At 68.9% G+C, this 53,747-nt stretch carries 60 protein-coding genes and 1 riboswitch; of the genes, 22 read left to right on the top strand and 38 right to left on the bottom strand.

Going from position 1 to position 53,747, the window contains the following annotated elements; translation table 11 throughout:
* Nucleotides 1–213: 213 nt before the first annotated feature.
* Nucleotides 214–624, bottom strand: a complete 411-nt coding sequence (locus AB0M48_RS44685; protein WP_319983258.1) for a DUF3151 domain-containing protein — start codon at nucleotides 622–624, stop codon at nucleotides 214–216.
* Between the two features lie 302 nt (nucleotides 625–926).
* Here AB0M48_RS44685 and AB0M48_RS44680 point away from each other — a divergent pair, with 302 nt between their 5' ends.
* Nucleotides 927–2,051, top strand: a complete 1,125-nt coding sequence (locus AB0M48_RS44680; RefSeq protein ID WP_363855180.1) for a hypothetical protein — start codon at nucleotides 927–929, stop codon at nucleotides 2,049–2,051.
* On the opposite strand, the gene AB0M48_RS44675 is transcribed toward AB0M48_RS44680, so the two are convergent.
* Nucleotides 2,022–2,402: a helix-turn-helix domain-containing protein gene (locus AB0M48_RS44675; RefSeq protein WP_363855177.1), complete on the bottom strand. Its 381-nt coding sequence runs from the start codon at nucleotides 2,400–2,402 to the stop codon at nucleotides 2,022–2,024. The two genes, AB0M48_RS44680 and AB0M48_RS44675, sit on opposite strands and share 30 nt — an antisense overlap.
* Nucleotides 2,403–2,486: 84 nt before the next feature.
* On the opposite strand from AB0M48_RS44675, the gene AB0M48_RS44670 reads away from it, so the two are divergent.
* Entirely contained in the window at nucleotides 2,487–3,320 is an 834-nt protein-coding gene (locus tag AB0M48_RS44670; protein WP_363855175.1) for an NAD(P)H-binding protein, read from the top strand.
* Nucleotides 3,321–3,388: 68 nt separating this feature from the next.
* On the opposite strand, the gene fbaA is transcribed toward AB0M48_RS44670, so the two are convergent.
* Nucleotides 3,389–4,423 (bottom strand): class II fructose-bisphosphate aldolase, encoded by a 1,035-nt coding sequence (gene fbaA / locus AB0M48_RS44665; RefSeq protein ID WP_363855172.1) that lies wholly within the window; start codon nucleotides 4,421–4,423, stop codon nucleotides 3,389–3,391.
* A gap of 157 nt (nucleotides 4,424–4,580) precedes the next feature.
* Between fbaA and AB0M48_RS44660 the strand changes: the two genes are divergently transcribed.
* On the top strand, nucleotides 4,581–4,865 hold the full coding sequence (locus AB0M48_RS44660; RefSeq protein ID WP_363855169.1) for a DUF427 domain-containing protein: 285 nt from the start codon (nucleotides 4,581–4,583) through the stop codon (nucleotides 4,863–4,865).
* On the opposite strand, the gene AB0M48_RS44655 is transcribed toward AB0M48_RS44660, so the two are convergent.
* On the bottom strand, nucleotides 4,855–5,637 hold the full coding sequence (locus AB0M48_RS44655; RefSeq protein ID WP_363855166.1) for a TIGR03620 family F420-dependent LLM class oxidoreductase: 783 nt from the start codon (nucleotides 5,635–5,637) through the stop codon (nucleotides 4,855–4,857). The genes AB0M48_RS44660 and AB0M48_RS44655 overlap by 11 nt on opposite strands.
* A 38-nt stretch (nucleotides 5,638–5,675) precedes the next feature.
* Between AB0M48_RS44655 and AB0M48_RS44650 the strand changes: the two genes are divergently transcribed.
* Both AB0M48_RS44650 and AB0M48_RS44645 read left to right on the top strand, forming a co-directional pair.
* On the top strand, nucleotides 5,676–6,602 hold the full coding sequence (locus AB0M48_RS44650) for an aldo/keto reductase (RefSeq protein ID WP_363855163.1): 927 nt from the start codon (nucleotides 5,676–5,678) through the stop codon (nucleotides 6,600–6,602).
* A gap of 45 nt (nucleotides 6,603–6,647) precedes the next feature.
* A complete protein-coding gene (locus tag AB0M48_RS44645; protein ID WP_363855160.1) occupies nucleotides 6,648–7,499 on the top strand; it encodes an SDR family oxidoreductase in 852 nt (283 codons plus the stop codon).
* On the opposite strand, the gene AB0M48_RS44640 is transcribed toward AB0M48_RS44645, so the two are convergent.
* Nucleotides 7,489–7,770 (bottom strand): YciI family protein, encoded by a 282-nt coding sequence (locus AB0M48_RS44640; protein WP_363855157.1) that lies wholly within the window; start codon nucleotides 7,768–7,770, stop codon nucleotides 7,489–7,491. The two genes, AB0M48_RS44645 and AB0M48_RS44640, sit on opposite strands and share 11 nt — an antisense overlap.
* Before the next feature lie 40 nt (nucleotides 7,771–7,810).
* Between AB0M48_RS44640 and AB0M48_RS44635 the strand changes: the two genes are divergently transcribed.
* From AB0M48_RS44635 to AB0M48_RS44615, 5 genes are all read left to right on the top strand, one after another.
* Nucleotides 7,811–8,374: a SigE family RNA polymerase sigma factor gene (locus tag AB0M48_RS44635; protein WP_030477748.1), complete on the top strand. Its 564-nt coding sequence runs from the start codon at nucleotides 7,811–7,813 to the stop codon at nucleotides 8,372–8,374.
* 141 nt (nucleotides 8,375–8,515) lie between these two features.
* The gene (locus AB0M48_RS44630) at nucleotides 8,516–9,424 is read left to right on the top strand and encodes an ROK family protein (protein ID WP_363855153.1); all 909 of its coding nucleotides are present in this window, start codon (nucleotides 8,516–8,518) and stop codon (nucleotides 9,422–9,424) included.
* Nucleotides 9,424–10,575: an N-acetylglucosamine-6-phosphate deacetylase gene (nagA, locus tag AB0M48_RS44625; protein WP_363855150.1), complete on the top strand. Its 1,152-nt coding sequence runs from the start codon at nucleotides 9,424–9,426 to the stop codon at nucleotides 10,573–10,575. Before AB0M48_RS44630 ends, nagA begins: the two co-directional genes overlap by 1 nt.
* Before the next feature lie 4 nt (nucleotides 10,576–10,579).
* On the top strand, nucleotides 10,580–10,774 hold the full coding sequence (locus tag AB0M48_RS44620; protein WP_363855147.1) for a hypothetical protein: 195 nt from the start codon (nucleotides 10,580–10,582) through the stop codon (nucleotides 10,772–10,774).
* A gap of 17 nt (nucleotides 10,775–10,791) precedes the next feature.
* Nucleotides 10,792–11,514 (top strand): VTT domain-containing protein, encoded by a 723-nt coding sequence (locus AB0M48_RS44615; protein ID WP_319983271.1) that lies wholly within the window; start codon nucleotides 10,792–10,794, stop codon nucleotides 11,512–11,514.
* Between the two features lie 35 nt (nucleotides 11,515–11,549).
* On the opposite strand, the gene AB0M48_RS44610 is transcribed toward AB0M48_RS44615, so the two are convergent.
* Nucleotides 11,550–12,143, bottom strand: coding sequence for a TetR/AcrR family transcriptional regulator (locus tag AB0M48_RS44610; RefSeq protein WP_363855144.1), 594 nt, complete (start codon nucleotides 12,141–12,143; stop codon nucleotides 11,550–11,552).
* Nucleotides 12,144–12,250: 107 nt separating this feature from the next.
* On the opposite strand from AB0M48_RS44610, the gene AB0M48_RS44605 reads away from it, so the two are divergent.
* Entirely contained in the window at nucleotides 12,251–13,099 is an 849-nt protein-coding gene (locus tag AB0M48_RS44605) for an alpha/beta hydrolase-fold protein (protein WP_363855141.1), read from the top strand.
* Nucleotides 13,100–13,164: 65 nt separating this feature from the next.
* Nucleotides 13,165–14,592 carry an amidohydrolase family protein gene (locus AB0M48_RS44600; protein ID WP_363855137.1) on the top strand — a complete coding sequence of 476 codons (1,428 nt, stop codon included), beginning with the start codon at nucleotides 13,165–13,167 and terminating at the stop codon, nucleotides 14,590–14,592.
* Here the strand turns inward: AB0M48_RS44600 and AB0M48_RS44595 are convergent, their stop codons facing one another.
* Entirely contained in the window at nucleotides 14,593–15,963 is a 1,371-nt protein-coding gene (locus AB0M48_RS44595) for an FAD-linked oxidase C-terminal domain-containing protein (RefSeq protein ID WP_363855134.1), read from the bottom strand.
* Nucleotides 15,964–16,285: 322 nt separating this feature from the next.
* On the opposite strand from AB0M48_RS44595, the gene AB0M48_RS44590 reads away from it, so the two are divergent.
* A complete protein-coding gene (locus AB0M48_RS44590; protein ID WP_363855131.1) occupies nucleotides 16,286–16,954 on the top strand; it encodes a DedA family protein in 669 nt (222 codons plus the stop codon).
* 28 nt (nucleotides 16,955–16,982) lie between these two features.
* On the opposite strand, the gene AB0M48_RS44585 is transcribed toward AB0M48_RS44590, so the two are convergent.
* The 4 genes from AB0M48_RS44585 to AB0M48_RS44570 are packed head-to-tail and all read right to left on the bottom strand — an operon-like array spanning nucleotide 16,983 to nucleotide 21,059.
* Nucleotides 16,983–17,399: a peptidase inhibitor family I36 protein gene (locus tag AB0M48_RS44585; RefSeq protein WP_363855129.1), complete on the bottom strand. Its 417-nt coding sequence runs from the start codon at nucleotides 17,397–17,399 to the stop codon at nucleotides 16,983–16,985.
* 52 nt (nucleotides 17,400–17,451) lie between these two features.
* Nucleotides 17,452–19,566 carry a helix-turn-helix domain-containing protein gene (locus tag AB0M48_RS44580; RefSeq protein ID WP_363855126.1) on the bottom strand — a complete coding sequence of 705 codons (2,115 nt, stop codon included), beginning with the start codon at nucleotides 19,564–19,566 and terminating at the stop codon, nucleotides 17,452–17,454.
* Nucleotides 19,567–19,614: 48 nt separating this feature from the next.
* Complete coding sequence (locus tag AB0M48_RS44575) at nucleotides 19,615–20,250, bottom strand: nucleoside/nucleotide kinase family protein (protein WP_045315649.1); 636 nt, start codon at nucleotides 20,248–20,250, stop codon at nucleotides 19,615–19,617.
* Complete coding sequence (locus AB0M48_RS44570) at nucleotides 20,214–21,059, bottom strand: PfkB family carbohydrate kinase (RefSeq protein WP_363855122.1); 846 nt, start codon at nucleotides 21,057–21,059, stop codon at nucleotides 20,214–20,216. Before AB0M48_RS44570 ends, AB0M48_RS44575 begins: the two co-directional genes overlap by 37 nt.
* Nucleotides 21,060–21,093: 34 nt before the next feature.
* Here AB0M48_RS44570 and AB0M48_RS44565 point away from each other — a divergent pair, with 34 nt between their 5' ends.
* Nucleotides 21,094–22,071 (top strand): LacI family DNA-binding transcriptional regulator, encoded by a 978-nt coding sequence (locus AB0M48_RS44565; protein ID WP_363855119.1) that lies wholly within the window; start codon nucleotides 21,094–21,096, stop codon nucleotides 22,069–22,071.
* On the top strand, nucleotides 22,065–22,796 hold the full coding sequence (locus AB0M48_RS44560) for a TIM barrel protein (protein WP_363855116.1): 732 nt from the start codon (nucleotides 22,065–22,067) through the stop codon (nucleotides 22,794–22,796). The genes AB0M48_RS44565 and AB0M48_RS44560 overlap by 7 nt, the downstream gene beginning before the upstream one ends.
* Here AB0M48_RS44560 and AB0M48_RS44555 read toward each other — a convergent pair.
* Genes AB0M48_RS44555 through pyrE form a run of 4 tightly spaced genes read right to left on the bottom strand, consistent with a single transcriptional unit; the run spans nucleotide 22,786 to nucleotide 25,528 of the window.
* Entirely contained in the window at nucleotides 22,786–23,883 is a 1,098-nt protein-coding gene (locus tag AB0M48_RS44555; protein ID WP_363855113.1) for a glycoside hydrolase family 76 protein, read from the bottom strand. The two genes, AB0M48_RS44560 and AB0M48_RS44555, sit on opposite strands and share 11 nt — an antisense overlap.
* Before the next feature lie 25 nt (nucleotides 23,884–23,908).
* On the bottom strand, nucleotides 23,909–24,586 hold the full coding sequence (locus AB0M48_RS44550) for a TrmH family RNA methyltransferase (protein WP_363855110.1): 678 nt from the start codon (nucleotides 24,584–24,586) through the stop codon (nucleotides 23,909–23,911).
* The gene (locus AB0M48_RS44545; RefSeq protein WP_363855108.1) at nucleotides 24,546–24,914 is read right to left on the bottom strand and encodes a DUF2784 domain-containing protein; all 369 of its coding nucleotides are present in this window, start codon (nucleotides 24,912–24,914) and stop codon (nucleotides 24,546–24,548) included. Before AB0M48_RS44545 ends, AB0M48_RS44550 begins: the two co-directional genes overlap by 41 nt.
* 59 nt (nucleotides 24,915–24,973) lie before the next feature.
* Nucleotides 24,974–25,528: an orotate phosphoribosyltransferase gene (pyrE, locus tag AB0M48_RS44540; RefSeq protein ID WP_090066190.1), complete on the bottom strand. Its 555-nt coding sequence runs from the start codon at nucleotides 25,526–25,528 to the stop codon at nucleotides 24,974–24,976.
* Between the two features lie 65 nt (nucleotides 25,529–25,593).
* Between pyrE and AB0M48_RS44535 the strand changes: the two genes are divergently transcribed.
* On the top strand, nucleotides 25,594–26,145 hold the full coding sequence (locus AB0M48_RS44535) for a hypothetical protein (RefSeq protein WP_363855105.1): 552 nt from the start codon (nucleotides 25,594–25,596) through the stop codon (nucleotides 26,143–26,145).
* A 76-nt stretch (nucleotides 26,146–26,221) separates the two neighbouring features.
* On the opposite strand, the gene AB0M48_RS44530 is transcribed toward AB0M48_RS44535, so the two are convergent.
* The 7 genes from AB0M48_RS44530 to AB0M48_RS44500 form a co-directional block, all read right to left on the bottom strand.
* A complete protein-coding gene (locus tag AB0M48_RS44530; protein ID WP_363855102.1) occupies nucleotides 26,222–26,677 on the bottom strand; it encodes a hypothetical protein in 456 nt (151 codons plus the stop codon).
* On the bottom strand, nucleotides 26,674–27,567 hold the full coding sequence (locus AB0M48_RS44525; protein WP_363855099.1) for a hypothetical protein: 894 nt from the start codon (nucleotides 27,565–27,567) through the stop codon (nucleotides 26,674–26,676). Before AB0M48_RS44525 ends, AB0M48_RS44530 begins: the two co-directional genes overlap by 4 nt.
* Nucleotides 27,564–27,878, bottom strand: coding sequence for a hypothetical protein (locus tag AB0M48_RS44520; RefSeq protein ID WP_363855096.1), 315 nt, complete (start codon nucleotides 27,876–27,878; stop codon nucleotides 27,564–27,566). Before AB0M48_RS44520 ends, AB0M48_RS44525 begins: the two co-directional genes overlap by 4 nt.
* 37 nt (nucleotides 27,879–27,915) lie before the next feature.
* Nucleotides 27,916–28,689 (bottom strand): SDR family oxidoreductase, encoded by a 774-nt coding sequence (locus AB0M48_RS44515; RefSeq protein WP_363855093.1) that lies wholly within the window; start codon nucleotides 28,687–28,689, stop codon nucleotides 27,916–27,918.
* Nucleotides 28,690–28,738: 49 nt separating this feature from the next.
* The gene (locus AB0M48_RS44510; protein ID WP_363855091.1) at nucleotides 28,739–28,915 is read right to left on the bottom strand and encodes an LPXTG cell wall anchor domain-containing protein; all 177 of its coding nucleotides are present in this window, start codon (nucleotides 28,913–28,915) and stop codon (nucleotides 28,739–28,741) included.
* A gap of 257 nt (nucleotides 28,916–29,172) precedes the next feature.
* Nucleotides 29,173–29,907, bottom strand: coding sequence for a hypothetical protein (locus tag AB0M48_RS44505; protein WP_319983291.1), 735 nt, complete (start codon nucleotides 29,905–29,907; stop codon nucleotides 29,173–29,175).
* An 86-nt stretch (nucleotides 29,908–29,993) separates the two neighbouring features.
* Entirely contained in the window at nucleotides 29,994–30,815 is an 822-nt protein-coding gene (locus AB0M48_RS44500; protein WP_363855088.1) for a helix-turn-helix transcriptional regulator, read from the bottom strand.
* Between the two features lie 111 nt (nucleotides 30,816–30,926).
* Between AB0M48_RS44500 and AB0M48_RS44495 the strand changes: the two genes are divergently transcribed.
* On the top strand, nucleotides 30,927–31,958 hold the full coding sequence (locus AB0M48_RS44495) for an aldo/keto reductase (protein WP_363855085.1): 1,032 nt from the start codon (nucleotides 30,927–30,929) through the stop codon (nucleotides 31,956–31,958).
* On the opposite strand, the gene AB0M48_RS44490 is transcribed toward AB0M48_RS44495, so the two are convergent.
* Together AB0M48_RS44490 and clpB are read right to left on the bottom strand one after the other, a co-directional pair.
* Nucleotides 31,929–32,330: a hypothetical protein gene (locus AB0M48_RS44490; protein ID WP_363855183.1), complete on the bottom strand. Its 402-nt coding sequence runs from the start codon at nucleotides 32,328–32,330 to the stop codon at nucleotides 31,929–31,931. The genes AB0M48_RS44495 and AB0M48_RS44490 overlap by 30 nt on opposite strands.
* Nucleotides 32,330–34,912: an ATP-dependent chaperone ClpB gene (clpB, locus tag AB0M48_RS44485; RefSeq protein WP_363855082.1), complete on the bottom strand. Its 2,583-nt coding sequence runs from the start codon at nucleotides 34,910–34,912 to the stop codon at nucleotides 32,330–32,332. Before clpB ends, AB0M48_RS44490 begins: the two co-directional genes overlap by 1 nt.
* 125 nt (nucleotides 34,913–35,037) lie before the next feature.
* Here clpB and AB0M48_RS44480 point away from each other — a divergent pair, with 125 nt between their 5' ends.
* Nucleotides 35,038–35,421 (top strand): VOC family protein, encoded by a 384-nt coding sequence (locus AB0M48_RS44480; protein ID WP_363855079.1) that lies wholly within the window; start codon nucleotides 35,038–35,040, stop codon nucleotides 35,419–35,421.
* Here AB0M48_RS44480 and AB0M48_RS44475 read toward each other — a convergent pair.
* Nucleotides 35,319–36,986 (bottom strand): MDR family MFS transporter, encoded by a 1,668-nt coding sequence (locus tag AB0M48_RS44475; RefSeq protein WP_363855076.1) that lies wholly within the window; start codon nucleotides 36,984–36,986, stop codon nucleotides 35,319–35,321. The two genes, AB0M48_RS44480 and AB0M48_RS44475, sit on opposite strands and share 103 nt — an antisense overlap.
* Before the next feature lie 407 nt (nucleotides 36,987–37,393).
* Nucleotides 37,394–38,041, bottom strand: coding sequence for a pyridoxamine 5'-phosphate oxidase family protein (locus tag AB0M48_RS44470; RefSeq protein ID WP_363855073.1), 648 nt, complete (start codon nucleotides 38,039–38,041; stop codon nucleotides 37,394–37,396).
* Nucleotides 38,042–38,358: 317 nt separating this feature from the next.
* On the opposite strand from AB0M48_RS44470, the gene AB0M48_RS44465 reads away from it, so the two are divergent.
* Both AB0M48_RS44465 and glyA read left to right on the top strand, forming a co-directional pair.
* Complete coding sequence (locus tag AB0M48_RS44465; protein ID WP_363855070.1) at nucleotides 38,359–39,462, top strand: FAD-binding oxidoreductase; 1,104 nt, start codon at nucleotides 38,359–38,361, stop codon at nucleotides 39,460–39,462.
* A gap of 6 nt (nucleotides 39,463–39,468) precedes the next feature.
* Nucleotides 39,469–39,553, top strand: a riboswitch (ZMP/ZTP riboswitch).
* 13 nt (nucleotides 39,554–39,566) lie between these two features.
* A complete protein-coding gene (gene glyA / locus AB0M48_RS44460) occupies nucleotides 39,567–40,787 on the top strand; it encodes a serine hydroxymethyltransferase (RefSeq protein ID WP_363855067.1) in 1,221 nt (406 codons plus the stop codon).
* Here the strand turns inward: glyA and AB0M48_RS44455 are convergent.
* The gene (locus AB0M48_RS44455; protein WP_363855064.1) at nucleotides 40,767–41,342 is read right to left on the bottom strand and encodes a helix-turn-helix domain-containing protein; all 576 of its coding nucleotides are present in this window, start codon (nucleotides 41,340–41,342) and stop codon (nucleotides 40,767–40,769) included. The two genes, glyA and AB0M48_RS44455, sit on opposite strands and share 21 nt — an antisense overlap.
* 83 nt (nucleotides 41,343–41,425) lie before the next feature.
* Between AB0M48_RS44455 and AB0M48_RS44450 the strand changes: the two genes are divergently transcribed.
* Nucleotides 41,426–42,325 (top strand): SDR family oxidoreductase, encoded by a 900-nt coding sequence (locus tag AB0M48_RS44450; RefSeq protein ID WP_363855062.1) that lies wholly within the window; start codon nucleotides 41,426–41,428, stop codon nucleotides 42,323–42,325.
* On the opposite strand, the gene AB0M48_RS44445 is transcribed toward AB0M48_RS44450, so the two are convergent.
* The 9 genes from AB0M48_RS44445 to AB0M48_RS44405 form a co-directional block, all read right to left on the bottom strand.
* Entirely contained in the window at nucleotides 42,307–42,810 is a 504-nt protein-coding gene (locus tag AB0M48_RS44445; protein ID WP_363855059.1) for a hypothetical protein, read from the bottom strand. The two genes, AB0M48_RS44450 and AB0M48_RS44445, sit on opposite strands and share 19 nt — an antisense overlap.
* Complete coding sequence (locus AB0M48_RS44440) at nucleotides 42,807–43,235, bottom strand: helix-turn-helix transcriptional regulator (RefSeq protein WP_363855057.1); 429 nt, start codon at nucleotides 43,233–43,235, stop codon at nucleotides 42,807–42,809. The genes AB0M48_RS44445 and AB0M48_RS44440 overlap by 4 nt, the downstream gene beginning before the upstream one ends.
* A gap of 5 nt (nucleotides 43,236–43,240) precedes the next feature.
* Entirely contained in the window at nucleotides 43,241–44,404 is a 1,164-nt protein-coding gene (gene dnaJ, locus AB0M48_RS44435) for a molecular chaperone DnaJ (RefSeq protein ID WP_363855054.1), read from the bottom strand.
* 17 nt (nucleotides 44,405–44,421) lie between these two features.
* The gene (gene grpE / locus AB0M48_RS44430) at nucleotides 44,422–45,039 is read right to left on the bottom strand and encodes a nucleotide exchange factor GrpE (protein WP_363855051.1); all 618 of its coding nucleotides are present in this window, start codon (nucleotides 45,037–45,039) and stop codon (nucleotides 44,422–44,424) included.
* Nucleotides 45,036–46,907 (bottom strand): molecular chaperone DnaK, encoded by a 1,872-nt coding sequence (gene dnaK / locus AB0M48_RS44425; RefSeq protein WP_363855048.1) that lies wholly within the window; start codon nucleotides 46,905–46,907, stop codon nucleotides 45,036–45,038. Before dnaK ends, grpE begins: the two co-directional genes overlap by 4 nt.
* A gap of 187 nt (nucleotides 46,908–47,094) precedes the next feature.
* Nucleotides 47,095–47,862 carry a DUF4097 family beta strand repeat-containing protein gene (locus AB0M48_RS44420; protein ID WP_363855045.1) on the bottom strand — a complete coding sequence of 256 codons (768 nt, stop codon included), beginning with the start codon at nucleotides 47,860–47,862 and terminating at the stop codon, nucleotides 47,095–47,097.
* A gap of 157 nt (nucleotides 47,863–48,019) precedes the next feature.
* On the bottom strand, nucleotides 48,020–48,574 hold the full coding sequence (locus AB0M48_RS44415) for a hypothetical protein (RefSeq protein WP_319983305.1): 555 nt from the start codon (nucleotides 48,572–48,574) through the stop codon (nucleotides 48,020–48,022).
* A gap of 4 nt (nucleotides 48,575–48,578) precedes the next feature.
* A complete protein-coding gene (locus tag AB0M48_RS44410) occupies nucleotides 48,579–49,157 on the bottom strand; it encodes a TetR family transcriptional regulator (protein ID WP_363855042.1) in 579 nt (192 codons plus the stop codon).
* 8 nt (nucleotides 49,158–49,165) lie between these two features.
* Nucleotides 49,166–49,489, bottom strand: coding sequence for a multidrug efflux SMR transporter (locus AB0M48_RS44405; protein ID WP_258946500.1), 324 nt, complete (start codon nucleotides 49,487–49,489; stop codon nucleotides 49,166–49,168).
* Between the two features lie 144 nt (nucleotides 49,490–49,633).
* Here AB0M48_RS44405 and AB0M48_RS44400 point away from each other — a divergent pair, with 144 nt between their 5' ends.
* The gene (locus AB0M48_RS44400; RefSeq protein ID WP_363855038.1) at nucleotides 49,634–51,895 is read left to right on the top strand and encodes a (Fe-S)-binding protein; all 2,262 of its coding nucleotides are present in this window, start codon (nucleotides 49,634–49,636) and stop codon (nucleotides 51,893–51,895) included.
* Nucleotides 51,896–51,954: 59 nt separating this feature from the next.
* Here the strand turns inward: AB0M48_RS44400 and AB0M48_RS44395 are convergent, their stop codons facing one another.
* Together AB0M48_RS44395 and AB0M48_RS44390 are read right to left on the bottom strand one after the other, a co-directional pair.
* A complete protein-coding gene (locus AB0M48_RS44395; RefSeq protein ID WP_363855035.1) occupies nucleotides 51,955–52,335 on the bottom strand; it encodes a phage holin family protein in 381 nt (126 codons plus the stop codon).
* A 32-nt stretch (nucleotides 52,336–52,367) separates the two neighbouring features.
* Complete coding sequence (locus AB0M48_RS44390) at nucleotides 52,368–53,621, bottom strand: SdrD B-like domain-containing protein (RefSeq protein WP_363855032.1); 1,254 nt, start codon at nucleotides 53,619–53,621, stop codon at nucleotides 52,368–52,370.
* Nucleotides 53,622–53,747 lie beyond the last annotated feature (126 nt).

Here is a 53,747-nt window from a genome sequence, read left to right as displayed (position 1 = left end):
GCGCCCCCGGGGTCTCCCCCCCCAGCCCCCCCCCATCATTATTTCCCACATTCGCATGGTTTTCCACGGCCCCCCCGCTTTTCGTCCGCTTGACACCCCTTCTCTCATGTGGCCCGCTCTCGGCTCGGCTCGTGACGGGACCCACCGCCAACGCAACCCTCTGAGCAACCGGCGGCCGCCCGACGCAACAGGCCGCCCGCAAGCCGGGACGCGTCAGACCAGCCCGAGCGCCCCAGGAGCCTCAGGATCAGAGTCAGCGAGGAACTTCGAGCAGCGATCCCACTCCTCATCCTCCCCGATCTCCCGGGCAGCAAGCGCCAACGCAGCAAGAGCCCTCAAAAACCCCTGATTGGGCCGGTGCGACCAAGGCACAGGCCCAAACCCCTTCCACCCAGACCGACGCAACTGGTCAAGCCCACGGTGGTACCCAGTCCGGGCATAGGCGTAAGCAGCAACAGGATCCCCAGAGTGCAAAGCACGCTCAGCCAACAGAGCCCAAGCCTCAGAAAAATCCGGATAAGCCCGAACGATCTTGGCAGGATCAGTACCGCCATCAGCAGCAGCCTGCGCCTCAGGACGTTCGGGAAGACGAGTCGGCTCGGGCCCGAGGAGGTTCTCAACCATGCGCCCCATCGTGCCCCATCCCCAGATCCGGGCTAGATGAACACCCTCAGATGAACATCCTCAGCACGGTGGCCACCACGGCCAGCATCAGCACGGTGACGAGCACTCCGGCGATGATCCGCTGCTTCGTGGTCGCCTTGTAACTGTCGGTCGCGTCAGAGCTCATGGCCGTGCACCTTGCCGAGCCCGCCCGTCGAAGTTCAACTTCGTTCACTCCATCGTGCACACGAATTGGAAATATCAGGGTAAAACCAGGGGCGTTCCGCCTACCTGGACACCACCGGTCAGCTCATGATGTGCGGATGGTTCAGGGGGTTAGGCAGTTCCGCGACCAGTACTGGGAGCGGGGCGAGCCCGGCAGGGAGACACCGGCGACGCTCACGAAGCAGCTCTACCAGCTGTGGCTCGTCGGTCTCCTGCTCAAGTTGATCGGGTCGTCGTGGGACGTCTCGTGGCACTTCAAGTGGCTGCGTGACGACCTCGCGCCGCCGCACCTGATCAACACGGTCGGCACCGTCATCGTGGTCGGGCTGACGTTGTTCCACACGTTCACCGGCTACGGCGGCGACAAGCCGACCATCCGGCTGATGCAGGTCGGGTGCGGGATCTTCCTGGTAGCCCTGCCGATCGACATCATCAACCACCGGGTCAACGGGCTCGACATCACGAGCTGGAGCGGGTCGCACGCGCTGCTCTACCTGGGCACGGCGGTGATGCTCGCCGGCGCGATCCGCGGGTGGATGAAGTACTTCCCCGAGGGCAACGCACGGACGTTCGGGCTCGTCGCGCTGTGGTTCTTCTTCCTGGAGAACGTCTGGTTCCCCAACCAGCACCAGGAGTACGGCGTGCGCGCGTTGCAGGCCTACGACGACGGCAAGGCCGAGGCCGAGCCGATCCTGCTGCAGTTCGCCGCCGACCAGCTCGGCGTGCCGGTCGGGCGGGAGGCGGTCGTGCACTTCGCGCTGCCCATCGCGGACTGGGTCTACCCGGTGTGGGGGCTGGTCGCCGCGGCGCTCGTGCTGGTCATCGCCCGCCGGACGATCGGACGGCAGTGGGCCGCCACCGCGGTCGCGGCCGGGTACGTCGCGTACCGGTGCCTGATCTGGCCGCTGCTCGCGGGCATCGACTTCCCGAAGTCCGCGGTGCCGCTGTTCCTGATCCTCGTCGCGGTCGCCATCGACGCGGCGCACGCGGTGAAGATGCCGACTCCCGCTGCCGCCGTGCTCGGGTCGGCGGCCGTCACGACGGTCGGGTACGTCGGCATCTGGTTCCAGCAGGAGTACCTGTGGGGGCCGCCCATCTCGTTCTCGTCGGCGGCGGTCACGGCCGTGCTGCTGGCGGTGTTGTGGACGGTCGGGGACATGGTGGTCCACCGGCCGAGGACGCAGCTGACCGCGTCAGGGCTGAAGATCGGCCAGCTGCGCTGACAGCCGGCTGGTGATCCGGCCGAAGAGGTCGGCCAGCGGCTCGCCGACGTCCCGCCCGAACTCGGTCAGCCCGTAGGTGACCTGGGGCGGGGTCGTCGGCTCCACCCTGCGCCAGACCAGGCCGTCCTCGACGAGCCCGCGCAGGGTCTGGGACAGCATCTTCTCGCTGATGCCGCGGATGCTCTCGCGCAGTTCGAAGAACCTCAGGTCGTTGGTCTGCAGGGAGATCAGCACCCAGATGCCCCACCTGCTGGTGACGTGGCCGACCATCTCGCGCGCGGGGCAGTCGGTGTGAAACACCTCATACCGCTCGGTTGCCCCGGACCGCGTGAACTGAGTTCCGACCGCCATGTCCGGAGCTTACCTCCAGGTACGTCCTTACAGAAAGTAAGCCCAGTTCCTAGCGTCGTGCCCACATCGACGAAGGAGCTGGACATGATCGTGGTGACCGGGGCGACCGGGAACATCGGGCGACCGCTGACGAGGGCATTGGCCGACGCCGGCGAGCAGGTGACGGCCGTGTCGCGGCACGTCGCCGAGGTGCCGGACGGGGTGCGCCACCAGGTCGCGGACCTCGCCCGTCCGGAAACGCTCCCGCTGGCCGGCGCGAAGGCGTTGTTCCTGCTGCTGTCCGGAGACCTGCACGCCGCCGGGGCCGACCCGGCGGACGTCGTCAGGCAGGCGGTCGCGGCAGGGGTGCGGCGCGTCGTGCTGCTGTCCACGCTCGGGGTGAAGACCAGGCCGTTCGGCGCCACGCGCATCGCGATGAGCGCGCTGGAGGACGTGGTGCGGGAGTCCGGGACGGACTGGGCGATCCTGCGGCCGGGCGGTTTCGCGTCCAACGCCCTGTGGTGGGCCGAGTCCGTCCGCGCGAACCGGGTGGTCGCCGCGCCGTTCGGCGACACCGGGGTGCCGATCCTGGACCCCGCCGACATCGCGGAGGTGGCGGCGGCCTGCCTCACGGACGACCGGCACAACGGCGCCGTCCACGAGCTGACCGGCCCGGAGGTGATCACGCCCCGCGAGCAGGCCGCGGCCATCGCGGCGGCGCTGGGCGAACCGGTGCGGTTCCACGAGCTCACCCGCGCCGAGGCCAAGGCCGGTATGGAACAGCTGATGCCCGGCGAGCTCGCCGACGACACCCTGGACATCCTCAGCTCGCCGACGCCGGACGAGCTGCGCGTGAGCCCGGACGTCCAGGCGGTCCTGGGCCGCGCCCCGCGCTCGTTCGCCGACTGGGCCGCACGCAACGTCGAAGCGTTCCGCTGACCCGCAAACGCACGCGGGGACCTTTCGTACTCACATGCAGTACGAAAGGTCCCCGCGTGCGGTGAAAGTCAGCCCGCGATCATGCGGCCCGACGACTTGAGGTGCTCGCACGCCTGGGCGATGCGGGCGGCCATCGACTGCTCAGCGGCCTTGAGGTAGCTGCGCGGGTCGTAGGCCTTCTTGTTGCCGACCTCGCCGTCGATCTTCAGCACACCGTCGTAGTTCGAGAACATGTGCGCCGCGATCGGACGGGTGAACGCGTACTGCGTGTCCGTGTCGATGTTCATCTTGATGACGCCGTACGACACGGCCTCGTGGATCTCCTCGAGCAGCGAGCCGGAGCCGCCGTGGAAGACCAGGTCGAACGGCTTCGAGCCGGCCGCGAGGCCGAGCTTCTCCGCCACGACGTCCTGACCCTGCTTGAGGATCTCCGGGCGGAGCTTCACGTTGCCCGGCTTGTAGACGCCGTGCACGTTGCCGAAGGTCGCGGCGAGCAGGTAGCGACCCTTCTCGCCCGCGCCGAGCGCCTCGACGGTCTTCAGGTAGTCGTCCGCCGTCGTGTAGAGCTTGTCGTTGATCTCGTTGTCGACGCCGTCCTCCTCGCCACCGACGACGCCGACCTCGATCTCGAGGACGAGCTTCGCCTTGGCGGAGAGGTCGAGCAGCTCGCTCGCGATCTGGAGGTTCTCGTCCAGCGCGACGGCCGAGCCGTCCCACATGTGCGACTGGAAGAGCGGGTTGCCGCCCTTGTCCACCCGCTCCTGGCTGATCGCGATCAGCGGACGCACGTACCCGTCGAGCTTGTCCTTCGGGCAGTGGTCGGTGTGCAGCGCGATGTTGACCGGGTACTTCGCGGCGACGACGTGCGCGAACTCCGCAAGCGCCACGGCGCCGGTCACCATGTCCTTGACCTTGGTGCCCGAGGCGAACTCGGCACCGCCGGTCGAGACCTGGATGATGCCGTCGCTCTCAGCCTCGGCGAAGCCGCGCAGAGCCGCGTTGAGCGTCTCCGACGACGTGACGTTGATGGCGGGGTAGGCGAACTCGTTCGCCTTGGCCCGGTCCAGCATCTCCGCGTAGACCTCGGGAGTTGCGATGGGCATCGGTGGTCCTCCTCAGGCGCCCTGAACGGGTGTCGACTCGCATCCTACGAGGCTGTGTCACGGGGCCGGCGCGGTGGCCGCCATCACAGAGTGATCGATCAAGTGGCAGTTGACCAGCCGATCTGCGCTACCGGCCGGTAGGGGGATAGTGGATGACATGGCAACCGCTCAGTGGAACGGCAAGATCATCGCTTCGAGCGACGACACGGTCGTCGTCGAGGGCAACCACTACTTCCCCCTGGAGTCCGTCGATCCGGACGTCCTGAAGCCGACCGACCACACCTCGCACTGCCCCTGGAAGGGCGATGCGAACTACTACTCGTTGCAGGTCGACGGCGCCGAGAACACCAACGCGGCCTGGTACTACGCCGAGCCCAAGGAGGCTGCGGCGCAGATCAAGGGCCGCGTGGCGTTCTGGAAGGGCGTCGAGATCAGCGCCTGAGCCCGAGGGCCGACGCCAGTTCCGCGTAGTGGCCGTTCAGCGACTGGACGGCCACGTGGTCGGCACCCGCGTCGACGTGCGCCTGCAGCTTCGCGGCCACCTGGTCCGGGTTGCCGTGCGCCACCAGGGCGTCCAGCAGACGGTCCGACCCCTGGACGTCCTCTTCGGTGAACCCGTACCGGCGCCAGTTGTTCACGTAGTTGGTGAGCGTGAAGTAGATCGCCAGCTTCTCGCGCGCGATGGCCCGCGCGGCGTCCGGATCCTCGTCGACGACGACGGTCACCTCGGGCGCGAGGAGCTTGTCGCCGACCGCCTTGCGCGCCTCGGCGGTGTGCTCGACCGGCACCAGGTACGGGTGGGCGCCCGCGGTCCGGTCGGCGGCGAGCTTCAGCACCTTCGGGCCGAGGGCGGCGAGCACCAGCCGGTCGGCCGGCACGTCGAGCCGGTCGAGGTAGGACACGAGCTTCTCGTAGGGCTTCTCGTAGGCCTGGTCGAGCTGCCGGTGGCCCGCGCCGACGCCGAGCAGGAACCTGTCGCTCGCGAGCCGGTGGAAACCGGCGGAGATCGCCTCCGGCTCGGTCTGCCAGACGTTGGTGATGCCGGTGGCGATCGTCATGGACGTCGTGGCGTCCAGCGCCTGCTCCACCAGGGCGATGTCCGGCGAGGCGCCGATCCAGAAGGCGCCGTAGCCGAGCGATTCGAGCTCCGCGACCTCGCCGATCTTGTCCGCCCACTCGTGGTGCGAACCCCAGACCCCGAACGTTCCCAGCATCCGAACCCCAATCGTCGTGGCGGACTACCTTTCGCAGTATGCCGATCTTGAGCACCACCGACCTGTCCGTGTCACGCCTCTGCCTGGGCGGCAACGTGTTCGGCTGGACCGCAGACGAGGACCAGTCGTTCGCGGTGCTCGACGCCTACGTCGCGGCGGGCGGGAACTTCCTCGACACCGCCGACGTGTACTCGGCCTGGGCCGGCGGCAACTCCGGCGGCGAGTCGGAGGCCATCATCGGCAGGTGGCTGGCCAGGCGCAGCGACCGCGACCAGATCGTGGTGGCCACGAAGGTCGGCATGCTCGCCGGTTTCAACAACCAGAAGCGCGACACGGTGCTGACCGCCGCGGAACGCTCGTTGAAGCGGCTCGGCGTCGACCACATCGACCTCTACTACAACCACCTCGACGACCCGAACACGCCGCTGGAGGAGACGCTGGCCGCCTATGACCAGCTCGTCCGCGACGGCAAGGTCCGCTACGTCGCCGCGTCCAACTTCTCCGCCGGACGGCTCGCGAAGGCACTGGAGATCCAGGAACGCGAGGGCTTCGCGAAGTTCGTGGCGCTGCAGCCCGAGTACAACCTGGTCAGCCGCGACGCGTTCGAGGGCGGTCTGCAGGACACCGCCGCGTTGCATGACCTGGCGACCGTGCCGTACTGGTCGCTCGCCAAGGGTTTCCTGACCGGCAAGTACCGGCCGGGCGTCGAGGTCGAGAGCGCACGGGCGGGCGCGGCCTCGAAGTACCTCGACGAGCACGGTCTGCAGGTGCTCGAAGTGCTCGACGAACTGGCCGAGACGCACGAGACCACGGTCGCGGCGGTCGCCCTCGCGTGGCTCGCCCAGCAGCCGACGGTGGCCGCGCCGATCGCGTCCGCCCGCACGTTGGAGCAGCTCAGCGACCTGCTGCCACTGCTGACCCTGGAGCTGACCCAGGCCGAGGTGGATCGCCTCAGCGCAATTTAACTTGCCAGTAGCTTACCGGGAGTAGGTTGCGTTACCGTGACGAGCATGGACGTCACGGGCAAGGTGGTACTGATCACCGGCGCGGCCAGGGGCATCGGCGCCGAGGTGGCGAGGCAACTGGCCGGGCGCGGGGCTCGTCTCGCGCTCGTCGGGCTGGAGAAAGCCCAGCTCGAAGAGGTCGCGCGGGAGACCGGCGGCAAGGCGTGGGAAGCCGATGTCACGGACTGGGACGTGCTCGACCGCGTCATGAACGAGGTCGCGGCCCACTTCGGCGGCATCGACGTCGTGGTGGCGAACGCGGGCATCGCGGCCACCGGGTTCGTGCGCTCGATGGACCCGAAGGCGTTCGAACGCGTCATCGAGGTCAACCTGCTCGGTGTGTGGCGCACGGTTCGCACGGCGCTGCCGCACCTGATCAAGAGCCGCGGCTACTGCCTGGTCGTCTCGTCGCTCGCGGCGATCGTCCACATCCCCGGCAACGCGGCCTACTCGGCGGCGAAGGCGGGCTGCGAAGCGTTTGCGGACAGCCTCCGGGCCGAGGTCAGGCACCTGGGCGTGGACGTCGGCACGGCGTACTTCTCGTGGATCTCCACGGACATGGTCAACAGCGCCGACGAGCACCCGGTCTTCGGCAAGCTGCGCCAGGGCATGCCGGGACTCGCGAGCAAGAAGTACCCCGTCCGCAACGTCGGCAGGGCCGTCGTCAGGGGCATCGAGAAGCGGGCGAAGGCGGTCCACGTCCCCGGCTGGGTCGGCGTTCTGAAGTACTTCCGCGCGTTCACGCCGGTGGTCGTGGACCGCCAGGCGGTCGAGGAGGTGGCCGACGCCGACCGGCAGATGGCCGCGAGCGACACGTCAGGCCTGGTCGGGCCGGGCGGGCAGGCTGCTAGCCGTTGAGCCAGGAGCCGAGCAGCGCGTTCCACTCGCGGATGCGCCACTCCGCGACGTTCGCGGGCGTGTAGGGGTCGGCGGCGATGATCTCCTTCACGGAGGCTTCGTCCGCCGCCTCGTAGATGATCAACGCGCCGGTGTCGTCCGCGTACGGACCTGAGGCGAGGACCACGCCCTTCTCGGCGAGAGAGGTGATGTACTCGCGGTGTTCGGGGCGCACCGCGAGGCGCTTCTCGCGATCCGGGCCGAACACCAATTCCACTGCAAAGCGGGCCATGCCTCCACCGTAGTGAAGCTGACCGGTACCGTCCTACCTTGTGGTTGGCGAAGAAACACCGCGCACCGTGCAGGACACCCTGACCAACCTGCGAATCAAGGACGGCGTCGCAGGACCTCCCACAGGGCCCCTCACGCTCGAAGACCTGTACAAGCAGCACCGCATGCGCCTGGTCAGGCTCGCGCTGCTGCTCGTCGACGAGCCTTCGACGGCCGAGGACGTGGTTCAGGAGGCCTTCACCGGCCTGCACCGCAACTGGAAGGGTCTGCGCGACTCCCAGGCGGCCGTCGGCTACCTCCGCACGGCCGTGGTCAACGGCTCCCGCAGCGTGCTGCGCCGGCGCAAGACGGCCCGCGACTACACGCCGCCGCACGTGGCGAACGCACGTTCGGCCGAATCGCTCGCGATGCTGACGGCGGAGCACCAGGCCGTGGTCAAGGCGTTGCAGCAGCTTCCGCCGCGCCAGCGCGAGGTGCTCGTGCTGCGCTACTACGGCGACCTGTCCGAGGCGGAGATCGCCGAGGCCACCGGCATCTCGAAGGGCACCGTGAAGTCCACGGCTTCCCGTGCCCTGGACGCCCTGCAGAAGATCATGGCGGGCTGAGCCCACCAGGCAACAAACTTCACCGTTTCCCCAGTTGAGGCCGTTTTGCCCGATGCGGGCGGTTTCAGCCAGTAAGACCACGCGCCCAAATCGGTACTTGGTATAGACCAATAGGCCTCCCATGCCGCAGGATCAGTTCCCGTGGCACGCAGACACGTGGTCGCCGTTGACATCGGTGGCACCGAAACCAAGGCGGCGCTCGTCACCGGCACTTCGGAGTCGGTCGCGGCGGAGAAGCACGCGCGCCGGGCGACTCCCGGCGAGCTGGCGCCCCTCCTCGACGTCATCGCCGAACTCGTCGACGAGCTCCGCAACGCCTCCGAGCACGAGATCGACGCCGTGGGGATCGTGGCGCCGGGCATCGTGGACGAGGCCAGCGGCGTCGGGGTGTACACGACGAACCTGCCGTGGAGCCAGTTCCCGTTCAGCGCGGTCATGACCGAACGGCTGGGCGTGCCCGTCGCGTTCGGCCACGACGTGCGCGCCGCGGGCCTCGCCGAATGCCGCATGGGTGCCGCCAAGGACCTGCGCAACGCGGTGATCATGCCGATCGGCACCGGGATCGCCGGCGCGCTGCTGCTGGACGGCAGGATCTACAGCGGCGAGGGCTACGCCGGTGAGATCGGACATGTGAACGTCGGCCACGGCGTGCCGTGCGCCTGTGGCCAGATCGGCTGCGTGGAGACGGTGGCGTCCTCCGCGGCGATCGCCCGCCGGTACACCGCGCGTACCGGCACCCCCGTCAAGGGAGCCGCTGAGGTCGCACTCAGGGTGAGGGACGGGGAGCAGGACGCCGTCGCCGTGTGGCACGAGGCCGTGGACGCGCTCGCCAGGGGGATCCTGGTGCTGGCGACGCTGCTCGGTCCGGAGGCCGTGGTGCTCGGCGGTGGGCTCGCACTGGCAGGAGACCTGCTGGTGGATCCCTTGCGGGAAAGGCTGGACGGCCTGATCGCCTTCCAGCGCCGACCGGAGCTTCGGCTCGCGGCGCTCGGCGACGAGGCGGGCTTCCTCGGCGCGGCGCTGCTGGCCATCGACACGCTGGAGGCGTGATGAGCACGTGGGGTGGACCGGTCGACGTGATCCTGACCGGTGGTCGGGTCGTCACGCCTGGTGGAGTGCTCGAGAACGGGTGGGTGAGCGTTCGCGACGGCAGGATCGCCGCGGTCGGTGAGGGAGCGGCACCCGAAGGCCCGGTGACCGACGTCAGCGGCTGCACGGTCGTGCCCGGATTCGTCGACATCCACTGCCACGGCGGTGGCGGTGACGCGTTCACCAGCAGCGATCCGGCGAAGGTCCGCAAGGCCGCGTCTGCACACCGCCGGCACGGCACCACGACGTTGCTGGCCTCGCTGGTCTCGCGGCCGGTGCCGGAACTGGCCGACCAGGTGTCCGCTCTGGCCGAGCTGACCCAGGAGGGCGTGGTCGCGGGCATCCACCTGGAGGGCCCGTTCCTGTCCGCCGCACGCTGCGGCGCGCACGACCCGGCGATCCTGTGCCCGCCGGAGCAGACCTCGGTGACGAAGCTGCTCGACGCGGGCAAGGGCACCGTCCGCATGATCACCATCGCACCCGAGCTGGAAGGTGCGGTCCGGGCCGTGCACCAGCTCGTCGACAACGACGTCATCGCCGCCATCGGCCACACCGACGCGACCGAGGCGCAGGTCCGCCCGGCCGTCGACGCCGGCGCGTCGGTGGCGACGCACCTGTTCAACGGCATGCGCCCGCTGCACCACCGCGAGCCCGGCCCGATCGGCGCGCTGCTGGACGACGACCGCGTGACCGTCGAGCTCATCTGCGACCTGGTGCACCTGCACCCGACCGCGGTCCGTCTCGCCGCGCGGCACGCGGGCCGCAAGCGCACGATCCTGATCACCGACGCCATCGCGGCCGCCGGTGTCGGTGACGGCGTGTACGACGTCGGCGGCCTCGAAGTGCGCGTCGTCGACGGGGTGCCGACGCTGGCCGGCGGTGCCGCACTGGCCGGCAGCACGCTCACCATGGACATGGCGTTCCGCAACGCCGTCAACTCGTGCGGGCTGACGCTCATGGAGGCCGTGCACGCGACGTCGACCCGTGGCGCCGAACTCCTCGGCCTCGACACCGGCAAGCTTCAGCCGGGTTGTGCGGCGGACATCGTCGTCCTGGATGCAGAATTGAAGCCGAGGGACGTGATGGTCAGGGGCGAGTGGGTCAAGGACTAGGTGCATGGCGGACGATCCGGAACGACTGGTGACCGACGCGTTGCGAGCGCAGGCGACCAGTACGAATGCCGGATTTGTCGCGCATGCCCCAATCGCCGATGAACCCCCCTCGCCGATGCCGGTGTGGTGGATCCTCGGTCTCGCGTTGTTGTTGGGGCTGGCAGCGGGCACGGTGGCCGCAGTGATCACCCTGAGCTGACCTGTACCGTTGTCGCCGTGACGATTGCATTGGGCCCTGACTGGCTGGACCCCACCGTTCTGCTGAACGGGCTCGGCCCGTACATGCTCATCGGGTTGTGCCTCATCATCTTCGCGGAGTGCGGGCTCCTCGTCGGTTTCTTCCTGCCGGGCGATTCGCTGCTGTTCACGGCGGGTCTCTTCGTCGCGGCGGGCACGATCGACACCCCGCTCTGGCTCGTCTGCGTGCTGCTGACGGTGTGCGCGTTCGTCGGCAACGTCGTCGGCTACTACATCGGCCAGAAGGCCGGTCCCGCACTGTTCAGCAAGCCCGAGTCGAAGATCTTCAAGAAGGAGTACGTCGACAAGACGCAGGAGTTCTTCGACAAGTACGGCGCGCGCGCCATCGTCCTCGCCCGGTTCGTGCCGATCGTCCGCACGTTCATCACGGCGATGGCCGGTGTCGGCAAGATGGACCCGAAGAAGTACTTCACGTACTCCGCGATCGGCGGCGTCGCGTGGGCCGCGGGTCTGACGATCCTGGGCTACTTCCTCGGCCAGGTCTCCTTCATCAAGGAGAACCTCGAGATCACGCTGCTCGCCATCGTCTTCCTGTCGATCGTGCCGATCATCATCGAGGTGATCAAGGCGCGCAGGGAGAAGAAGTCGCTGCTGGAGGAAGAGGCGGACGACATCACGCAGGTCATGCAGGCAACGCTGCAGGACGACTCGACGCAGATCATCCCCCGCGTGGAGCGCTGACCCGCCGGATCACCGAACACAGCGAGGCCCGCCTGTCACGACAGGCGGGCCTTTTGCTTCGTTCGCGACCCTCCCAGGCCCAGGATCAGCGCGAGCGCGTCCTCCGAGCACACCCCCGGCGTCAGCACCTCCTGCAGCAGCAGGCCGCGGATCGCGGCGACGGCGACGGTGGCCCTGGTCAGCGCTTCCCCGGCGTCGAGCCCTTCGCGCTCCGCCAGCGAGGCCAGCATGCTGGTGAGGTCGTCCAGCGACGAGATGAACTCGCGGAAGTCGTCCGGGCTGTACGCGGCCAGCCCCACGACGTGGAAGAACCCGCGGACGCGCGACAGCTGCTCCGGGCGGGTGTAGGCCCGCCAGATCGCCAGGACGAGGTCGTCGAAGGTGCCGTGCCCGGCGTCCCGGAACAGCGCCTCGTTGTCACGGGTCCGCTGCGCCGCGAGCAAGGCCGCTAGAACGCCCGTGAGCGACCCGAAGTGGTACCGCAGGAGCGCGTGGCTGGTCCCGGCCCGGGCCGCGATCTCGCGGAGTGAGGCCTCCGGTGGCGGAAGGCCGTCGTCGAAGACGTCGAGCAGACGCGCCAGGAGGCGCTCGCGTGCATCGCCGTTGCGTGCCGTGCTTGACAGGACCACGCCCCTAGTTTATCCATTGGACAAGGTATTTATCCAATGGAAAACTGGTTCGGTGAGCGGCTCGACGCCGTGGTCGTCCAAGCCGGACGTGTTGTGAAGGACCTCCGATGAGCACCATGTGGCACGGCTGCCTGGCCGACACCGACTACTTCGAGCTGCGTTCCAGCGGTGGGCACGACTACGGCGTCTGGGTCACCACGCCGCCGCGCTACGACCCCGCCACGGCACAGGTGCCCGTCGTGTACGTGCTGGACGGCAACTGGGCGGTGGGCATGACGGCCCCGCTCATCGTCACCCAGCAGGACCCCATGCAGCGGATCAAGCCGTACATCCAGGTCAGCGTGGGCTACGCGGGTGAGGAAGCAGAGCACTGGGCGAGGCTGCGCAACAGGGACCTCGTGCCACCCGGCGAGCCCGTCGCCCAGGAGTTCCTCGACGCCGTGGAGATGGGAGTCCGGACGGGTGCGATGACCCGCGAGGAAGCCGACGCCTACCTCGACGAACTGCGAGACACCCGTGGCGATGCGTTCCTGAGCTTCCTCACCTCGGAACTACATCCTCGGATCGAACGCGACTACGGCACGGCCACGAGCGGTCACGGCCTCTTCGGCTACTCCTACGGCGGACTCTTCAGCCTCTACGCCTGGCTCACCGGCACCACGCTCTTCGAGACCATCGGAGCGGGCAGCCCGGGCGTCGCCAGCGAGAGCAGCCAGGTCTTCGCGCAGATCGACGAGCTGGGCGACCAGCCGGCCAAGCTGCATCTGACCTTCAACGACCGGGAGATCCTCGGGAACGTGCCCGTCTACCAGAACCTCACGAAGAACGCGGCCACCGTCCTGCACCGCCTCACCGCCCGCGGCGCGGCCGTCACCAGCGAGGTGCTGCGCGACACGCACGTGACCGGTCTGCAGGCCTCGTTCCTCAGCTACCTCAGGACCTGCCGTGCCGCGTGACCGCCAAAACGCGCTGCTCGAAAGGATTTGAGTCTCACGCAACGTCAAGGTGTTGGTTGAACCGCATGACCGACACGACTCGACGTGAAGTGCTGGGATGGCTGGCCGGGCTCGGTGCGGCAGCGGGCGCGGGCCTGCTGCCGGGCCGGGCACAGGCTTCGATCGGCGTCACCGCGGTGCGCGGCGTGACGCTCATAGACTCGTCCGGCGTCCGGCCCGGCTCGACCATCGTGCTGGCGGACAACAGGATTCTCGCCGTCGGCCCGTGCGACCTGCCGTTGCCGCGCGGTTCCACGGTGCTCGACCTCAACGGCAAGTTCGTCATCCCCGGCCTGTGGGACATGCACGTGCACGGCGCGTTCATGGACCGGATTACTTTGCCGCTGTGCCTGGTCAACGGCGTGACGGGCATCCGTGAGATGTGGGGCTTCCCGCCTATCTACGAGCTGCGCGAACGGATCGAGCGCGGCGAGGTGTTCGGCCCCAGGCTGGTGGTCGGCAGCATGATCATCGACGGACCGCACTCCACGCTGCCCGGCGCGGTGATCGTCAGCACGCCCGACGAAGGCAGGCAGGCCGTGCGGAACGCCCAGGGCGCCGACTTCGTGAAGGTGTACTCGTACCTGGACCGTCCGACGCTCGCGGCCATCGCCGACGAGTGTTCGCGGCAGGCCATCACGTTCGCCGGGCACTGCTCGAACCACGTGCCGCTGGGCGACGCGAGTGACCTGGGGCAGCGCACGTTCGAGCACATGTACGGCCTGCCGCTCGCCACCAGCACGCGGGAAACCCAGCTGCGCCAGGCGATCGCGGACCTGCCGCTCGACCCGGCGGACCCGTTCGCGTGGTTCAGGCGAGTGCTGGAATTCGAACGGCAGGCGACCCTCTCGCACAGCCGGAGCAAGGCTCTGCAGCTGGCGAAACGGTTGCAGCGCAACAACTCCGCGTTGTGCCCGACGATGGTCGCGATGCGGGTGTACTCCAGTCCCGCGGACAGGTTCGCGGACGATCCGCGGATGAAGTACATGCCGGCGTTCTACCGGGACCTGTGGCGCGACAGCCTCACGCGGTGGGTTCCGGTGACACCGCAGGAGATCCGGCAGCAGGCCGAGTTCTTCCGGCGCCGCCAGGAGCAGGTCGCCGAGATGCACGCGCACGGCGTCGAGATCCTGCTCGGCACGGACGCCGGCAACCCGTACTCGTTCTCCGGCTTCTCGGTGCACGACGAACTGGAGCTGCTGGTCGAGGCGGGCCTGTCGCCGAAGGCGGCGTTGCAGGCCGGCACGCGGGGCGCGGCGCTCAAGCCCGGCGAGGCCGCGAACCTCGTCGTGCTGGACGGCAACCCGCTGTCCGACATCCGCAACACGCAACGGATCCACACCGTGCTGACGCGGGGCCGCGTGCTCGGTCCGGACGTGCGGCGGCAGATGCTCGCCGAGGTGGAGAAGGCAGCTCAGGAACCGTTCCCCACTGTGCAGCAGACATGCTGCTGACTAGAACATCGAGCCGGGGTTGAACAGGTTCTCCGGGTCCAGCGCGCGTTTGATCTCGCGGTGGACCCGGAGGCCGACCGGCCCGATCTCCTTCGCCAGCCACTCGCGCTTGATCTTGCCGATGCCGTGCTCGCCGGTCACCGTGCCGCCCAGCGCGAGCCCGACCGCGAGGATGTCGTCGAACGCCTTCTGGGCGCGGGCGAACTGGTCGGCGTCGGTGGGGTCGTAGACGATCGTCGGGTGCATGTTGCCGTCGCCCGCGTGGCCGACGACGGCGATCTTGAGGCCGACCTCCGCCGAGATGTCCTCACAGCCCTGGATGAGCTCGGCGATGCGGGTGCGCGGCACGCACACGTCGTCCGTCAGCCACGAGCCGTAGATCTCCAGCGCGGTCAGCACGGCCCTGCGCGCGGTCAGCAGGTCGCGGCCCTCGTTGACGTCGTGGGTCGCGTAGACGAGATCGGCCTCCAGGCAGATCTCCTCGATCTTCTGGAGCTCGTGCCGGGCCTGCTCGCCGCCCGCGTCCGACTGGCAGATGAGCAACGCCGCGCAGCCCGGCCCGGCACCCAGCTCGGTCTTCAGGTACTGCTCGACGGCCTCGATCGAGGTGCGGTCCATGATCTCCATCAGCGACGGCACCAGGCCCTCGCGGACGATCCGGCTGACCGCGGCACCCGCCGTGGCGGTGCTGCTGAACGCCGCGACCAGCGTGGCCGGGGCCTGCGGGAGGGGCTTGAGCGCCAGCGTGGCCTTGGTGATCACGCCGAGCGTGCCCTCGGAGCCGATGAAGAGCTTGGTGAGGTCGTAGCCCGCCACGCCCTTGACCGTGCGGCGGCCCGTGCGCAACACCTCGCCGTCGGCCAGCACGACCTCCAGGCCGAGCACGGAGTCGGTGGTCACGCCGTACTTCACGCAGCACAGGCCGCCGGCGTTGGTGGAGAGGTTGCCGCCGATCGTGCACCAGTCGTAGCTGCTCGGGTCCGGCGGGTAGAAGAGGCCGTGCTTCTCCACCGCGCCGCGGAGGTCGAGGTTGACCACGCCCGGCTCGACGACGGCGAGGCGGTTGTCGGTGTCGATCTCGACGATCGCGTCCATCTTGGTGGTGACCAGGACGACGCAGCCCTCGATGGCGTTCGCCGCGCCGGAGAGACCGCTGCCCGCGCCACGGGGGACGATCGGGACCCCGTGGCTCGCGCAGGCCCTCACCACCGCCTGGACCTGCTCGGTGTTCAGCGGGAACACCACCGCCAGCGGACTGCCGTGCGGCGCCAGCGGCATCATGTCGCGCTGGTAGCTCGCGGTGACGTCGGCGTCGGTCAGGACGCCGGAATCACCCACAGCGGTGCGGAGTTCAGCGAGCAGACTCTCCATGTCTCCCACGCTAGTGTCCCGAGTCGGAAATCCGCCTGCTGTTTCGCGCCGCACGCGGGGCCCTTTCGTACTGTCATGCCGCACGAAAGCGCCCCGCGTGCGGCTGAAGCACGGCGCGGATGAGGTGGTGTGCTATTGGTGGAGCGACTTCAGCGGCGAACGTGCGGCGCGGCACGCTAGTCCGATTCGGCTGGTTCACTCGATGGTGATCTCGACCGAAGGGAGTTCACGCAGTGACTCAGCGTGCTCAATCCAGATTTCGCCCACCCGTCAGTCCGAAGTCGCCGTACCGCCGGCGCGGCACGACGTAGGCTGGCTCACCGTGGCGCATGCTTTCGCCTCGCTGGAGACCGCGGGTCCGGTGGCCGTCTGGGTCATCGTGCTGAGCTTCATCTTCGTCGAGTGCGCTTTCATCTTCGGGCTGTTCCTGCCCGGTGACTCGCTGCTGTTCGCGGCCGGCGTGGTGCTGGCGACGCACAACAGCGAGTTGTCGGCGTGGCTGCTGTCCCTCGCGGCTCTGATCATCGCCGTCGTCGGCAACCAGGTCGGGTACTTCATCGGCCGGGGCACCGGCACGCGCGTGCTCGCCCGCAAGGGCGGCAAGGTGCTGAACCGGCAGAACCTGAAACGCGCGGGCGAGTTCCTCGACCGGCGCGGCTTCTGGGCCGTCGTGCTCGCCCGCTGGATCCCGTGGATCCGCACGCTGGCACCGATGATCGCGGGCGCGGCCAGGATGGACCTCAAGCGGTTCACACTGGCCACGACCATCGGTGCCATCGCCTGGGTGCCGACGCTGGTGCTGGCCGGCTACTACGGTGCGGGCATCCTGCAGCAGCTCCCGTGGCTCGAGACCGCGGCGATCGTCGTCAGCGTCGCGTTCTTCCTGGGCGGCACCGGCTGGGGCATCTGGCGCTACCGCCAGGAGATGGCGAAGCCGATCGACGAATCCAGTGACGACCTGGAGCACATCAGCCACCCGCAGGCGCGCTGATCCGTCAGAGGAACGGGTGCGACGCGTTCTAGATGAACCTGTGTGACGCGTTCTCGTAGTAGGTGTTGACGAGGTTGCGGCAGCTGTTGGCCGGAACCGTGTCGAACGCGCCGCCGTAGTTGCTGTTGAAGTACACGCGGATGTCGCGGTTGGTCGTGTTGCACACCGACGCGGCGTTGTTCTTGACGCACTGCAGGTAACCCGCCGCATTCGGCTTCTTGAACTCGTAGCAGGTCGGCTGCGAGTCGCCGTAGTTCGCGATGTTCCCGGTGAAGTCCGAGAGCGATCCGCCGAGGGCGCTGAAGTGGTAGAGGCAGATCTCGTTGTCGTTGCACACGCCGTCGCGTACCGCGGCCGAGGCGGCGGGCGTGGCGACGGCGACGGCCACGGCGGCGAGTGCGCCGGCGACGACCGTCCTGGCGAGTTTCCTCGAGAAGTTGTTCATGTCGTTGATGGTTGCGAGAACGCAAGGACCTCAACAGCGACAACCTCTACGATCAACCTCCACATTTCGCGAGGTGCTGCCGCAGGCTCGCCTGCCGTCTCAGGTCACCGTGCCGCTCGGCGATGCCGAGGCCGAGGCGCAACGTCTCGGCCGCCCTCGCCCGGTCCCGGCGCAGCAGGTGCACCAGCCCCAGCTCCTCCAGGCTCGCCGCCTCGCCCGCCGCGTCAGCACCCTCGCGGAACAGGTGCAGGCTCCGCGCCAGCGCCGTCGCGGCTTCCTCGGTCCGGCCTGACCGGCGGTGCAGGGCACCGATCCGGTGCAGCACGCCCGCGCACCCGCGGTCGTCGCCTTCGAGAGAGCTGAGCCGCAGGCTGTCCTGGTAGCAACGGAGCTCGCGCGCGTGATCTCCCCTCTTGCCGTAGGCGCTTCCCAGGTGTTCCAGGACTGCGGCCTCGACGCACTTCAGTCCCAGCTCACGCGCCAGAGCGAGGCTCTCCTCACCCGTCTCGACGGTCTCCATCACCTCGCTGAGGTTGGTGAGGCAGACCGCAACGCCGTTGGTGTCGCCCAGCTCCCGGAACCCCGCCAGAGCGCGGCTCAGGTGGCCGGCGTCGCTCAGCGCGACGCCCAGGTCCATCTCGAGGATCGCGTGCGCCAGCGGCTCGCTCGCCGCGGGCAACGCCAGCCCGCACATCTCGGCCCAGTCCTCGCGATGGCCGCGGCTCAGGTAGTACGGGAACAGGCCCGTCGCGAGCCGGACCAGCGCCCAGGCCGGCACACCGGGCGTCCGGCAGAGGCCGATCAGGTGCGGGCGGTGCTCGTCGAGCCACGCGAAGGCCGCCGCGGCCGTGGCGAAGTCCGGTGCGCCCTCCGCCCACGCCGGATCGGCCCAGGTCCCGCGGAAGCTGTGCGGCACGGCCAGCGCCACCGACCGCCACGCCACCGCGACGAACAGGCCGGCGACCCTGCCGAGCGCCTCGGGGTCCGCGGGCTGTTCGCGCGCGTAGGTCCGGACGAGGTCGTGCATCCGGTAGCGGCCGGGCGTCGTGGCCTGCACCAGGTGCAGGTCGGCCAGCCGTTCCAGCACCAGCTCGGCGGCCAGCCCGTCCACGTCGAGCAACCGGGCCGCGACCGGCAGCGACACGTCCTCGAAGACGCCGAACAGCGTGAACGCGCTCTGGTCCGCCGGCTCCAGCTGGTCGACGGACACGGCGAAGCTCGCCCGGATCCCCGCGTCGTCGCGGTCCAGTTCGTCGAGCCTGCGCACGGCCAGGCGGCGTGCGAGGTGGGCGAGCGGCCAGGCGGGGCGGGACGCGAGCCGGGCACCGGCGAGGTGGACGGCGAGCGGCAGCCGTCCGCACTGCTCCACCACCTGCACCGCCGACGAGGGGTCGGCGCTGGTCCGTTCCGGTCCCGCGTAGGCCGCGAGCAGGTCGAGCGCCTCGTGTTCGGGCAGCACGTCCAGCCTCAGGTGACGGGCCTGCGGCAGGGTGTCCATGGCCCGGCGGCTGGTCACGACCGTCGCACAGCCCGCGGTGCCGGGCAGCAGCGGCTGGATCTGGCCGGCCGTCGCCGCGTCGTCGAGCACGAGCAGCACCCGCTTCCCTGCCACTGCGGACCGGAACCGCGCGGCGGTCTCGGCGAGCGTCCCGCCGTGGTCGGGCCGGCCGAGCGCGCGCAACAGCTGGCCCAGCGCGTCCTGCGGCGGCAGGCTTGCACGCAGGTCCAGGTAGAGATGGCCGTCCGGGAAGAGCTCACCGACGCGATGGGCGACGTGCAGAGCCAGCGACGTCTTGCCGACGCCCGCCATGCCCGCGACGACCACCACGCCCGACCGTTCGACCAGGCCGGTCAGCTCGGCGACCTCGGCCTCCCGCCCGGAGAACCGCACCGGCGCGGCGGGCAGCTGCCGGACCGGTGCGCACGGCGTGCGGCGAGGTGCGGGCGTGCGGGCGGCGGCCGCGGCGAACTCGGCCCGCTCGTCCCCGCACAGGCCGAGCGCGTCGGCGAGCCGGAGCACCGTGGCGCGATGGGGATGCCGGCGATCACCCCGTTCCAGGGAGCCGACGGCCTGACCGCTCAGGCCCGCCTTCTCGGCCAGCGCCTCCTGGGTGAGCCCGGCGGCGATCCGGTGATGGCGCAGCAAGATTCCCAGCGCAGAGTCCATGTTCGTTTCCCCCCGCGGGATGCACGCGCGCGCTGCCGATCCGGTTGCCTACAGGACCTCGGTGATCAGCAGGTCCGCCGACCCCTTCGACGAGTTCACCATCAGCGCGTTGACGTGGTCCGTGCCGTGCAGCACCCGTTCCTCCGCCTCCGACAAGGTGCGCCCGTACCGCAGGTGCCGGTCGATCAGGCGCTGCACGCGCACGTCCTCGTCGATGAACAGGAACCACGCCTCGTCCAGGATGATGCGGACGCGTTTCCACTTGTCGTAGTTGAGCAGCAGGTAGTTGCCCTCGGTGACGACGAGCGGGACGTCCGGGTGCACCGGCACGGCGCAGGCGATCGGTTCCTCGATCTCGCGGCGGAACTCCGGCGCGTAGATCATGTCCGGGCCGCACGCCTTGATCCGGCCGAGCAGGTCCACGTAGCCGGGGATGTCGAACGTGTCCGGGGCGCCCTTGCGCTCGACCAGCCGCAGCCGTTCGAGTTCGCTCTGCGCGAGGTGGAAGCCGTCCATCTCCACCAGCACGGCCTGGCCGTCGAGTGCCTCGACGAGCCGCCGCGCGAGTGTCGACTTGCCCGAACCGGGTGCGCCGCCGATGCCGAGAATCTTGCGCTCACCCTGATCGGTGAGTACCCGAGCCCGCTCTAGCAGCTCGTCGAACCTGACCTGCTGTCCTGCCACCGTGCCAGCTCCTCAACCCAGTCCCCGACCGCACCGACGCGAACGGCGGCCGCCTCCGACGCGAAGCCGATGGCGTCCACCGGGTCCGCGCCTGACGCCAGCGCGTAGGCGTACGCGCCGTGCCAGACGTCGCCGGCACCGTTCGTGTCCTTCACCGCCACCGCGGGGACGGGCAGCTCTCCGGTCGAGCCGTTCCGCGACCAGGTGACCGGCTCCGCACCGTGCGTGCGAATGACCAGCGGCACCCCGCAGGAGTGCACCTCGGCCTCGGACCGCTCGAACCCGTGAGAGCAGGCGGCCACGTCCACCAGCGGCAACAGGTGATCGAGGACAGGTTTCCAGCTCCCGGCGTCGAGCACCACAGGCAATCCCAGGGCTTTCGCCCGCCGGGCGGCCGGGATCGCCAGGCCTTCGTGGTGTCCGTCCAAGAGCACCACGTCCGCACCGGCCAGAAGATCAGACAAATCCGGCGCCGTCACCGGCACCGACGCGTTCCGGGAAACGACCGTGCGCTCCCCATCGGCGTCTCTGACGACGACCATGCTCACGGGCGTCGTGCCCGGCACCGCGGTCACTTGGACCGGGTCCAAGGAGGCCCTGACGAATTCACCCAATGCGTCGGCACCCAGTGCGGTGAGCAACGCGGACCTGCCGCCCAGTGCCGCGACCGCACGGGCCGCGTTGGCCGCCGGACCACCGGGTGACAGCACGGCGCCCAGCGAGCGGATCTTCTGCCCGGGATCCGGGAACTCGTCCACCCTTTGGGTCACGTCGAGAGTTGTGAGCCCGACACACAGCACGGCTGCCATCTGGCCTTCCTCCAAACGGGTATGGTCCCAGGTCATGGTCACCATGCGGGATGTCGCGGCTCTCGCGGGGGTCTCCATCACCACGGTGTCACACGTGATCAACGAGACGAGGCCGGTCGCCGGGGACACGCGCGAGCGCGTCCAGAAGGCGATCGACGAGACCGGGTACACGGGCGACGCCATCGCGCGATCGCTGGTCATGGGCGGCACGAAGTCGCTGGGCCTGGCCGTGTCACTGGTCTCCCACCCGTACTTCGCCGAGCTGATCGCCGCCATCGAGTCCGAGGCGACTCGCAACGGCTATTCGCTCGTGCTGATCGACACGAGGGACACCCCCGAATCCGAGCAGACCGCGGTCAGGACACTGCGCTCGCGAAGAGTCGACGGGCTGCTGCTCACACCGTCCGCCGGCGCCGGGGGAAGCCTCGTGCTGCCGGAGCTCAAGAGGCTGAACATTCCCACGGTGCTGGTCGACCGGCTGACCGTGGCCAAGGACATCGACCAGGTCGGGCCGGAGAACGTGCAGGCCACGTCGGGTCTGGTGAAACACCTCGCGGAGCTCGGGCACCGCCGGATCGGCATCGTCTGCGGCCAGGCGGGCGTGGCGACGACCGAGGAACGCATCCTCGGCTACCGCCTCGGCCTCGGCCGCGCGGGCCTGAAGTGGGACGAGGCGCTGGTGTCGCAGAGCGGCTGGCTCGCGCCGCTGCTCGACCAGGACGACCCGGCCACGGCCGTCGTCGCGGCGGACCACCTCGTCACGGTCGGCATGCTGCACGAGGCACGGGCCCGCGGCCTGAAGCTCGGCACGGACCTGGCCGTCGTCGCCTACGACGAGGTCGAGTGGGCCACCTTGATAGAACCGCCGCTCACGACGCTGGCCCAGCCGGTCGAGGAGATCGGCCGGACCGCGGTGAAGCTGCTGCTCTCCCGCATCGCCGACCCGCAGAGGCCGCCGGAGACGATCCGGCTCGCGCCCTCGCTCCGGCACAGGCAGTCCTGCGGATGCTGATCCCGGGACTGGTCTCGGTGACGTTCCGGCAGCTCACGATCGAAGAGATCGGCGCGCTGGCGACGGAGTGCGGGCTGCAGGCCGTCGAGTGGGGCGGTGACGTGCACGTCCCGCCCGGCGACTTCGCGGCGGCGCGGCGGGCGCTGGACACCGGTCTGAAGGTGGCCGCGTACGGGTCGTACTACCGCGCGGGCGTCTCGGACCGGGCCGACCTGGCGCCGATCCTGGAGACCGCGGCCGAGCTGGACGCGCCGTTCGTGCGGGTCTGGGCGGGCACGTCCGGCTCGGAGGAGTGCCCGGACCGCGCACCGGTGGTCGAGGCGCTGCAACACGCCGTCGAACACGCCGAGGCGATGGGCACGAAGATCGCGCTGGAGTACCACGGGAACACGCTGACGGACACGCTGGACTCGACGGTGCAGCTGCTGGACGAGGTCGACGGCGTGATGTCGTACTGGCAGCCGCGCGGGGGTCAGGACTTGTTCTCGGCCGTGCACGAGGTGCGGACGCTGGAACCAGTGACGGCGCACGTCTTCTCGTGGGGGACCGGTGGCTTCAAGGAGCGGTTCCCGCTCGCCGAGCGCCGTGACCTCTGGAAGCCGGTGCTGACCGAGCTCGCGCGCGACGGCGTCGAGCGCAACGCGCTGCTGGAGTTCGTGCTGGACGACTCGCCGGAGCAGTTCCGCGAGGACGCGAAGACGTTGCTCGGCTGGCTCAAGCAGTAGCGACGTCCAGACCGTTCCGTTCGAGCAGGGCGGCCGCCTCCAGGCACATCCAGCCACCGAGCTGGACGGACAGGTCGCGGCCCTCGTCCTCGGTGGCCTGGACGGTCCACTCCGGACCGAACAGCGGTCCGCTCACCGCCATCGCGCGGTTGTTCCACGCCGCTTCCGCCGACTGCACCACGAGTTCCCTGGCCAGGTCCGCGGTCTCGTGCCGTTCGGGATCGAGGTCGGGGATGATCAGCGCGGCCTGGGCCAGGTAGCGGACGAGGATGCCCGCGAACAGGCCGCCGTCGCCACCGCCCTGGCCCCGGATCACGCCGTTCGTGGCGAGGTCGTCGTGCACGGCGGTGATCGTGCGGGCGGCCTTGTCGAGCCACTTGTCCTGCTGGCCGCGCTGGGCGAGCTCGACGCACGCGCCGATGAGAACTCCTTGGCAGTACGTGTAGATGTTCTTCTCGTACTCGCGGATCTCGCCGGTGGGGTGGACGTGCAGACCGTCCCACGCAAGACCGTTTCCGGGGTCGACGAGGTGCTCCTCGACCCAGTCCACGATGGACCGTGCGCGGGCGAGATCGGTGCGTTCGTCCTGGCGGGCCAGGAAGATCGCGGCCGGGCCGTTCGCGGGGACGTTCTTGAAGTCGTCGCCCCGCTTCCACCAGATGCCGCCACCGGCGTGGTCGGTCCAGCCGTCACGCAGCCGCACGGCGATCGCGTCGAGCGCTTTGGGCTTCGCGATGCCGACCTCGCGCTCGGCGCGTTGCAGGGCCAGGCCGAGCCACGCGATGTCGTCGTAGAAGTCGTTGGTCCAGCCCAGGATGTTGCGCACCCTGATGCCCCGCACGACCTTCGCGATGGCCGTCTTGCGCAGCTCGTTGGGCGAGCGCAGGTAGCCGTCGATCATGCAGTCCAGCAGGTGTGCCTGCCACCAGTAGTTGAAGCTGGTGTGGATCTTGTCCTTGAAGAGCGGGGGCCACGCCCGCGCTCCGAGAAGCGTGCCCGGCACACCCCAGACCCGCCGAAGGTGCCTGGAGTACACCGCGCGCTCCGCGACACCCGCGCGTGCCGCCAGCAGTTTCGCGATCACCACCTGGTCATCGTGCGCGCTTGATCGGTCAAGAAGCTCGGTGAGTCACCCAGTGGTACAGGCCCATGGCCACAGAAGTTGTGAGGTTGTAACTGCTGACCTTCTCGCGCATGGGCAGCCGGACGATCCTCGCGGCCTTCTCCCGGACCTCCGCCGAGAGCCCGTGGCGTTCCGAGCCGAACGCCAGCACGGCGTCGTCGGGGATCGGGCCCTTCAGCAGGTCGCCGTCGGCGTCGAACGCGATCAGCTCACCGGCGAAGTCGAGGCTCTCCGCCTTGGCGACCGGCAGCGCGAAGTGCAGTCCGGCGGATCCCCGCAGCACGTTGGGGTGCCACGGGTCGACGTCACCGGTCGAGATCACGCCGCCCGCGTCGAGGCCGGCGGCCACCCTGATGGCGGCGCCGAAGTTGCCCAGGTTGCGCGGGTTGTCGAGCAGGACGACCGGTGCAACGCGGTCGAACGGCAGGTCGGGCTTCTCCGCGAACCCCGCCACGCCCGTCGGGTGCGTGCGGCCGACCCTGAGCTTGAAGTGGTTCTGGTCGACCTCGGTGGCGGCCTCGAACCGCTCGCGCAGGTCAGGTGCGTGCGTCTCGGCGAGGCTGATCGCGGCGGCGAGGTCCGTCGTGATCAACGGGTGCACGTCGGCGCCGAAGCGCAACGCGTGCTTAACAGCGTGAAAGCCTTCGAGCAGCACGGTGACCAGCATAGAAGCCGATCCACGAGATGATCACGATCGACCCCAGGACCAGCTGGACCAGCATCGACGCGCTCTCCGGGTACCAGACGCCGTCGATGTAGTGGTCGATGAAACCCGTGCCCAGCGGCGGCATGCCCGCCTGCGCGCGGAAGTACTCCTCCGCGGTCGTCAGCGGGCACGTCACCGGCATCAGCAGGCTCAGGATCGCCCACGCGCCGATCGCCAGGTGCGGATAGATCACACCGCGCCACCGCCATGCGAGGAACCCGCCCACGAGCAGGAACGCCAGCACGGCGAAGTGCAGCAGCATGACCGCTTCGGCTAACAACCTGGCCATTCGCACCACCCCGTCCTCCAGACTAAGACGGGGTGGCTCGAAGCGCTCTCGATAAAACCTCAGGCGAGCCCGAGGTCGTTCAGGTCGAGCAGGTAGCGGTACTGCAGGCCCTCGGCCTCGATGGCCTCCTTGGCGCCCGTGCCGCGGTCGACGACCGTGGCGACACCGATCACGTCGGCCCCGTGCTCGCGCAGCGCGTTGACGGCCGTGAGCACCGAACCACCCGTGGTGGAGGTGTCCTCGACCGCGAGCACCCGCTGGCCGCGCACGTCGATGCCCTCGATTTGGCGCTGCATGCCGTGGGCCTTGTTCGCCTTGCGCACGACGAACGCGTCGAGCACGTCACCGTCCGCGCCGGCGGAGTGCATCATGGCGTAGGCGACGGGATCCGCGCCGAGGGTCAGACCGCCGACCGCGACGAAGTCCCAGTCCGACGTGAGCTGCCGCAGCAGCTTGCCGATCAACGGGGCCGCCGCGTGGTGCAGCGTCGCCCTCCTCAGGTCGACGTAGTAGTCGGCTTCCTTGCCGCTGGAGAGAGTCACCTTGCCGTGCACCACGGCCAATTCGCTCACGAGACGAGCGAGTTCTGACTTAGCGTTCGCGTCCAAGACCACTTCAGTTCGCACGGGTCGCAAGCTTCGCACACCCGCGCGCTCGACGCCTCGTACGCTGCATCACCGTGAGCACCCTCTACGTCGAACAGCCGTGGACCGCGATGAGCCTGTTGTTCCGGCCGCACTACCGGGTGGAGGTGTTCGACGAACGGGACGCGCCGGTCGCCGTCGTCCGTGAACGGACCGGGCCCGGCCTCCAGCGACCGTTGCGGCACACGGGGTTCTCCGGCTGGACGACGTTCGACCTCGACGTCGTCGCGCCGCACGGCCAGCCGATCATGCACATCGCCAAGGGGTTCGGCCGTCGCCCTGAGGTGCGCGTCAGCACCCCTCAGGGCCAGTTGATCGGGACGATCAAGACGCACGGCGCGTGGCAGCAGTCGCTGCACGACGCGCACGGTCAGCAGCTCTGCTTCTTCGGTGACGTCGCGCGGATCGAGACCGGCAGGCGCGCCAGGCGGGGCGGCAGGCGCGTCCGCCGGGACGTCGTGCAGATCAACCCGCAGGTGACCGAACCGGTGCGGTCGCTGGCGACCGCCTGCGCGGTCGCCTTCGACGTCGTCCGCGGTACCGGGACCAGCCACACGAGCAGTGGCGGGGTGGACTGGCCGGTCTAGGCCGCCGCTGTTCGTGCCGCACGCGGGGCGGGTGAGGTGGCGTGCCAGCGGTGGAACGGCTTCTGCGACGCCCTGGCTACCAGGCGTCCTTGCGGAAGTGGTTCGGGCCGTCGTCCTCGTCGTCGTCATCACGGCGCGGGCGTGGCGGCGGCTGGTGGGCGGCCGGGTTGCCCGAGGTGATGATGTCGTCGATGTCCTGGCCCTCCTCGATCGCGCGGTAGGCGCGCTGGAGGTCGGGAACGCCGACCGCGAGCGCCTTCTGCACGCCCTCGTCGTTCATCGCGCGGCCGGACGCGACGTCGGCCCACGTCATCTCGCCGGCGTCCACGCGCCGCTGGAGGTCCTTGAGCTCCTTCGGCGCGCCCGGCGACTTCGCGAACCGTTCGATCTCACGGAGGTCCTGCTCGGATAGTCCGCGCGACCTGCGCTGCACCTGCGACGCGGCGGTCGCGACCTTGCCCAGGTCATCGACCCGGGAGTCGACCTCGGAGAACAGGGCCTGCAGCCGCGCCTGGTCGTAGGGGAACGTCACTGCTGACCACCGCCGGTGGGTGCCGGGGCGGGTGCCGGAGCAGGTGCGGGCGCGCTGGCACCCCGGCCGGAGGCCGCGGAACCGGCCTTGCCGAGGCCGTAGGCACCGAGGCCGACACCGATCGCACCGGACTTCGCCGCGGCCACGCCGTTGTCGTACTTCTGCTTGCCGTCCTGCACACCGTCGACGACGTCCAGCGCGTCGTTCACGTCCCGGACGTCCTTGAGCTTCATCAGCGCCGTGCCCATGGCCACGATGCCGTCGACCATGCCCTGCACGCCCTCGATCAGCGTCATGATCGACTGGATGATCTTGCGGATCGCGTCGACGATCTGGATCGCGTCGTAGACCATCCACACCGCGCGGCCCCAGCCGACGACCGGGATCACCGCGGTCATCGCCGCTTCGAGCAGCATGGTGCAGAGCTTGTCGAGCAGGAACAGGGCGACCTTCGTGGCCGACCGGCACGCGGACGCCATGGACTGGAACTTGTTGCCGATGATCCGGGCGACCTGGGAGTCCGCCTCGATCGCGATGACCCACATGGTGTCCATGCGGCGCTCGAACGCCTGCGCGGCGCCACCGTTCCAGTGCGGGTTGAGCTGACCGACGCCGTCACCGACGTTGTGCCGGACGGCGTCCAGCGCCTTGGCGACCTGGTCCCACGCGTTGGCGTTGGCGTCGATCTTCTCGAAGTCGCCGACCAGCGGGCTGATCAGCGACTCGATCAGGTTCTCGCCGGTGACCTTCTCGTAGATCCAGTTGACGCCCTGCAGCTTCCACCCTGCGGCCTCGATCAGCTCCTTGGTGGTCTGCCGGCCAGGGCGGTTCTCCGCGGCCGCGTTCAGCGCGGCCGACGGGTCCTGGACGTCCGCGTACGCCGTGGTCACCGGCCACCTCCGCTCTGCTTGAGCAGCTGCACGCCGTGCAGGTCGACCTTCTCGTAGGAGTCGGCCGTCTTCCGCAGCGCGTCGGCGTCCTTGAGCATGGTCTTGTTCGCGAAGTCCAGCGTCTCGCCGTAGAGGCGCGCGACGCCGGTCACGACGGGGTGCAGCAAGGTCAGCAGGCCGGTGAACCCGCTGGTGTCGCCGCCCTTGGAGATGGCGTGGTCTTTGATGGTCAGGAAGTGCTGGGCGTTGCGGTCCAGCAGCTCGCTGTACCCGCGCAGCTCGTCCGGTTCGACCTTGAACTGTTCGCTCACGCCGGCTCCGACGCACCGTTAGGCCGAACGGTTCCACTCACGTGCGGCCGCGGCCACCCGCGAACCGCGACGCCATCCTGCGCACGAGCGGCCGCGGCAGCAGCCTCGTGATGGTCACGATCGCCTTGTACTGCAGACCCGGGATCGACAGCGGCTTGCCCCGGCGCAGGTCCCGCAACGCCTCGTGGACGAGCTTGTCGGCGTCGACGTAGAGCCAGTTCGGCGTCTTCGACATGTCGATCTTCGCGCGCTTGTGGAACTCGGTGCGCACGAAACCGGGGGCGAGCGCCATGATCCGCACGCCGGTGCCCTCAGCCGCGAGCGACATGCCCTCGGAGAACGTCGTCACCCACGCCTTGTCGGCGCTGTAGCTCGTACCGCGGCCGGGCAGGAAGCTGGCGACGCTGGACACGTTGATCACGTCGCCCTTGCCGCGCGCGATCATCGCGGGGATGGCGGCCCTGGACAGCCGCAGCACCGTGGTGACGTTGACGTCGAGCTGGGCCTGCAGCTCGTCGACGTCCGCGGCGAAGAACTCGCCGGTGTTCGCGAAGCCCGCGTTGTTGACCAGCAGGTCGACGGCCGACTCGGCCAGCCGCTGCTCGACCTTCAGGCGGTCGTCGTGGTCGCTGAGGTCGGCCGGCAGGACGTCCACGTTCACGCCGTGGCGATCATGCAGCTGCTTCGCGAGTTCTTCGAGTGCGGACGCGGTGCGCGCGACCAGCACGAGGTCGTATCCCTCGGCCGCGAGCCTGCGGGCGAAGGCGGCCCCGATCCCGACGGTCGATCCGGTCACCAGTGCGGTTGGCATGCCACCGAACGGTAGTCGGAAAGCCGCCGGGGCCGAAGGCCGCCGATGATCACACTTCGTGCTTCGCCGGACGACGGAGCACGAACAGGCGCAGGGCGAGGCCGGACACGACCAGCGCCACACCGCCGAACAGCAGCCAACCAACAGACGCACCCGTGTTGGCCAGCGTCACGACGGACGCCGTACCTGCCACGGCTGCGGGCGGGACAATCTTTCCTCCGTACATCGTGCTTCCCTCCGGGGGTTCGGGGACACGACGGACTTGCTGCTCGGAGTATCTGAATCGCGCGCCGATGTTTTACACGGAGCGAAGTGTGATGTAGCTCACACCATCATGGGCGCGGTCTGGAATAGCGCTGGTCGAGGCGCCACGACAGGCGGTACATAAAACTTGTTGATCACCCAACGTCACGTGGCCCAGGCGTGCGGGCCACGAAAAAGCCGCTGCCGAGTGTCCGGCAGCGGCTTCGGTGAAAGTTTTCGTCAGGGCTGCTTGCGGCCGAACGACGGGCGGTAGACCTCGCCACCCTCGTCCTCTTCGGCCACCGGCTCCTCGCGCTCGGACGGGTCCGGGTCGAACGGGTCGATGACGTCCGCGAGCTCACCGACGTCGCGCAGCAGCCGTTCGAGGCGTGCGGGCGACGAGTTCGGCGGCGCGGCGGCCAGCACCCAGTCGTTCTCCATCCAGACGACCGTGACGTCGCCCCCGATCTCCTCGGCGGCGTCGATCAGATCCGGTGTGATGATCTTGCGAGCCGCCGGCACGTCCGTGACGAACGCGTACCGCGACCCCACCGGCCCGAGCAGGTCGGGCATCGGCATCTTGTCGTTGTCGCGCTGGAACGGGACGGTCGACAGCCACAGTTCGATCACCACCGACAGCGCCCTGCGGCAGCGCACGCCGACCAGCACCGAGTTGACCTTGCCGCCTGTCTCGTGATCGAGCACGTAGACCTGCCTGCGGCCGTCCGCGGTGAAGGTGGAGCCCGCGACGACGTCACGGGCGAGGCCCGTGCCGTAGTACGCGATGGCCCCGGCTTCCCACCGGGTCGGCAGCACGTGGTCTGTCTCCTCGAACTGCCAGCCCCTCAGAGCAGCCCAACGGCGCCGTTCACGATTACGCGCGGTTCGTTGCGCCCGGTCGGTCGCGAGCAGGGCGAACCCCGCCACGCCCGCCACCGCGGCGACGGTGAACCAGACCCACGCCGGTATGCCCACAGCCAGAGCCTAGTGGGTCGGAGGCGAGGAACGAAGATCACTTCCGCGCGTCGTGACCTGCGTGTGCCTTTCCACCGGTCGAGGAGCTACCGCAACCCGTCCATCGCCACCTGGCTCGCGTCGTCCGCCGCGCGGTAGATCACCAGCAGTTGGTCCGGACTCTGCAGTGGTGTGAGCGTCTCGAACCGCAGGGCGATCTCACCGGCCCGTGGATGCCGCACGACCTTCTCCCCGCGGCCGTTGAGCCTGACGTCCTGCGAGTCCCACAGCCGGGCGAACTGCTCGTCGCCGGTGACGCACTCGGCGATGAGGCCGGCCAGCACCTCGTCCTCCGGATGCGCGGCCCACGCGGCGCGCAGGTGGGCGACGCCGTCCCGCACGACGCGGTCGCGGTCGACGTAGAGCTCACGGATCTCCGGGTGCAGCAGGCACAACCAGATCGCGTTTCGCCGGGACGGCGGCAGCGTGTCGAAGTCCAGGAGCACCTTCGTCATCTCGCTGTTCCACGCGAGGAGGTCGAAGCGGTGGTTCATCACCATGGCCGGCCTCGGCGACAGGTCGGCGACCAGCTGGACCAGTGACGGCGCCGCCTCGGTGGCGGCCCGGTCCTCGGCACGGGGCCGCTGCCGGGCGAGTCCGAAGAGGTAGGCGCGTTCGTCGCGGGTCAGGCGCAGCGCACCGGCCAGTGCCTCCACCACGTCCGCCGAGGGCCGCAGCCCGCGAGCCTGCTCCAACCGCACGACGTAGTCGACGCTGACCCCGGCCAGTTCGGCGACCTCCTCGCGGCGCAGCCCCGGAGTCCGCCGCCTGCGCGACGGCAGGCCGAAGTCCTGCGGATCCAGCCGTTCCCTCCTGCTCCTCAGGAACGCGGCCAACTCCTGCGTCACGTCCACGGCGCTGGTGAGCATGGTCCGTTCAACAGTCCGGGTAGGACTCGTGTTCCCAGGAAACCTCCTCCCTTACTCCCTGCTCCCGGTGAGCACAGGCTGGCGCCACACCACGATCACGGGAGAAACACCATGTCGCTCGACACCTACCGGCTGCTGGGCCGCTCCGGGCTGCGGATCTCACCGCTGGCCCTGGGCACGGCGACCTTCGGCAACGAGTGGGGCTGGGGCTCCGCACCGGACGACGCCCGCAGGTTGTTCGAGATCTACGTCGAGCGCGGCGGCAACTTCATCGACACCGCCGCCTCCTACGGCGGCTCCGAAGAGCTGCTGGGCGAGCTCGTCCACGACCGGCGCGAGAGCCTGGTGCTGGCGACGAAGTACTCGACCCTGCGCACGCCGGGCGACCCGAACTCCGGGGGCTCCCACCGCAAGAACCTGTTCGCGTCCGTCGAGAACAGCCTGCGCCGGCTGGGCACGGACCACGTGGACCTGCTGTACGTGCACGTCTGGGACGTGCTGACACCGTTCGAGGAAGTCCTGCGCGGCCTGGACGACCTGGTCCGGCAGGGCAAGGTCCTGTACGTGGGGATGTCCAACACCCCGGCCTGGGAGATCTCGCGCATGCAGGCGGTCGCCGACCTGCGCGGCTGGTCACCGCTGGTCGCACTGCAGATCGAGTACAGCCTCATCAACCGCGGCGCCGAACGCGACCTGATCCCGATGGCACGGAACCTGGGGCTGGGGATGTCCCCCTACTCGCCGCTGGGCGGCGGCGTGCTGTCCGGCAAGTACTCCGCCCCCGAGTCCGAGCCCGGCAGCAACCGCAGGAGCTTCAACGAGGGCCTGGGCATGGTCACCTCCCGCACGCTCGGCATCGCGGACGTCGTGCGGGAGGTGGCCTCCGAAGTGGATCGCACGCCGGCCCAGGTCGCGCTGGCCTGGAACCTGCGCAGGCCCGGCGTGACGGCACCCGTCGTCGGCGCCCGCACGCCGGAACAGCTGCTGGGCAACCTCGCCGCCCTGGAGGTCGAGCTGACCGACGAGCAGACAACGAGGCTCGACGACGTGAGTGCGATCGACCTGGGCTACCCGCACGACCTGCTCACGGGTGACCACATCCGCGCGGTGATGTCAGGTGGGTTGACGATCGAAAGCCGCTGACGGGTGCGGAACCACGACGACCTGGTCGGCGTCCTCGTACAGGATCCGGCCGGGGTCGTCGCTGGTCAGTCGCTCCCACGGCACCCCGTGCGCGTCGAGGAGGGCGAGGTAACCCGGCAGACGTGCCACCAGGTGTGTCGCCTCCGCCTTGAACCACGCGCGGGCGCCGGGGTTGACCTCCCGGTCGTAGACCGTCGGGTCGACCGTCGACGGATCGGTGTAGGCGGCGTTGTACCAGGTGTTGTTGACGCGCACGAACTCTTCCTGCTCCTCGGTGAGCTCTCCGCGCCGGCGCAGGCCGTTCACCAGTCCGAAGACCCCGGGGAAGTTCCCGTTGGCGTTGGCCTGCGCCGCCTGGTACCTCACGAACATCACGCGGTGCGGCCCACGATCAGGCCGCTGTTGTCGTCCAGCACGTCGACCCGCACCTTGTCGCCGTCCCGCACCTCGCCGGCCAGCAGTTCCTTCGCGAGCTGGTCACCGATCGCCGACTGCACCAGCCGCCGCAGCGGCCGGGCCCCGTAGATCGCGTCGAAGCCGTTCAGGGCCAGCCAGTCGCGCGCCGACGGCGTGACGTCCAGCGTCAGGCGGCGAGCCGCGAGCCGGTCCGCCAGGCGGGCGATCTGGATGTCGACGATGGAGGTCAGTTCCTCGGTGGCGAGCGCGTGGAACACCACGACGTCGTCCAGCCGGTTCAGGAACTCCGGCTTGAAGTGCCGTTGCACCACGGCCATGACGGCGTCCTTGCGTTCCAGCTCGGTCAGCGTCGGGTTCACGATGGTCTGCGAGCCCAGGTTCGAGGTGAGCACCAGGATCGTGTTGCGGAAGTCGACGGTGCGGCCCTGACCGTCGGTAAGGCGGCCGTCGTCCAGGACCTGCAGCAGCACGTCGAACACGTCCGGGTGCGCCTTCTCGACCTCGTCGAGCAGCACGACCGAGTACGGGCGGCGGCGGACCGACTCGGTGAGCTGGCCGCCCTGGTCGTAGCCGACGTAGCCGGGAGGCGCGCCGACCAGGCGGGCCACCGAGTGCTTCTCGGAGTACTCGCTCATGTCGATGCGGATCATCGCCCGCTCGTCGTCGAACAGGAACGCCGCCAGCGCCTTCGCGAGCTCGGTCTTGCCGACGCCGGTGGGGCCGAGGAACAGGAACGAGCCGGTCGGGCGGTCCGGGTCGGCGACTCCGGCGCGCGTCCTGCGCACCGCGTCCGACACGACCCGCACGGCCTCGGCCTGGCCGACGACCCGGCGGGCGAGTTCGTCCTCCATCCGCAGCAGCTTGGCGGTCTCGCCCTCCAGCAGACGGCCGGCCGGGATGCCGGTCCACGCGGACACCACGTCCGCGACGTCGTCGGGGCCGACCTCCTCCTTCAGCATCGCGGCGTCCTGTGTGGATTCCGCGGCGACGGAGAGTTCCTTCTCCAGCTGGGGGATGCGGCCGTAGCGGAGTTCGGCGGCACGACCGAGGTCGCCGTCGCGCTCGGCCCGTTCGGACTCGCCGCGCAACGACTCCAGCTGCTCCTTCAGGCCGCGCACGCGGTCGATGGAGCTCTTCTCGTTCTGCCACCTGGCCGTCAGCGCCGACAGTTCCTCGCGCTTCTCCGCGAGCTCGGCGCGCAGGGCGTGCAGCCGCTCGATCGACGCCGGGTCGGACTCCTTGGCCAGCGCCATCTCCTCGATCTCGAGGCGCCGCACGGCACGTTCGACGGTGTCGATCTCGACGGGCCGCGAGTCGATCTCCATGCGCAGCCGGGACGCGGCCTCGTCGACGAGGTCGATGGCCTTGTCCGGCAGGAAGCGCGCGGTGATGTAGCGATCGGACAGCGTCGAAGCGGCGACGAGGGCGGCGTCGGTGATGCGCACGCCGTGGTGCACCTCGTAGCGCTCCTTGAGCCCGCGCAGGATGCCGACCGTGTCCTCGACCGAGGGTTCGCCGACCAGCACCTGCTGGAAGCGGCGTTCCAGGGCGGCGTCCTTCTCGATGTGCTCGCGGTACTCGTCCAGGGTCGTGGCACCGACCATGCGCAGCTCACCGCGGGCGAGCATCGGCTTGATCATGTTGCCGGCGTCCATCGCCGACTCACCGGTCGCGCCGGCACCGACGATCGTGTGCAGCTCGTCGATGAACGTGATGACCTGCCCGGCCGAGTCGGTGATCTCCTTCAGCACGGCCTTGAGCCGCTCCTCGAACTCACCGCGGTACTTGGCGCCCGCGACCATCGAGCCGAGGTCCAGGGCGACGACCTTCTTGCCGCGCAACGACTCCGGCACGTCGCCGGCCACGACGCGCTGCGCCAGGCCCTCGACGATCGCCGTCTTGCCGACACCGGGCTCGCCGATCAGCACGGGGTTGTTCTTGGTGCGCCGCGACAGCACCTGCACGACCCGGCGGATCTCGGCGTCACGGCCGATCACGGGGTCGAGCTCACCCTTGCGCGCGCGTTCGGTCAGGTCGACGCCGTACTTCTCCAGCGCCTTGTAGGTGCCCTCGGGATCGGCCGACGTCACCCGCGCCGACCCGCGCACCTTCGCGAAGGCGTCGGTCAGCGCGTCGGGCGTCGCACCGTGCCGCCGCAGCAGGTCGGCCACCAGGCCACCGTGCTGCGCCAGCCCGACGAGCAGGTGCTCGGTGGACACGTACTCGTCACCCATCTCGGTGGCGAGCTCCTGAGCCCTGCCGATCACCCGCACGGCGTCGCGCGAGAACTGCGGGGCGGACACGGTCGAGCCGGAGGCGCTGGGCAACGAGCGGGAGAGCTGCTCCAGCTCCTTGCGCACCTGCGCCGGGTCGGCACCCACGGCCGACAGCAACGGCGCGGTCAACCCGTCCGTCTGCGCCAGCAGCGCACTGAGCAGGTGCACGGAACCCACGTCCGGGTTCCCGTTCAGCGTCGCGGCCTGCACCGCCGCGGAGACAGCCTGCTGCGTCTTGGTCGTCGGGTTGAAAGCGTCCATTCCTCCACCTCGTGGTCAGCCTCAAGCATGGACCATCATCCCGCACAACGTCAGAAAAGTTGAGCGTGTTCCGCTCAACCTTGAATTCGGTACAGATCACACGCCGACAGAGCGATGATCACCCCATGACGTCCATCATCCACAGCATCACGATCGATGCCCGCGACTCCTACGAGATCGCCTCGTGGTGGAGCAAGGTCCTGGACCTGCCGATCCACCCCGACGACAATCCCGGCAACCCCGAATGCATGATCGAACTGCCGAGCGGCATCCGCTACCTGTTCATCAACGTCCCGGAGAACAAGGAGCTCAAGAACCGCCTGCACCTCGACCTGCAGCCCGTCGCCCTCACCCGCGACGAGGAGGTGGAACGCCTCGTCGGCATCGGCGCGACGATCTTCGACGATCAGCGCAGGCCGGACGGCACCGGCTGGGTGACGATGCGCGACCCGGAGGGCAACGAGTTCTGCGTGGAACGCAGCGCAGCCGAACGCGCCGCAACCTCCTGATCGCGGTCACTCGAAAGCACCAACAGCTTGTCCACAGCGGGTGTCGAGTTGTCCACAACACGCTGGTCAGTATCCACAGGTGATCCGATTTCAGTGGCGACTGTCTGTGCACCAGAACCCGTTGGAGTGACAACTTCGTCGTCCACCGAGTCCCGCAGCGGCTGCTCCTTGATCAGCAGGACCGCGATGACCGTGAACACCGCGAGACCAGCGGCGATGAGGAACAACTCACCCATCGCGTCGCCGTAGGAGTCCCGCACCACGGGGGAGAGGGAGCCGGGGTCGAGCGTCTTGGTGCTCACGGAGGCGGCCAGCACAGCCCCGAGCACCGAGACGCCGGCCGTCCCGCCCAGCGACCGCAGGAACGTGGCCGTGGAACTGGCCGCTCCGAGATCGGCCATCCCGACCCCGTTCTGCACGGCCAGCACGAGGTTCTGCATGGTCAGCCCCACCCCGACACCGACGAGCGCCAGATAGGCCCCCATCAGCACCAGGTTGGTCCGGTGGTCGATCGTCCCGAGCAACGCCAGCCCGATGACCAGCGAGAACGACCCCCACACCAGGTAGCTCTTCCACTTCCCGCTCCGGGCGATCAACTGCCCGCTGACCGTGGACGAGATGCTCAGCCCGAGCACCAACGGCACCGTCAACAGCCCGGCCTTGGTGGGCGAGAACCCACGCGCGATCTGGAAGTACTGCCCCATGAACACCGAGGCACCGAACATCGCCGTCCCCACCGCGACACCACCGAGCATCGCCAGCACCACGGTCCGGTTCTTGAACAGGTGCAACGGAATGACCGGCGCCGAAGCCCGCCGCTCCACGAAGTAGGCCCCGACAATCGCCAGCACCGCCCCGCCGACGAACAGCGCACTCTCCCCGCTGATCCAGGCGAAGTCCTTCCCGGCGAACGACACCCACATCAACACCAGGCTCACCCCACCGGTGATCAGCGTGGCCCCCAGGTAGTCGATCTTCACCCGCTGCTTCTTGACCGGCAGGTGCAACGTCTTGTGCAACACGGCCAACGCCACCAGCGCCAACGGCACGCAGACGAAGAAACACCACCGCCACCCGGGCCAGTCGACGAGGAACCCGCCGACCAACGGCCCACCGACCGTCCCGGCGGAGATCACCATCCCGGTGTACCCGCTGTACCGCCCACGCTCGCGCGGACTGAGCAGCGCACCGACGACAACCTGCCCCAGCGCCTGCACCCCACCCATGCCGAGCCCCTGCACGACCCGGAACGAGATGAGCTGCTCCATGTTCTGACTGAACCCGGCCAGCACAGAGCCGACGACGAACAACACGATCGCCGCCTGCAACAACTTCTTCTTGTCAAAAAGATCAGCGAGCTTGCCCCACAACGGCGTACTGGCCGTGGACGCGAGCAACATCGCCGTGATGACCCACGTGTACTGGGTCTGCGTGCCCTTGAGCTCGGCGAGGATCGTCGGGAGAGCGTTCGAAACGATGGTGGAGCTGAGGATCGCGACCAGCAACGCCACCCAGATGCCGGACAGTGCTTCGAGGATCTCCCGATGCGACGAGGGCCGAGTCAAAACCGGCACACCTCCAGTAATTAGTTGATGTCATACAACTATATCTGGAGATAGTTAGCTAGGCCAACTAATACAGTGGCTGATGCATCACACCCAGGGTCACCGAACCCACTGGAGCCCAGGTCGCATACGCACGCACGCCTGATCGCACACGATGCCGAAGGCGAGCTGTCTTTCCACAAGGCAAGGGCGGTGGGGTCCCGTCGCCAACGCACCCTCTAAGCAAACGGCGGCCGCCCGACGCAACAGGCGTGCCATCTACCTACGGACGGCGCCACCCCCCGATCAGATTGCCGGGGGGTCTGAGGGCAGAGCCCCCAGGGGAAAACACGCAACCCAAGGTCGCCGCCCGCAAGGCGACCCACCCGCCAGGTCGCGCCAGGCAAAGGCCACCACCAGCTCAGACGTCAGCCCCCGGCACCACTCGCCTTGTCGGCCTTGACCCCGAAGAAGTCCCCACCCTTCCGCTTAACATCATCAGTCCCCCAATGCCGAACCCGATCCACAGGCACCATCCGAGGGATGTGCTTACGACAGTGGACGTAGGCCTCCTGAACCTCCACCACCACCCACCGCTCGACCTTCTTCCCCCCAGGCCCAGCCTCCGCCTCCCCCTCAACGGCGAACTCCTCGAGCGGAGCAATCCGAGCCCGCCCGTTCACATGCAGCCCGATCAGATCGTCGGCGAAGTCGACCATCAGCATCCCGACGTGCGGGTTCTCCATGATGTTCCCGAGCGAGGCCATCACCCCGTTCCCCCGGTACTCGGGGTAGACGAGAGTCCGAGAGTCGATCACCCGCAAAAAACCAGCAGGCCCCGCACGCAGCGAGGAGTCGCACTCCCCGTCCGCATCAGCGGTCGAGATGAAGGCCATCTCCATCCGCCCCACGAACTCGGCCATCGCGGGGTTGAGGTGATCGAGAACCTGGTCCGAGTAGAAGCGTGTAGCGCGGTCGGACGTCTCCAGGGCACATTGGAGGAAGTGCTCGCCGCGCGAGCCGGGGAGCTCAACACGGTCGGGTGAGGTGGTTTCAGTCAGCTCAGGCAGGGACACGCGCCCAACCCAAGCACGCAAGCACGCAACCCGGTACAGACGGGCCCTCACATTCACACTGTTGCGGTAACAACTACTCACCTAGAGTGACCATGCTTCGCTCGAAGGTGGCATCAAGGAGTCAAACGGCTCGATCAGGGGTTACTGTCCACCCTGTCGGGGGACGGATGCTTGACGAGGACGAAAGGCGCCTTGCCGGCGCCACCCAGAACGACGATGAAGAACGTGGAGACTGCGCGCGGACCATGACTGCGAACGCTGTGCTGAGCCCCATCCCTACCCCGCCCCACCGAGAGCCCCCGCCTGGTGTCACCGCGATGGTGCGGATGATCCGGGAGAGCTTCGCGGTGGTGGAGCCGCATTCCGAAGAAGTGGCGAAGTTCTTCTACGGAATGCTCTTCTCGCTCTCGCCTGCCACACGCGAGATGTTCCCCGCGAACATGGAGGTGCAACGCAGCCGTCTGCTGCGCGCCCTCGTGCACGTGGTGCAGATGGTCGACCGCCCGGACGACCTCATCCCCTTCCTGCGTCAGCTGGGTCGTGACCACCGGAAGTTCGGTGTCATCAACGTCCACTACGAGGCGGTCGGGACGGCACTGCTGTCCGCGGTGAAGAAGTTCTCCGGCGCCGCCTGGACGCCCAAGGTCGAGATGGCGTGGGCCGAGGCCTACACCCTCATGGCCAGGGCGATGCAGGAGGCGGCCGACGCCGACAACGGGCCCGCCTACTGGCACGCGACGGTGCTGGAGCACCAGCGCGTCTCGTGGGACCTGGCCGTCGTGCGCCTGCAGCCGGACCACCCGGTGAGCTACAAGGCCGGTCAGTACGTCAGCGTGGAGACGCCCCAGCGCAAGCGCCTGTGGCGGTACTACACGCCGGCGAACGCACCGCGCGAGGACGGCGTCATCGAGTTCCACATCCGGTCCGTCGACGGCGGCTGGGTGTCCCGCTCGGTGGTCGGCCACACGCAGGCCGGTGACACGTGGCGCATCGGACCGCCCATGGGGCGTCTCTCGGTCGACCGCACGGCCGGGACGGACATCCTGATGGTGGCCGGTGGCACGGGTGTCGCGCCGATGCACGCGATCATCGACGAGATGGCGCAGTACGGCGAGAACCCGCGCGTGCACCTGTTCTACGGCGGCCGCACCCGCGAGGACCTCTACGACCTGGACAACCTGCAGCGCATCGCGACCACGAACCCGTGGCTCACGGTCGTGCCGGTGCTGGAGTCCGACCCGGGCGTCCGGGGTGTCGAGCAGGGCAGCCTCGCCGACGTGGTCACCCGCTACGGCGCGTGGGAAGACCGCGACGTCCTGGTCTGCGGCAGCCCCGCCATGATCAGATCGACGGTGTCCCGCATGCTGGTCGCCGGAACTCCCCTCGACCGGATCAAGTACGACCCGTTCACGCTGGACTAAACTCGGCACGTCGAAAGCGACTGGCGTGCCGAGGGTGGAAGTGACCACCGGGAAGCGACGGCCGAGCGCACCGAACGCCTGGGTGCCCGGCACGGAGTGATGCCGTGCTGCGCGAAGTCGATCCCGAGATCGCCACCCTGATCCAGGCCGAGGAACACCGCCAGGCCCGCAAGCTGCGCATGATCGCGTCCGAGAACGACGTGTCGGCGGCCGTGCTCGAGGCAACGGGCTCGGTGCTGACGAACAAGTACTCCGAGGGCTACCCCGGCAAGCGGTACTACGAGGGCCAGCAGGTCATCGACCAGGTCGAGCTGCTGGCTCAGGACCGTGCGAAGGCGCTCTTCGGCGTCGACCACGCGAACGTCCAGCCGTACTCGGGTTCCCCGGCGAACCTCGCCGTGTACCTGGCGTTCCTGCAGCCGGGCGACACCGTGATGGGCATGGCCCTGCCGATGGGCGGCCACCTCACGCACGGCTGGAGCGTCTCGGCCACCGGCAAGTGGTTCCGCAGCGTCCAGTACGAGGTCCGCAAGGACACCGGCCGCGTCGACATGGACGAGGTCCGCGCGCTCGCGCTCGCCGAACGCCCGAAGGTGATCTTCTGCGGTGGCACGGCGATCCCGCGCACCATCGACTTCCCGGCGTTCGCGGACATCGCGCGGGAGGTCGACGCGCTGCTGGTCGCCGACATCGCGCACATCGCCGGGCTCGTCGCCGGTGGCGCGCACCCGTCGCCGGTCGGGCACGCGCCGGTGATCACCACGACCACGCACAAAACGCTCAGGGGCCCGCGCGGCGCCATGATCCTCACCGACGCCGCGCACGCGAAGGCGATCGACCGCGCGATCTTCCCCGGCCTGCAGGGCGGCCCGCACAACCACACGACGGCCGCCATCGCCGTGGCGCTCAAGGAGGCCTCGCAGCCGGAGTTCCGCGACTACGCGCACATGATCGTGAAGAACGCGCAGGCGCTCGCGGAGGCGTTGCTGGAGCGCGGGTTCGACCTGGTGTCGGGCGGCACGGACAACCACCTGGTGCTGATCGACCTGACGTCCAAGCTGATCGGCGGCAAGCCGGCCGCGCAGGCGCTCGACCGCGCGGGCATCGAGCTGAACTACAACGCCGTCCCGTTCGACACCCGCAAGCCGTTCGACCCGTCCGGCATCCGGCTCGGCACGCCGGGCATCACGACGCGCGGCCTCAGGCCCGAGCAGATGCCGTTGATCGCGGACTGGATGGACCGCGCGATCGCCGCCCACGACAACGACCAGGCGCTGGACCGCATCGCCGCCGAGGTCGAGGAACTACTCGGCTCGCTCAAGTGAGCCGAGGGCCACGCGCACGTCGCTGAACGTCCGGCGGGCGACTTCCGCGAAGTCCCCGCCGGTCTCCAGCCAGCGCTCGTAGCCGTGGTTGAAGGCCAGCACGCCCAGCTCCGCGGCCACGGCGGCCTCCAGTTCCGGCACGCCGCGCTGCTTCAGCGCGTCCGTCATCGCGACGGCGAATCCGACCATCTTCAACGCGGCCCGCTCGCGCAGCTCGTCGTTGCCCGCGATCACCGCGAGCCGCTGCGGCCCGTGCGCCCGGCGCTCGTCGGTGAACGTCCCGGCCGTCGCCATCAGCGCCGCCTCGACCGCCTCCAGCGGCCCTGCCTGCGCGGGGGCGCCGGAGATCGCGCCGGTCATCAGCTCGGCCAGCACGTCCTGGCCACCGAAGAGCACCTCGCGCTTGTCCCGGAAGTGCCGGAAGAACGTGCTCTTCGTGAGGCCCGCACGCTCGGCGATCTGCGCGACCGCGGTGTTCTCGTACCCCTGCTCGCTGAACAGGTCGAGTGCGGCGCGCACCAACCGCTCCCGCGCGTCCGGCTCCCATCGACCCATGGCTCACATCCTAAGTGATGCGACTCAGTCCCATCACTCTGCTACGGTGATAAGACCAAGTCCCATCACTTGAAGGAAGTGCCATGAAGGTCTTCGTCACGGGTGCCAGCGGCCACGTCGGCTCCGCGCTGGTTCCGGAACTGCTGCGAGCGGGACACCAGGTCGTCGGACTGGCCCGTTCCGACGCCTCCGCCGCCAAGCTCGACGCCCAGGGCGCCGCGGTCCGGCTCGGCGACCTGGACGACCTCGACGGTCTGCGCAAGGGCGCGGCGGAGGCGGACGCCGTGATCCACCTGGCGTTCAAGCACGACGAGATGTACGCGGGCGACTACCAGGGCGCCTCCGACGCCGATCTCGCCGTCGTCCAGGCGTTCCTGGACGAGCTCTCCGGCACCGGCAAGGCGCTGATCGGCACCGCCGGCACGCTGTCGTACTCGGGCTTGGGCCGCACCGCCACCGAGGAGGAGCGGGTTTCGAGCGAGGGCCCGCGCGGCGCCGCGCGCAACGCCGTCATCGACGCGCAGGACGTGCGGGGCTCGGTCGTCGTGCTGCCCCCGACCGTCCACAGTGCACTGGACACGGCGGGTTTCATCCCGATCCTGGTCAGGACCGCCCGCGCCACCGGTGTGTCCGGCTACCCCGGCGACGGCACGAACCGCTGGTCGGCCACGCACACGCTGGACGCGGCGAGGCTCTACCGGCTGGCCGCGGAGAAGGCCCCCGCCGGCTCGGTGCTGCACGCGGTCGCGGAGGAGGCCGTGACGATGCGGGAGATCGCCGAGGTCATCGGCCGGAAGCTGAACGTGCCCGTCGAGAGCATTCCGGAGGAACGCGCCCAGGAGCACTTCGGCCCGCTCGCGTTCATGGTCTCGCGGGACGCACCCACGTCCGGTGCGCGCACGCAGGCGTTGCTGGGCTGGCAGCCGAAAGAACCCGGCGTCCTGGAAGACCTGGAGGCCGGGTTCTACTTCGACGAGAGCTGAACTTCGAGCTTCGAATGGGCTTCGGACAGGACGCCGTCGGGGTCTGGTCCGGCCAATGCGGATTCTTCCAGCACGGCAAGGGTTTCCGGCCGGTGCAGCCACTCGGCCAACGGCCCTTCGTCCGGCCCTTCCCGCACCAGTCCCGCCAACGCTATCGGCGTGGCGAGGAAGTAGTCCTGCACGGCCGACCGCTCCCGCGGATCACCCTTCGCGTGGACCTCGGCCGCCAGGCGCAGCCAGAAGAAATCCGCTTCGAGCTCGCCGAGTGCGATCAGGTCCAGCACACGCGGAAGCAGGTACCGCACGAAGGCCTCGTCGCCGATCGTGCCCGACTTCAGCCAGAACTTCTCGACCTGGCCGGAAGTCAACTCGCGCAACGGCACGGTGGTGAACGGCGCGACGCTCGCCGCGTCCACGCAGTGGTCGCAGTGGGCGACCACTCGCGGACGCGGCGCCGCGAAGACCTCGTAGAGACGCTCGATCACTTGCGCGGCTTCGGCTTCCACACGACGAGGGCGGTCTCCCGCCGGATCGGGACCAGGTCCCGCCGGTAGGAGGCGTGCACCGCGGCGGCCGCGGAGTCCGCCGCCGCCATCGCCTGCGCGAGCTCCTGCTGGAGCTCGGCGACCCGCGACCGCAGGGCGTCCACCTGGTTCTCCAGGTCGATGATCCGCTTGATGCCGGCGAGGTTCACGCCCTCGTCCTGCGAGAGGCGCTGGACCTCGCGCAACAGCACGATGTCGCGCATCGAGTAGCGGCGGCCACCACCGGACGTGCGGCCCGGCGAGACCAGGCCCATCCGGTCGTAGGACCGCAGGGTCTGGGCGTGCAGGCCCGACAGCTGGGCTGCCACCGAGATCACGAAGAACGGCGTGTCCTCATCGGTCCCCGGGGGGAACGGAAAACCCACCGAACTCACCGCCCTTCAAGAAGTGCGTTCAGATCGCCGCGCGGGTCGTGGTCCTTGGTCGCGTCCGCATACGCCTCGAGGGCTTTGCGGGCCTCGGACGACAGGTTGTTCGGCACCGCGACCTCCAGGGTGATCAGGAGATCGCCCGCGGTCCCGTCCCGCTTCGTGATCCCCTTGCCCCGCGCCCGCAGCACCCGCCCGGAGGCGGTGCCGGCGGGCACCTTCAACGAAACCTTGCCGTCGAGCGTGGGCACGGTCAACGTGCTTCCGAGCGCGAGCTCGGAGAACGTCATCGGCGCCGTCAGCGTCAGGTCGTTGCCCTGACGCCCGAAGATGCTGTGCGGGTTGACGTGCACGCGCACGAACAGATCACCGCTCGGCCCACCGTTGCGGCCCGGTTCGCCCTGTCCCGCAAGGCGGATCCGCTGGCCGTCGGCGACCCCGGCGGGGATCCGGACGGTCAGCGTGCGGCTGCGGGTGCTGACACCGTCGCCACCGCACTCGAGGCACGGGTCGTCGATGATCCGGCCGGTGCCGCGGCAGTCGCGGCACGGCTCGCTGAACGCGAACGCGCCCTGCGACCGCGTGACGAGGCCGGAACCCGCACACGTCGCACAGGTGTGCGGCGTGGTGCCCGGCTTGGCACCGGAACCGTTGCACGTCGTGCAGGCGGCGGGGGACGACAGGCGCAGCGGCACCGTCGCTCCCTTCACCGCCTCGGTGAAGTCGATGCGGACGTCGGTCTCGACGTCCTCACCACGGCGCGGACGCGTGGGCGAACCCGCCGCCGCGCCGCCGCGCCGGTTGAACAGCCCGCCGAGCAGGTCACCCAGGCCACCGCCACCGGTGCCCTGCGCGGCGCGACCGAACAGGTCGTTGACGTCGAACCCGCCGGAGCCGAAGCCACCGGAGCCGGGGAACCCGCCGCCGCCCGCGAACAGGCGACGGGCTTCGTCGTACTGCTTGCGCTTGGCCGGGTCCGACAGGATGCCGTAGGCCTCGGAGACCGCCTTGAAGCGGGCCTCGGCCTTGGCGTCACCGGGGTTCGCGTCGGGGTGCAGCTCGCGGGCGAGCTTGCGGTACGACTTCTTGATCTCGTCCGCGGTCGCCTCGGAGGAGACGCCCAGCTCGCGGTAGAAGTCCTTCTCGATCCAGTCCCTCTGACTCACCGGACGGCTCCTCCTCCCTAGGCTTCTTCGGACGGTGCGGCGGGCTCGTGGTCGGTCACCGCGACGAGCGCGGGCCGGACGAGCTTGTCGCCGAACGTGTAGCCACGACGCAGAACGGCAGTGACGGTCGGGCCGTCGACGTCCGGGGACGTGCTGTGCTGCACGGCCTCGTGCACCGACGGGTCGAACGCCTCGCCGTCGTGCGCGAACGGCTCCAGGCCGGTCTTCTGCAGCGCGGACACGAGCTTGTCCGCCACCGCCTTGAAGGCACCGGTCAGGTCGCCGTGGGCGGCGGCCCGCTCGATGTCGTCCAGCACGGAGAGCAGTTCGGAGGCGACGGACGCCTTCGCGTTGTTGATCACCGCTTCCCGGTCGCGTTCCACCCGCTTGCGGTAGTTCGCGTACTCGGCGGTGAGCCGCTGCAGGTCGGCGGTGCGCTCGTCGAGCTGGGTCTTCAGCTCGGCGGCCACCTCGTCCACGACCTCGGCGACCAGGGGCTCTTCTACCGGAGCACTGTCCTCGGCAGCGTGGGCCGACGGCCGGACCTCGCCCGTTTCGGGGTCGATCCGGCGCCGGTCGTTCACGACTACCTGAGGCTGCTCCTCGTCAGGGGCGGCATGCCTCGGTTCGGTCACTTCTTCTCGTCCTCGTCCACGATCTCGGCGTCGACGACGTCGTCCTGGCCGGTCTTGGCACCGGCGCCCGCACCAGCGGCACCCGGAGCGTCAGCGCCGGGGGCCTCGGCACCGGCGGCACCCGGAGCGTTGGCGTAGATGGCCTGGCCGATCGCCTGGGACTCGGTCGCGAGCTTCTCGACCGCCGTCTTGATGGCGTTGATGTCGGTGCCCTTGAGCGCCTCGTTCGCCTCGGCGATCGCGGCGTTGACCTTGTCCTTGATCTCGGCCGGGAGCTTGTCGTCGTTCTCCTTGACGACCTTCTCCGTCTGGTAGACGAGCGTCTCGGCCTGGTTGCGGACCTCGGCCTCCTCGCGGCGGCGCTTGTCCTCCTCCGCGTGGGCCTCGGCGTCCTTCACCATGCGGTCGATGTCGTCCTTCGGCAGCGCGGAGCCACCGGTGATCGTCATCGACTGCTCCTTGCCGGTGCCCAGGTCCTTCGCCGACACGTGGACGATGCCGTTCGCGTCGATGTCGAAGGTGACCTCGATCTGCGGCACGCCACGCGGGGCGGGCGGCAGGCCGGTCAGCTCGAACATGCCGAGCTTCTTGTTGTGCGCCGCGATCTCGCGCTCACCCTGGAAGACCTGGATCTGCACGGACGGCTGGTTGTCGTCCGCCGTCGTGAAGGTCTCGGAACGCTTCGTCGGGATCGTGGTGTTGCGCTCGATCAGCTTGGTCATGATGCCGCCCTTGGTCTCGATGCCGAGGGACAGCGGGGTGACGTCGAGCAGCAGGACGTCCTTGACCTCACCCTTGAGGACACCGGCCTGCAGGGCGGCGCCGACGGCGACGACCTCGTCCGGGTTCACGCCCTTGTTGGGCTCGCGGCCGCCGGTCAGCTCCTTCACGAGCTCCGCGACGGCGGGCATGCGGGTCGAGCCACCGACGAGCACGACGTGGTCGATGTCGCCGACGGAGACGCCGGCGTCCTTGATCACGTTGTTGAACGGCGCGCGGGTGCGCTCGAGCAGGTCGTTCGTGATGCGCTGGAACTCGGCGCGGGACAGCGTCTCGTCGAGGAACAGCGGGTTCTTGTCCGCGTCGACCGTGATGTAGGGCAGGTTGATCGAGGCGTTGCTGGAGCTCGACAGCTCGATCTTGGCCTTCTCCGCAGCCTCGCGGATGCGCTGGAGGGCCATCTTGTCCTTGGTCAGGTCGATGCCGTTGGCCTGCTTGAAGCGGTCGACCAGCCAGTCGACGACGCGCTGGTCCCAGTCGTCGCCACCGAGGTGGTTGTCACCGGAGGTCGCGCGGACCTCGACGACGCCGTCACCGAGCTCGAGCAGCGAGACGTCGAACGTGCCGCCACCGAGGTCGAAGACCAGGATGGTCTGCTCCTTCTCGCCCTTGTCGAGGCCGTACGCCAGAGCGGCGGAGGTCGGCTCGTTGACGATGCGGAGCACGTTGAGGCCCGCGATCTGGCCGGCCTCCTTGGTGGCCTGGCGCTGCGCGTCCTCGAAGTAGGCGGGGACGGTGATGACCGCGTCGGTGATCTCTTCGCCCAGGTACGCCTCGGCGTCGCGCTTGAGCTTCATCAGCACGCGCGCGCTGATCTCCTGCGAGGTGTACTTCTTGCCGTCGATCTCGTCGGTCTGCCAGTTGGTGCCGACGTGACGCTTGACCGACCGGATGGTGCGGTCGACGTTGGTGACGGCCTGGTTCTTCGCGGGCTGACCCACGAGGACCTCGCCGTTCTTGGCGAACGCGACGATGGACGGGGTCGTCCTGGAGCCCTCCGAGTTGGCGATGACCGTCGGCTCACCGCCTTCGAGGACTGCGACGACCGAGTTGGTCGTCCCGAGGTCGATGCCGACTGCACGCGCCATTGGAGTTCCTTCCGCTAGTACTTGTTGAGCGTTGCTGGCTCAAGTTTGCCATCCCACCCAACGTTGAGCCTACCCGACTCAAGCTTTCTGACTGTCCCAACGGCCGACAAGGTCTGCTTGTTCCCTCACAACGCACCGAGGGCCACCCCTTGTGGAGTGGCCCTCGACACAGTCCCCCTGATCGAACTCAGGCGGCGAACACCTGCACGTCCCCGGAGCTGGCGGTCAGGCTGAGTTCGAGCGCCGCGCCGGGATCGGTCGGGACGTGGATCGCACGCTCACCGCTGCCCGACGATCCGGTGATCTTGAACGGACCCCCCGGCACCCGGACGGTGACGTCGCCGGACCCGCTGTTGGCCCGCACCGACTTCGCCGCCGACAACGTCAGGGCGATTCCCCCGGAGTCGGCTTTGGCGATCACCTCGTTCTCCAGCGAGGTGCCCTCGATGTCCCCGGAACCGGTGTCGAGCAGCGCCTTGCCCTTGACCGCGGTCAGCACGATCCGGCCGGACCCCATGTCGGCCGTGACCGCGCCACCGATCCTGGTGCCCTCGAAGCCACCGGACCCGGTCTTCACCTTGACGTCCCCCGAGATGTCGCGGGTGGTGATCCTGCCGGAACCGGTCAGGAACTCGACGGAGGCCAGCCCCTCGACGATCACGTCCCCCGAGCCGATGTCACCGACCACCGTCGTGTCCGCGGACGGCACCAGGACCTCGTAGTTGATCTCGCAGTCCCTGCCGCAGCCGTCCAGCACCAGCGTGTTGCCCTCGACGCGGTGTGCGATGCCCGACGGCTTGTTGTCCCGCTCGTGCTCGACCCTGCGGTGGACCTTCGTCTCGCTCAGGCCCTGCTGGTACCGGATCGTCACGTCCCCGGAGTCCTGGTCGCTGCGGACCTTCACCGAGGTGATCTTCTCCGCGACGGCGTGGTCGTCGGAGAACTCGTACTTCATGATGCGAATGCCACAGCCAGTCAGTCCTGTGAGCACCGCCCCCGCAAGCAACGCCACCAGCGCCGTCCTCATCATGAGCACAAAACTAGAGGTGGCGGCGCTCGGTCACACGGCTGCAAGCCCCCGGAGAGGGGGTGGGGCTGTCCCTACCCGGCTCTCAGACCAGGTCTTCGAGCACCGCGCGCAACGCGGGAGCCGTGCGCGCCGGGTCGTTGAGGAACCTCGTCGACGCCAGCACGTGCGCGGGAGCGATCCGTTCCCACAGCAGGCCGTCCACCGGCACCTCGGCGATGTGCAGCTCGACGCTCTGCGCCCACCGGCCGATGCGAGACTCGATGCCGCGCAGCACGTCGCCCATCGGCAACGCGGCGGGGCTCTGCACCTGGTGCAGCTTCTCGATGCCCGGCTTCAGCGCGACCACCACGGCACGGCTGGCCGGGCGGGTGAGCAGCGCCTCGGCGTCCTCGGCGGTCAGGGGTTCGGCTCCACGCCGGCACGCGTCCAGCGCGTCGTTCCACCAGCCCGGCCACTCGGCGGTCACCGCGGCGCGGTCGGTGCCCAGCGGCACCTGCACCGGCAACGACGGGTCCAGGCCCGGCACGTGCGGCTCGACGTCGACCGACAACGCCAGCGAGTCGCGCACGTAGAGCGCGGCGAGCAGCCCCAGGCTCACCCCGTGGCTGATGCCGGACACCTCTCGCGCGAACTTCATGACCTCATTCTTCCCGCGGGGCGACCGTGAAATCGTCGCAGCCGCGGATCAAGAAGGACACGATTGGCTCCAGCTCGTCCCCGTTCGGAGCAACGTCGGCGATCAGGCCCTGCAACAGCAGCCCGTCGATGGCCGCGAGGAACGCCCGGAACGCGACGGGATCCGCCGGCCGCACCACCTCCACGGCCAGGTCCAGCCACCGGCGCGCAGCCTGCTTCAGCTCAGGACGCCTGCCCGCCAGCAGGTACAGCTCGTACTCGGCGAGCGTGCGGCCGCGGTTCTCGTTGACCGCCTTCGCCAGGCTCTGCGCGATCTCGCGGGCGCTGCCGCCGCTCGCGACGATCTTCAGCATGTCGTCGCACAGCTCTTCCGCCGACCACAGCAGCGTCGCGATCAGCAGGTCGTCGAGCGTCGCGAAGTAGTAGGTGGGTGCCGTCGTCGGCACGCCCGCCTCACGGGCGACGCTGCGATGCGTCACGCCCGCGACGCCGTCGCGTTCGATCACGCGCAGGGTGGCCTCGACGATGGCGCGCCGCTTCTTCTCACCGCGCGCCTTGCGTCCGTCGACCTTCTGCAACTCCACTGCCGCGGTCAGTGCGTCCTCCCGAGTTCGAGCGTCACCACGCCTCCGATGATCAGGACCAGCCCGATGACCATCGTGGGATTGAGGGTTTCGCCGAGGAACTTCCAGCCGATGATCGCGACCGACGCAACACCGATGGCGGACCACACGGCGTATGCGACGCCCACGGGCATACCCAACTTCAACGCGCGCGAAAGCACGGTGAAGGCGATGGCGTAACCGACGACGACGACCACGGACGGCCACAGTCTGGTGAAGCCCTCGGACAACTTCAACGACACGGTGGCGGCGACCTCCGCCACGATCGCCGCGGCGAGATACAGGTACAACACGGCGGCCTCCGGCTGCTCAGGACAACTACCTGAACAAGTGTTCCACAAGTTTTTGATCAATTTCCGGATACTTGACCGGTACGTGAGGAGACACCGGCCACGTCCAAGTGGTTACTCATCGGTAACGTGGCCTAGAATCCCGCCATGACCCTCCAGCTGGTTCTCGGACTCGTCGCCGTCGCGGTGAGCGTCGTCGCCTGGGGCGTGTTCGTCGCCGGTGTGCTGAAGCAGATCAAGATCATTCGGCTCGGCCAGCCGGACGGCACCCGCATGGGCCCGTTCGTGCCGCGCATGAAGACGATGATCGTCGAGTTCGTCGCGCACACCAGAATGGCGAAGTTCCGCTCGGTCGCCCCGTGGCACTGGATGGTGATGTGGGGCTTCCTCATCGGCTCCGCCGTGCTGTTCGAGGCGTACGGCGAGGTGTTCGACCCGCACTTCCACTGGCCGATCATCGGCACGTGGTCGGTCTGGCTGCTGCTGATCGAACTGCTGGGCCTCGGCACGGTCGTCGGCGGTGTGGCCCTGGCGATCATCCGCCAGCGCAACCACCCGCGCCGCGCCGACAGGGTCTCCCGCTTCCTGGGCTCCGACTTCAAGTCCGCGTACTTCGTCGAGGCCGTCGTGATCATCGAGGGCGTCGGCATCCTGATGGTCAAGGCGTTCAAGCAGTCGAGCGGCCTGGAGGTCGCCCCGCTGTGGACGTCGTTCGTGACGCAGCCGCTCGCGCAGATCCTGCCCGCCGCGCCCGTCTGGGTGTCGGTGATGGCGCTGGTCAAGCTGCTGAGCGGCATGATCTGGCTGATCGTGGTCGGCCGGAACCTCACGATGGGCGTCGCCTGGCACCGGTTCTCCGCGTTCTTCAACATCTACTTCAAGCGCGAGGACGACGGTGGCGTCGCTCTGGGCGCGCTGAAGCCGATGATGTCCGGCGGCAAGGTCCTGGACCTCGAGGAGGCCGACCCGGACAAGGACGTGTTCGGCGTCGGCAAGGTCGAGGACTTCACCTGGAAGGGTGTCCTCGACTTCTCCACCTGCACCGAGTGCGGCCGCTGCCAGTCGCAGTGCCCCGCCTGGAACACCGGCAAGCCGTTGTCCCCCAAGCTGGTCATCACGCAGCTGCGCGACCACATGTACGCCAAGGCGCCGTACCTGCTGGCGGGCGGCTCGCGGGACATGGCCGGTGACGAGGTCGGCCTGACCGAGGACAAGTACGAGGACTACAAGAAGCGCCTCGAGTCCATCGACGTGCTGGCGATGGCCGAGTCGGAGCGCCCGCTGATCGGTGGCCCCGACGAGCTGGGCGTCATCGACCCCGAGGTGCTGTGGTCCTGCACGACCTGCGGCGCGTGCGTCGAGCAGTGCCCCGTGGACATCGAGCACGTCGACCACATCGTCGACATGCGCCGCTACCAGGTGCTGATCGAGTCGAACTTCCCGAGCGAGCTCGGCGGCATGTTCAAGAACCTGGAGAACAAGGGCAACCCGTGGGGCCAGAACGCCAAGGACCGCCTGGCGTGGACCGAGGGCCTCGAGTTCGAGGTGCCGGTGTTCGAAGGCGAGCTGGGCGACGCGGAGTACCTGTTCTGGGTCGGCTGCGCCGGCGCGTTCGAGGACCGCGCGAAGAAGACCACGCGTGCCGTCGCCGAGCTGCTGCACACCGCGGGCGTCAAGTACACGGTGCTCGGCCCGGAGGAGACCTGCACCGGTGACCCGGCCCGCCGCGCCGGCAACGAGTTCCTGTTCCAGATGCTCGCGCAGCAGAACGTCGAGGTGCTCAACTCGGTGTTCGAGGACCGGCCCGCCGGTCAGCGCAAGATCGTCGTGACGTGTGCGCACTGCTTCAACACGCTGGCGAACGAGTACCCGCAGGTCGGTGGCACGTACGAGGTCGTGCACCACACGCAGCTGCTGAACAAGCTGGTCCGCGAACGCCGCCTGGTGCCGGTCGCGCCGGTCACCGAGGACGTCACGTACCACGACCCGTGCTACCTGGGCCGTCACAACAAGGTCTACGAGGCGCCGCGTGAGCTGATCGGGGCGTCGGGCGCGAAGCTGCGCGAGATGCCGCGGCACGAGGAGCGGTCCATGTGCTGCGGCGCCGGTGGCGCTCGCATGTGGATGGAGGAGCGGATCGGCAAGCGCATCAACGTCGACCGCGTGGACGAGGCGCTGTCCACCGCGCCGTCGAAGATCGCGACGGGCTGCCCGTTCTGCCGCGTGATGCTGACCGACGGCGTGACCGCGCGTCAGTCCGACGGCCTGGCGGGAGCGCACGTCGAGGTCGTGGACGTGGCGCAGATGCTGCTCGAGTCCGTGAAGCGCGGTACGGAGAAGCCGGACACGCCGACCGACGAGGTCCCGACCGGTACGCCGCTGCCGGACGAGGACAAGGCGAAGGCCTAGTCGAGGCAAGCGAAAGGCCCTCGGTCCGTTGTGGACCGAGGGCCTTTTTCGTTGAGCTGTCAGTCCTTGTCGGTGACCTTGTCGTAGACCACGTTCAGGACCCAGCCGGTCAGGGCGACGATGATGGCGCCCCAGAACGCGGGCCAGAAGCCGTCGACGCGGAACGGCAGGTCGAACTGCTCGGCCAGCCACCCGGTGAGCATGAACAGCAGCGCGTTCACCACGAGCCCGATGAGACCGAGCGTGACCAGGTAGAACAGGCAGCCGAAGAACTTCACGAGCGGCTTCACGATCGCGTTCACCAGGCCGAAGATCACCGCGACGCCGATCAGCGTGAGGATCCTCGACCCGGTGGAACCCTCGCCCAGGTCGATGCCGGGGAGGGCGGTCGCCACCCACACCGCCACGGCAGTCAGCAGCACATGCACCAAGATGCCCATGCCGCAGACTAACCGTGACGGGTCCTATGTGGTCAGGACCGGCGGCGGCGCGCCACGAAGACCGCGCTCGTGCCTGCCGCGAGCAGCAGGGCGCCGAGAGCCAGGAAGCCCAGCGGTGACGCGCCGGTCGACGCGAGGCCGGACTTGTTGCCCGCCTGGGCCACGGCCTGCGTGGTGGTGGTCGTGGCCGGCGCGGCGGTGGTGGTCGTCGCGGTCGGGGCGGTGGTCTCCGCACCCTTCTCGACGACCTTCGTGGCGATCTGCAGGAAGTTGTCGCTCGCGTCGACGTCCTTCAGGCCGCGCATCGTGTCGAACACGACCAGCTGCAGGCTGGTGAAGATGGTGCCGGTGGGCGCGAACGTCAGCTCGATCTCGACCGTCTCGCCGGGAACGATCTTGCGCTTGAACTCGAACTGGGTGTCGGCCTCAGCTTCGAGGCTGTCGCTGTACCGGATCAGCTTCGCGTGGAACTGCCCCAGCCCGATCAACGGCAGGACCGGCGCGTTGCCGGTGTTGACGAGCTGCACCTTCGCGGTGATCTCCTCGCCGATCAGGTAGGCGTCCTTGGCCGGCGACAGCGTGCCCTTGACGGTGATGTTCGCCGCCGCGGTGATGTAGCGCAGGTCGACCTGCTCGGTCTGCCCGGTGAGCTCACGGGTGCCGGTCGCCCAGTCGATGTCGGTGACGGCCTCGGGCTTGCCGAGGACGAGGTTCTGGTCGTTGAGCAGCGGAGCCGTGAGCGTGTAGTCGCCGAGCGGCAGGTCGAACCGGTATGCGCCGTCCGCACCCGCGGTCCTGGTCAGGTCGACCGGGGAACCGTCCTTGGCGTTGCCCGTGACCCTGAGCCCCTCGGTGACGGGCTTCTCGTCCGCCTGCTTGGTCCCGTCGCCGTTGGCATCGACGTACGCGATGCCCTTCGCGACCTGACCGACGAGCGCGAAGTCGCCGTCGGTCACCGTCTCCGAGGTCGTGTAGGAACTCTTGGTGGTGGTGTAGTTGACGAGGTTGAGGGTCTCCACCTTGTACGTGGACTTGCGCAGCTTCTCGACCCTGTACCGGCCGCTGGGGCCGACCGGGAGGTCGGTCGTGCGCCCGTCCTCGTCGGTGACCCGGACGCCGGGCCCACCGATCTGCACGCCGTCGCCCTCGTCGAAGGTGCCGTTGCCGTTGCGGTCGACGAAGACCCGGCCGGTGATGCTGATGGTCTCGTCCTGCGCGAGGGCGGGAGCGCCCGTCGCGGTCAGCACGAGCGCAGCCGTCGTCGCGACGGCGAAGGTGTTGCGCACTGATTCCCCCAGTGTCCGAATTGCTCCACTTAGAGGTCCTAACAGAATCGTTGGACGTGGCGGTAACAGATGATGCAGGTAGCGAGGCCGAGGAAGGCTTCGTGGATGTCGTCGCGGCGTTCCCAG

This window comes from Lentzea sp. NPDC051208 (genome assembly GCF_040682435.1).
Taxonomy (GTDB): Bacteria; Actinomycetota; Actinomycetes; order Mycobacteriales; family Pseudonocardiaceae; genus Lentzea; species Lentzea kristufekii.
The sequence above is the reverse complement of the archived record's forward strand: the minus strand, read 5'-3'. Positions and strand labels throughout refer to the sequence as shown.

Coding starts and splice junctions, on each gene's coding strand:
- AB0M48_RS44685 (WP_319983258.1), bottom strand. CDS start 624: ATGGTTGAGAACCTCCTCGGGCCCGAGCCGACTCGTCTTCCCGAACGT.
- AB0M48_RS44680 (WP_363855180.1), top strand. CDS start 927: ATGGTTCAGGGGGTTAGGCAGTTCCGCGACCAGTACTGGGAGCGGGGC.
- AB0M48_RS44675 (WP_363855177.1), bottom strand. CDS start 2,402: ATGGCGGTCGGAACTCAGTTCACGCGGTCCGGGGCAACCGAGCGGTAT.
- AB0M48_RS44670 (WP_363855175.1), top strand. CDS start 2,487: ATGATCGTGGTGACCGGGGCGACCGGGAACATCGGGCGACCGCTGACG.
- fbaA (WP_363855172.1), bottom strand. CDS start 4,423: ATGCCCATCGCAACTCCCGAGGTCTACGCGGAGATGCTGGACCGGGCC.
- AB0M48_RS44660 (WP_363855169.1), top strand. CDS start 4,581: ATGGCAACCGCTCAGTGGAACGGCAAGATCATCGCTTCGAGCGACGAC.
- AB0M48_RS44655 (WP_363855166.1), bottom strand. CDS start 5,637: ATGCTGGGAACGTTCGGGGTCTGGGGTTCGCACCACGAGTGGGCGGAC.
- AB0M48_RS44650 (WP_363855163.1), top strand. CDS start 5,676: ATGCCGATCTTGAGCACCACCGACCTGTCCGTGTCACGCCTCTGCCTG.
- AB0M48_RS44645 (WP_363855160.1), top strand. CDS start 6,648: ATGGACGTCACGGGCAAGGTGGTACTGATCACCGGCGCGGCCAGGGGC.
- AB0M48_RS44640 (WP_363855157.1), bottom strand. CDS start 7,770: ATGGCCCGCTTTGCAGTGGAATTGGTGTTCGGCCCGGATCGCGAGAAG.
- nagA (WP_363855150.1), top strand. CDS start 9,424: ATGAGCACGTGGGGTGGACCGGTCGACGTGATCCTGACCGGTGGTCGG.
- AB0M48_RS44620 (WP_363855147.1), top strand. CDS start 10,580: ATGGCGGACGATCCGGAACGACTGGTGACCGACGCGTTGCGAGCGCAG.
- AB0M48_RS44605 (WP_363855141.1), top strand. CDS start 12,251: ATGAGCACCATGTGGCACGGCTGCCTGGCCGACACCGACTACTTCGAG.
- AB0M48_RS44600 (WP_363855137.1), top strand. CDS start 13,165: ATGACCGACACGACTCGACGTGAAGTGCTGGGATGGCTGGCCGGGCTC.
- AB0M48_RS44595 (WP_363855134.1), bottom strand. CDS start 15,963: ATGGAGAGTCTGCTCGCTGAACTCCGCACCGCTGTGGGTGATTCCGGC.
- AB0M48_RS44585 (WP_363855129.1), bottom strand. CDS start 17,399: ATGAACAACTTCTCGAGGAAACTCGCCAGGACGGTCGTCGCCGGCGCA.
- AB0M48_RS44580 (WP_363855126.1), bottom strand. CDS start 19,566: ATGGACTCTGCGCTGGGAATCTTGCTGCGCCATCACCGGATCGCCGCC.
- AB0M48_RS44570 (WP_363855122.1), bottom strand. CDS start 21,059: ATGGCAGCCGTGCTGTGTGTCGGGCTCACAACTCTCGACGTGACCCAA.
- AB0M48_RS44565 (WP_363855119.1), top strand. CDS start 21,094: ATGGTCACCATGCGGGATGTCGCGGCTCTCGCGGGGGTCTCCATCACC.
- AB0M48_RS44560 (WP_363855116.1), top strand. CDS start 22,065: ATGCTGATCCCGGGACTGGTCTCGGTGACGTTCCGGCAGCTCACGATC.
- AB0M48_RS44550 (WP_363855110.1), bottom strand. CDS start 24,586: ATGCTGGTCACCGTGCTGCTCGAAGGCTTTCACGCTGTTAAGCACGCG.
- AB0M48_RS44545 (WP_363855108.1), bottom strand. CDS start 24,914: ATGGCCAGGTTGTTAGCCGAAGCGGTCATGCTGCTGCACTTCGCCGTG.
- AB0M48_RS44515 (WP_363855093.1), bottom strand. CDS start 28,689: ATGCCAACCGCACTGGTGACCGGATCGACCGTCGGGATCGGGGCCGCC.
- AB0M48_RS44510 (WP_363855091.1), bottom strand. CDS start 28,915: ATGTACGGAGGAAAGATTGTCCCGCCCGCAGCCGTGGCAGGTACGGCG.
- AB0M48_RS44500 (WP_363855088.1), bottom strand. CDS start 30,815: ATGCTCACCAGCGCCGTGGACGTGACGCAGGAGTTGGCCGCGTTCCTG.
- AB0M48_RS44495 (WP_363855085.1), top strand. CDS start 30,927: ATGTCGCTCGACACCTACCGGCTGCTGGGCCGCTCCGGGCTGCGGATC.
- AB0M48_RS44490 (WP_363855183.1), bottom strand. CDS start 32,330: ATGTTCGTGAGGTACCAGGCGGCGCAGGCCAACGCCAACGGGAACTTC.
- clpB (WP_363855082.1), bottom strand. CDS start 34,912: ATGGACGCTTTCAACCCGACGACCAAGACGCAGCAGGCTGTCTCCGCG.
- AB0M48_RS44480 (WP_363855079.1), top strand. CDS start 35,038: ATGACGTCCATCATCCACAGCATCACGATCGATGCCCGCGACTCCTAC.
- AB0M48_RS44465 (WP_363855070.1), top strand. CDS start 38,359: ATGGTGCGGATGATCCGGGAGAGCTTCGCGGTGGTGGAGCCGCATTCC.
- AB0M48_RS44455 (WP_363855064.1), bottom strand. CDS start 41,342: ATGGGTCGATGGGAGCCGGACGCGCGGGAGCGGTTGGTGCGCGCCGCA.
- AB0M48_RS44450 (WP_363855062.1), top strand. CDS start 41,426: ATGAAGGTCTTCGTCACGGGTGCCAGCGGCCACGTCGGCTCCGCGCTG.
- dnaK (WP_363855048.1), bottom strand. CDS start 46,907: ATGGCGCGTGCAGTCGGCATCGACCTCGGGACGACCAACTCGGTCGTC.
- AB0M48_RS44420 (WP_363855045.1), bottom strand. CDS start 47,862: ATGAAGTACGAGTTCTCCGACGACCACGCCGTCGCGGAGAAGATCACC.
- AB0M48_RS44415 (WP_319983305.1), bottom strand. CDS start 48,574: ATGAAGTTCGCGCGAGAGGTGTCCGGCATCAGCCACGGGGTGAGCCTG.
- AB0M48_RS44400 (WP_363855038.1), top strand. CDS start 49,634: ATGACCCTCCAGCTGGTTCTCGGACTCGTCGCCGTCGCGGTGAGCGTC.
- AB0M48_RS44395 (WP_363855035.1), bottom strand. CDS start 52,335: ATGGGCATCTTGGTGCATGTGCTGCTGACTGCCGTGGCGGTGTGGGTG.